53 protein-coding genes and 2 tRNA genes (2 of these 55 only partly in view) are annotated in these 57,671 nt (G+C 49.6%); 41 read left to right on the top strand and 14 right to left on the bottom strand.

Features of this window, described 5'->3' with window-relative positions; translation table 11 throughout:
* From PPG34_RS13130 to PPG34_RS13155, 6 genes are all read right to left on the bottom strand, one after another.
* Positions 1–690, bottom strand: the 5' portion of a protein-coding gene (locus PPG34_RS13130) for a deoxyhypusine synthase family protein (protein ID WP_313833857.1). It extends 414 nt beyond the left edge of the window; 690 of the gene's 1,104 nt are visible here — the first part of the coding sequence; its start codon is at positions 688–690; the stop codon falls past the left edge of the window.
* A 250-nt stretch (positions 691–940) separates the two neighbouring features.
* A tRNA-Glu gene (locus tag PPG34_RS13135) sits at positions 941–1,018 on the bottom strand.
* 186 nt (positions 1,019–1,204) lie between these two features.
* Complete coding sequence (locus tag PPG34_RS13140; RefSeq protein ID WP_313833858.1) at positions 1,205–2,731, bottom strand: DegQ family serine endoprotease; 1,527 nt, start codon at positions 2,729–2,731, stop codon at positions 1,205–1,207.
* A 201-nt stretch (positions 2,732–2,932) separates the two neighbouring features.
* Positions 2,933–3,625, bottom strand: a complete 693-nt coding sequence (gene rpiA, locus PPG34_RS13145; protein ID WP_313833859.1) for a ribose-5-phosphate isomerase RpiA — start codon at positions 3,623–3,625, stop codon at positions 2,933–2,935.
* 18 nt (positions 3,626–3,643) lie between these two features.
* Positions 3,644–4,690, bottom strand: a complete 1,047-nt coding sequence (gene glk, locus PPG34_RS13150) for a glucokinase (protein WP_313833861.1) — start codon at positions 4,688–4,690, stop codon at positions 3,644–3,646.
* Positions 4,691–4,863: 173 nt separating this feature from the next.
* Positions 4,864–5,358 (bottom strand): MEKHLA domain-containing protein, encoded by a 495-nt coding sequence (locus PPG34_RS13155; protein WP_313833863.1) that lies wholly within the window; start codon positions 5,356–5,358, stop codon positions 4,864–4,866.
* Positions 5,359–5,488: 130 nt separating this feature from the next.
* Between PPG34_RS13155 and PPG34_RS13160 the strand changes: the two genes are divergently transcribed.
* Entirely contained in the window at positions 5,489–5,821 is a 333-nt protein-coding gene (locus PPG34_RS13160) for an STAS domain-containing protein (protein ID WP_313833865.1), read from the top strand.
* Positions 5,822–5,832: 11 nt separating this feature from the next.
* Here the strand turns inward: PPG34_RS13160 and PPG34_RS13165 are convergent, their stop codons facing one another.
* The 4 genes from PPG34_RS13165 to PPG34_RS13180 all read right to left on the bottom strand — a co-directional run bounded on the left by PPG34_RS13165 (position 5,833) and on the right by PPG34_RS13180 (position 11,637).
* Positions 5,833–6,348, bottom strand: a complete 516-nt coding sequence (locus PPG34_RS13165; protein WP_313833867.1) for a shikimate kinase — start codon at positions 6,346–6,348, stop codon at positions 5,833–5,835.
* The gene (locus tag PPG34_RS13170) at positions 6,345–7,205 is read right to left on the bottom strand and encodes a shikimate dehydrogenase (RefSeq protein WP_313833869.1); all 861 of its coding nucleotides are present in this window, start codon (positions 7,203–7,205) and stop codon (positions 6,345–6,347) included. Before PPG34_RS13170 ends, PPG34_RS13165 begins: the two co-directional genes overlap by 4 nt.
* Before the next feature lie 593 nt (positions 7,206–7,798).
* Positions 7,799–10,132: a sensor histidine kinase gene (locus tag PPG34_RS13175; protein ID WP_313833871.1), complete on the bottom strand. Its 2,334-nt coding sequence runs from the start codon at positions 10,130–10,132 to the stop codon at positions 7,799–7,801.
* An 80-nt stretch (positions 10,133–10,212) separates the two neighbouring features.
* The gene (locus tag PPG34_RS13180; protein WP_313833873.1) at positions 10,213–11,637 is read right to left on the bottom strand and encodes an OmpP1/FadL family transporter; all 1,425 of its coding nucleotides are present in this window, start codon (positions 11,635–11,637) and stop codon (positions 10,213–10,215) included.
* A 261-nt stretch (positions 11,638–11,898) separates the two neighbouring features.
* Here PPG34_RS13180 and PPG34_RS13185 point away from each other — a divergent pair, with 261 nt between their 5' ends.
* From PPG34_RS13185 to holA, 9 genes are all read left to right on the top strand, one after another.
* Entirely contained in the window at positions 11,899–12,297 is a 399-nt protein-coding gene (locus PPG34_RS13185) for a VOC family protein (RefSeq protein ID WP_313833874.1), read from the top strand.
* 111 nt (positions 12,298–12,408) lie between these two features.
* The gene (uvrC, locus tag PPG34_RS13190; protein ID WP_313833876.1) at positions 12,409–14,136 is read left to right on the top strand and encodes an excinuclease ABC subunit UvrC; all 1,728 of its coding nucleotides are present in this window, start codon (positions 12,409–12,411) and stop codon (positions 14,134–14,136) included.
* A gap of 219 nt (positions 14,137–14,355) precedes the next feature.
* The gene (locus PPG34_RS13195; protein ID WP_313833877.1) at positions 14,356–15,228 is read left to right on the top strand and encodes a hypothetical protein; all 873 of its coding nucleotides are present in this window, start codon (positions 14,356–14,358) and stop codon (positions 15,226–15,228) included.
* The gene (locus PPG34_RS13200; protein WP_313833878.1) at positions 15,218–15,520 is read left to right on the top strand and encodes an STAS-like domain-containing protein; all 303 of its coding nucleotides are present in this window, start codon (positions 15,218–15,220) and stop codon (positions 15,518–15,520) included. The genes PPG34_RS13195 and PPG34_RS13200 overlap by 11 nt, the downstream gene beginning before the upstream one ends.
* A 502-nt stretch (positions 15,521–16,022) precedes the next feature.
* On the top strand, positions 16,023–16,337 hold the full coding sequence (locus PPG34_RS13205; RefSeq protein WP_313833879.1) for a hypothetical protein: 315 nt from the start codon (positions 16,023–16,025) through the stop codon (positions 16,335–16,337).
* Between the two features lie 177 nt (positions 16,338–16,514).
* Positions 16,515–16,739: a hypothetical protein gene (locus PPG34_RS13210; protein WP_313833880.1), complete on the top strand. Its 225-nt coding sequence runs from the start codon at positions 16,515–16,517 to the stop codon at positions 16,737–16,739.
* A 231-nt stretch (positions 16,740–16,970) separates the two neighbouring features.
* Entirely contained in the window at positions 16,971–19,607 is a 2,637-nt protein-coding gene (gene leuS, locus PPG34_RS13215) for a leucine--tRNA ligase (RefSeq protein WP_313833881.1), read from the top strand.
* 10 nt (positions 19,608–19,617) lie between these two features.
* Positions 19,618–20,295, top strand: a complete 678-nt coding sequence (gene lptE, locus PPG34_RS13220) for an LPS assembly lipoprotein LptE (protein WP_313833882.1) — start codon at positions 19,618–19,620, stop codon at positions 20,293–20,295.
* A 47-nt stretch (positions 20,296–20,342) separates the two neighbouring features.
* Positions 20,343–21,392 carry a DNA polymerase III subunit delta gene (gene holA / locus PPG34_RS13225; RefSeq protein ID WP_313833883.1) on the top strand — a complete coding sequence of 350 codons (1,050 nt, stop codon included), beginning with the start codon at positions 20,343–20,345 and terminating at the stop codon, positions 21,390–21,392.
* A gap of 76 nt (positions 21,393–21,468) precedes the next feature.
* On the opposite strand, the gene rpsT is transcribed toward holA, so the two are convergent.
* Positions 21,469–21,744: a 30S ribosomal protein S20 gene (rpsT, locus tag PPG34_RS13230; RefSeq protein WP_313833884.1), complete on the bottom strand. Its 276-nt coding sequence runs from the start codon at positions 21,742–21,744 to the stop codon at positions 21,469–21,471.
* A gap of 97 nt (positions 21,745–21,841) precedes the next feature.
* On the opposite strand from rpsT, the gene pyrF reads away from it, so the two are divergent.
* Positions 21,842–22,561 carry an orotidine-5'-phosphate decarboxylase gene (gene pyrF, locus PPG34_RS13235; RefSeq protein ID WP_313833885.1) on the top strand — a complete coding sequence of 240 codons (720 nt, stop codon included), beginning with the start codon at positions 21,842–21,844 and terminating at the stop codon, positions 22,559–22,561.
* Positions 22,562–22,705: 144 nt separating this feature from the next.
* Positions 22,706–22,782, top strand: a tRNA-His gene (locus PPG34_RS13240).
* A gap of 179 nt (positions 22,783–22,961) precedes the next feature.
* Here PPG34_RS13240 and PPG34_RS13245 read toward each other — a convergent pair.
* Positions 22,962–23,144: a hypothetical protein gene (locus tag PPG34_RS13245; protein ID WP_313833886.1), complete on the bottom strand. Its 183-nt coding sequence runs from the start codon at positions 23,142–23,144 to the stop codon at positions 22,962–22,964.
* Positions 23,145–23,445: 301 nt separating this feature from the next.
* Positions 23,446–24,273 (bottom strand): hypothetical protein, encoded by an 828-nt coding sequence (locus PPG34_RS13250; protein ID WP_313833887.1) that lies wholly within the window; start codon positions 24,271–24,273, stop codon positions 23,446–23,448.
* Positions 24,274–24,469: 196 nt separating this feature from the next.
* Here PPG34_RS13250 and PPG34_RS13255 point away from each other — a divergent pair, with 196 nt between their 5' ends.
* From PPG34_RS13255 to PPG34_RS13315, 13 genes are all read left to right on the top strand, one after another.
* Positions 24,470–25,291 carry a DsbA family protein gene (locus tag PPG34_RS13255; RefSeq protein ID WP_313833888.1) on the top strand — a complete coding sequence of 274 codons (822 nt, stop codon included), beginning with the start codon at positions 24,470–24,472 and terminating at the stop codon, positions 25,289–25,291.
* A 189-nt stretch (positions 25,292–25,480) separates the two neighbouring features.
* The gene (locus tag PPG34_RS13260) at positions 25,481–26,725 is read left to right on the top strand and encodes an EAL and HDOD domain-containing protein (RefSeq protein WP_313833889.1); all 1,245 of its coding nucleotides are present in this window, start codon (positions 25,481–25,483) and stop codon (positions 26,723–26,725) included.
* A gap of 164 nt (positions 26,726–26,889) precedes the next feature.
* The gene (locus PPG34_RS13265) at positions 26,890–27,363 is read left to right on the top strand and encodes a pentapeptide repeat-containing protein (RefSeq protein ID WP_313833890.1); all 474 of its coding nucleotides are present in this window, start codon (positions 26,890–26,892) and stop codon (positions 27,361–27,363) included.
* Positions 27,364–27,693: 330 nt separating this feature from the next.
* Positions 27,694–29,049, top strand: coding sequence for an HD-GYP domain-containing protein (locus tag PPG34_RS13270; RefSeq protein ID WP_313833891.1), 1,356 nt, complete (start codon positions 27,694–27,696; stop codon positions 29,047–29,049).
* Between the two features lie 462 nt (positions 29,050–29,511).
* Positions 29,512–31,782: a lytic transglycosylase domain-containing protein gene (locus PPG34_RS13275; RefSeq protein ID WP_313833892.1), complete on the top strand. Its 2,271-nt coding sequence runs from the start codon at positions 29,512–29,514 to the stop codon at positions 31,780–31,782.
* A 46-nt stretch (positions 31,783–31,828) separates the two neighbouring features.
* Positions 31,829–32,095 (top strand): cell division protein ZapB, encoded by a 267-nt coding sequence (locus PPG34_RS13280; protein ID WP_313833893.1) that lies wholly within the window; start codon positions 31,829–31,831, stop codon positions 32,093–32,095.
* The gene (locus PPG34_RS13285; protein ID WP_313833894.1) at positions 32,079–32,375 is read left to right on the top strand and encodes a cell division protein ZapA; all 297 of its coding nucleotides are present in this window, start codon (positions 32,079–32,081) and stop codon (positions 32,373–32,375) included. Before PPG34_RS13280 ends, PPG34_RS13285 begins: the two co-directional genes overlap by 17 nt.
* A 568-nt stretch (positions 32,376–32,943) precedes the next feature.
* Positions 32,944–34,512: a ribonuclease Y gene (gene rny / locus PPG34_RS13290; RefSeq protein WP_313833895.1), complete on the top strand. Its 1,569-nt coding sequence runs from the start codon at positions 32,944–32,946 to the stop codon at positions 34,510–34,512.
* 33 nt (positions 34,513–34,545) lie between these two features.
* A complete protein-coding gene (locus tag PPG34_RS13295) occupies positions 34,546–35,325 on the top strand; it encodes a TIGR00282 family metallophosphoesterase (RefSeq protein ID WP_313833896.1) in 780 nt (259 codons plus the stop codon).
* A 17-nt stretch (positions 35,326–35,342) separates the two neighbouring features.
* Positions 35,343–36,686, top strand: coding sequence for an exodeoxyribonuclease VII large subunit (gene xseA, locus PPG34_RS13300; RefSeq protein ID WP_313834285.1), 1,344 nt, complete (start codon positions 35,343–35,345; stop codon positions 36,684–36,686).
* Between the two features lie 160 nt (positions 36,687–36,846).
* Positions 36,847–37,086, top strand: a complete 240-nt coding sequence (gene xseB, locus PPG34_RS13305) for an exodeoxyribonuclease VII small subunit (RefSeq protein WP_313833897.1) — start codon at positions 36,847–36,849, stop codon at positions 37,084–37,086.
* Positions 37,087–37,150: 64 nt separating this feature from the next.
* The gene (locus PPG34_RS13310; RefSeq protein ID WP_313833898.1) at positions 37,151–37,921 is read left to right on the top strand and encodes a TlyA family RNA methyltransferase; all 771 of its coding nucleotides are present in this window, start codon (positions 37,151–37,153) and stop codon (positions 37,919–37,921) included.
* A 107-nt stretch (positions 37,922–38,028) separates the two neighbouring features.
* Complete coding sequence (locus PPG34_RS13315; RefSeq protein WP_313833899.1) at positions 38,029–38,949, top strand: NAD-dependent epimerase/dehydratase family protein; 921 nt, start codon at positions 38,029–38,031, stop codon at positions 38,947–38,949.
* A gap of 47 nt (positions 38,950–38,996) precedes the next feature.
* On the opposite strand, the gene PPG34_RS13320 is transcribed toward PPG34_RS13315, so the two are convergent.
* Positions 38,997–39,320 (bottom strand): rhodanese-like domain-containing protein, encoded by a 324-nt coding sequence (locus PPG34_RS13320; RefSeq protein WP_313833900.1) that lies wholly within the window; start codon positions 39,318–39,320, stop codon positions 38,997–38,999.
* Positions 39,321–39,553: 233 nt separating this feature from the next.
* Here PPG34_RS13320 and asnS point away from each other — a divergent pair, with 233 nt between their 5' ends.
* The 16 genes from asnS to ftsZ all read left to right on the top strand — a co-directional run.
* A complete protein-coding gene (asnS, locus tag PPG34_RS13325) occupies positions 39,554–40,849 on the top strand; it encodes an asparagine--tRNA ligase (RefSeq protein WP_313833901.1) in 1,296 nt (431 codons plus the stop codon).
* Between the two features lie 228 nt (positions 40,850–41,077).
* A complete protein-coding gene (rsmH, locus tag PPG34_RS13330) occupies positions 41,078–42,034 on the top strand; it encodes a 16S rRNA (cytosine(1402)-N(4))-methyltransferase RsmH (protein ID WP_313833902.1) in 957 nt (318 codons plus the stop codon).
* Positions 42,031–42,369, top strand: coding sequence for a cell division protein FtsL (locus tag PPG34_RS13335; RefSeq protein WP_313833903.1), 339 nt, complete (start codon positions 42,031–42,033; stop codon positions 42,367–42,369). Before rsmH ends, PPG34_RS13335 begins: the two co-directional genes overlap by 4 nt.
* Positions 42,369–44,147: a peptidoglycan D,D-transpeptidase FtsI family protein gene (locus PPG34_RS13340; RefSeq protein WP_313833904.1), complete on the top strand. Its 1,779-nt coding sequence runs from the start codon at positions 42,369–42,371 to the stop codon at positions 44,145–44,147. The genes PPG34_RS13335 and PPG34_RS13340 overlap by 1 nt, the downstream gene beginning before the upstream one ends.
* Positions 44,144–45,676, top strand: a complete 1,533-nt coding sequence (locus tag PPG34_RS13345; protein ID WP_313833905.1) for a UDP-N-acetylmuramoyl-L-alanyl-D-glutamate--2,6-diaminopimelate ligase — start codon at positions 44,144–44,146, stop codon at positions 45,674–45,676. The genes PPG34_RS13340 and PPG34_RS13345 overlap by 4 nt, the downstream gene beginning before the upstream one ends.
* Positions 45,677–45,678: 2 nt before the next feature.
* Entirely contained in the window at positions 45,679–47,139 is a 1,461-nt protein-coding gene (locus tag PPG34_RS13350; protein ID WP_313833906.1) for a UDP-N-acetylmuramoyl-tripeptide--D-alanyl-D-alanine ligase, read from the top strand.
* Positions 47,140–47,144: 5 nt separating this feature from the next.
* Positions 47,145–48,221: a phospho-N-acetylmuramoyl-pentapeptide-transferase gene (gene mraY / locus PPG34_RS13355; RefSeq protein ID WP_313833907.1), complete on the top strand. Its 1,077-nt coding sequence runs from the start codon at positions 47,145–47,147 to the stop codon at positions 48,219–48,221.
* A 55-nt stretch (positions 48,222–48,276) separates the two neighbouring features.
* Complete coding sequence (gene murD / locus PPG34_RS13360; RefSeq protein ID WP_313833908.1) at positions 48,277–49,698, top strand: UDP-N-acetylmuramoyl-L-alanine--D-glutamate ligase; 1,422 nt, start codon at positions 48,277–48,279, stop codon at positions 49,696–49,698.
* Between the two features lie 15 nt (positions 49,699–49,713).
* The gene (ftsW, locus tag PPG34_RS13365) at positions 49,714–50,886 is read left to right on the top strand and encodes a putative lipid II flippase FtsW (RefSeq protein WP_313833909.1); all 1,173 of its coding nucleotides are present in this window, start codon (positions 49,714–49,716) and stop codon (positions 50,884–50,886) included.
* A gap of 30 nt (positions 50,887–50,916) precedes the next feature.
* On the top strand, positions 50,917–51,996 hold the full coding sequence (gene murG / locus PPG34_RS13370; RefSeq protein WP_313833910.1) for an undecaprenyldiphospho-muramoylpentapeptide beta-N-acetylglucosaminyltransferase: 1,080 nt from the start codon (positions 50,917–50,919) through the stop codon (positions 51,994–51,996).
* A 66-nt stretch (positions 51,997–52,062) separates the two neighbouring features.
* Positions 52,063–53,442, top strand: a complete 1,380-nt coding sequence (murC, locus tag PPG34_RS13375; protein ID WP_313833911.1) for a UDP-N-acetylmuramate--L-alanine ligase — start codon at positions 52,063–52,065, stop codon at positions 53,440–53,442.
* Positions 53,433–54,404, top strand: a complete 972-nt coding sequence (gene murB / locus PPG34_RS13380; RefSeq protein ID WP_313833912.1) for a UDP-N-acetylmuramate dehydrogenase — start codon at positions 53,433–53,435, stop codon at positions 54,402–54,404. Before murC ends, murB begins: the two co-directional genes overlap by 10 nt.
* Before the next feature lie 118 nt (positions 54,405–54,522).
* On the top strand, positions 54,523–55,482 hold the full coding sequence (locus PPG34_RS13385; protein WP_313833913.1) for a D-alanine--D-alanine ligase: 960 nt from the start codon (positions 54,523–54,525) through the stop codon (positions 55,480–55,482).
* On the top strand, positions 55,479–56,261 hold the full coding sequence (locus PPG34_RS13390; protein ID WP_313833914.1) for a cell division protein FtsQ/DivIB: 783 nt from the start codon (positions 55,479–55,481) through the stop codon (positions 56,259–56,261). The genes PPG34_RS13385 and PPG34_RS13390 overlap by 4 nt, the downstream gene beginning before the upstream one ends.
* 9 nt (positions 56,262–56,270) lie before the next feature.
* Positions 56,271–57,518, top strand: a complete 1,248-nt coding sequence (gene ftsA / locus PPG34_RS13395) for a cell division protein FtsA (RefSeq protein WP_313833915.1) — start codon at positions 56,271–56,273, stop codon at positions 57,516–57,518.
* A gap of 78 nt (positions 57,519–57,596) precedes the next feature.
* A protein-coding gene (gene ftsZ / locus PPG34_RS13400; RefSeq protein ID WP_313833916.1) for a cell division protein FtsZ crosses the window boundary here: on the top strand, positions 57,597–57,671 show its 5' end (the start). Its footprint extends 1,131 nt past the window's final position; only the first 75 of its 1,206 coding nucleotides appear in the window; the start codon lies at positions 57,597–57,599; its stop codon lies beyond the right edge, outside the window.

A 57,671-nucleotide genomic window follows, 5' to 3' on the forward strand; every position in this document is an offset into this window, starting at 1 on the left:
TTCTTGACCATTGGCCCCTTCTTCTGATGGGTTAGCTCCTGTTTGGCGATGTTTACTCATAGCCCAAATGGACACATCTAGTCCCAGTTCGGAGTCGGTAAACGCCGGAATATACACCGGGACCTTTTTAAGGAAGGCACTCTTGAGAATGCCTGGCCCTTCAAATTCATCCGCCAGAGTTTTGCCCAGTTCACGCGTGAGTAATTCGGAGGAAAGTGGCTGTGCGGGATCGAGACGGTTTAAGGTTTTCCTCGCCACCTGTTCGACATGATTCAGGTTTAATTCCATCTCCAAGGTGTCATAGACGCGGTTGTACCCTTTGTTAAACAAATCGACGTCGTTCATGGACGGTTGATATTTATAATGGGTTTGCCCTACCGCCTCGCTCATGCCATGTGCAATGAGGGCACCAGTAGAAATCACGGCTTGAACCATTCCCCGATCGATCATGGTACAAATGATTTTCCCCATTTTGGCAATGGTCATGGCCCCGGACAGGGTCAGGACCACAAAGCAATCTGGATCGTGGATCATGGCCTTGAGAATATCGAAGGCTTCACCAAGCCGACGTCCGCCGAAGGCGGTTTTTTTCATGGCAAGTAATAGATCGGAGAAGGATTTAATCGTTGACGGATCTAACGCTTCCAGCGCTTCGAGTCCGTCTTTAGCTCCATCATGAAACGATCTCATGGTGTCTTTTCCTTTTGAAAAATCCGTGAGTGATTAAACCGTTTGACTTGACTATGAATGGTTATAGTTAATGTAGTGCTAACCTATAAATTCGAGGGGTAAGTAAAGCCAATTGGGTTTTGTCATACCGAAAGATGTAAGAAGGAATGGTGGAGAGTATTTGAACCAGTCCACCTTGGATAAAGCCTCGGTGGATAGCCTCTGTTTCAAGTTCTCGCGGATTGCCAGCCGAAGCTCAAGGAGCGGAGGCTGGTGGTCCCAACGGGATTTGAACCCGTGTCTGCACCTTGAGAGGGTGCCGTCCTAGGCCAAGCTAGACGATGGGACCTTTTCATTGTCTTGAATACTCAGAGGAGCCCGTTACACATTCGTGTCGACCATTCCGCTTTATTCCAAGGAACGGACTCTATCACTCCTCAAAAGGGAAGTGCAATGAAGGTTTGGGTGGAGGTGGTAAGGTTTGGCTGTCCTATTGGCACTCAGATCTTCAAGGAGTTGGCCTACACTGATGGAATTATGGATTGGGTTTTATCGATAAATAGATGGTGCCATTGCCGCGCTTCAGCAAGACGAGCACTGGGGCTTGAGCTTCAAGGTGATCGGAGATTTCGTAAAAATCATCAACATTGTGAATTGGGCTTCGATTCATTTCCAAGATAATATCGCCTCGCCGAAGTCCGGCGCGATTGGCTGCGCTATCCGGTTGGACATGGCTAATCATAACCCCTTCCTCGTTGGAGTCCCGATCAGGTGGCAGGGGTTCCACCCTGATCCCGGACAACACATGGGATTTCATCGGATCTTCGGCGGGTTTGCGATTAGCGGTAAGGTTTTTGGGTAATTCTTCAATGGATACCAAAAGTTCCTTGGTCGCGTTATTTCTGAGAACTGTCACAGAGGCGCGGGCGCCGGGTGTTGTTTCGGCAACCAGAGAACGGAGATGGGTGGGGTCTTTGACGGCTCGGCCATCGTACTTTCGAATGATGTCCCCCCGTTGAACCCCGGCCCCGTCCGCCGGACTTCCTTTAATCACATCTCCGACCAAAGCCCCAGCGGTATCTGGTGACCCAAATTGTTCCGCCAGCTCGGGATTCAGTTCTTGAATGGAAACCCCGAGCCATCCGCGAATCACCTTTCCATGGTTGACAAGATTATTCATGATGTTCTTGACCATATTGCTCGGAATCGCAAAGCCGATCCCCATATACCCACCGGTTCGAGAAAAGATCGCGGTATTTATTCCGATTAAGTGGCCTTGAAGATTGACGAGTGCCCCTCCGGAATTTCCCGGATTGATCGCGGCATCGGTTTGAATAAAATCTTCGTAGTCCACAATTCCCATATTCGCGCGGCCAATGGCGCTGATAATTCCCATGGTGACCGTCTGGTTGAGACCAAAGGGATTACCCACGGCCAAGACAAGTTCGCCCACTTGAAGATTGCGGGAGTCTCCCCATTGCAAGGTGGGCAGCCCCTTTTCCGCTATTTTGATGACCGCGAGGTCAGTCTTGGGATCGGTTCCAATGAGCTTCGCTGGAAATTTTCGTTTGTCTCCGAGTAGGACCATTAATTCATCGGCTTGTTCTACGACGTGATTGTTGGTGATGATATAGCCGTCCTGAGAAACGATGACCCCGGAACCTAAACCCTGTTCCTGTCTTCTGGGTTCCTGCTGTCGAAATCGATGTTCAAATTCTTCACCAAAGAATCGCCGAAATAAAGGATCATCAAAAAATGGGGAGGGACTGCGTTGGCTGGTTTCTTCTTTTTTTCGGGTTGAGGATATATTCACCACGGAGGCCATGGCGGCTTTGGATACGCGGATAAAGGTTTCGTTCGCTGGAAACGGAACACCCACCGGTTGGGCCGTGGGCATAGGATCTTGAGTTGAGGTTGGCAGAACAGTCGGGATGGTAGAGCTGGAAATTTGCGGCGTATCCTGAGGAGTTTCAGAGCATTGTACGGTTACGGCCAATAGGAAACAGGCCAACAAACCTCTAAACCAGATGGGCATTGAAATACTTTCAGGAAATGGTTTCATTGAAAATCCAGTAAGTAGCGAAACTCATCCTTTCCAGTTCTCAAAGGGGCCGGTGGGCGATTGTTCGTGGACCTGAGGAGCCTGAAACAAAAGAAATCTTCTTACCCCATGGATGATATTGTAGCATTCATTATTTCCTGTATGAAGCCAAAGTTCCGGCTCCCACGTTGGGATGGTTGTGGATGAGTAAGAATAGTAACCCTAGAAGGTTGGACATTTTTTGATTTGCACCCCTTGGGTGCCACCGATAACGACCAGGGAAGTTCGATTGACAAACAATCCATTCTCCACCACTCCGGGAATTCCATTGAGCTGGGCTTCTACCGTGCCGGCATCTTCAATCCGATCGATTTCCACATCTAAAATTACATTTCCCTCATCCGTTTTGAAGACCGCGTTGTTTTTCTTTCTGAGATGGGAGGGCCATCCTAACGCACGAATTTGGCGTTGGGCATTTGGCCACCCAAACGGGATGACTTCAACCGGGACTGGCATGGGCATCCCCAATACGGGAACCCATTTGGCTTCGTCCACAATGACGATGAATTGACGTGCGGCCGCCGCAACGATTTTTTCGCGTAATAAGGCGCCTCCACCGCCTTTGATCAGTTGAAATTGAGGGTCGACTTGATCGGCGCCGTCCACCGCCACATCGAGTTCCCAATTGCTTTCATAGGGCAGCAGGGGAATGTTCAATTCATTCGCGAGGCGAGCGGTATCTTGAGACGTGGGAATTCCTTGAATACGAAACCCAGATTTGACCTTTTCTCCGAGTGCCAACAGGAAATATTTCACCGTGGAACCCGTGCCAAGGCCAACGAGCGCGCCATCTTGGACATATTGGAGAGCCGCTTCTCCGGCGGCCCGTTTTCCATCTTCTTGGTTTGGAGTCACGGGAATTTCCTGAATAGGTTACGATGCGCGGGCCAGTTGCGCGGCAACCGAAGCGGACCCAAGTAGGCCTGCTTGATCATTGAGAATAACATGGACCGGAAGGGCTTCCAGTAACCGTTTAAACCGCCCTTTCGCAATGAAGGATTGAGTAAACCGTTTGTCTTTTAACAAGGGCACAATGCGTGGAACAATTCCCCCTCCCAAATAGATCCCACCGCGGGAGAGAGCCTTCAAGGCCAAATTGCCAGCTTCGCTTCCCAGGATAGCCACGAAGAGCTCCATTGCTTGAACGCAAATTTCTGGCTTTCCCTTCAATGCGGCTTCTGAAATTAGAGCTGGTGGGTTCCCGGTGGGAAGCTGTTCTGCAAACCAAGTGGGTTCATTTTTTTTTGTGTCGCGAAGAAACTGATAAATCAAATACAGTCCCTCTCCAGAAAGGACTCGCTCGACGCTGACATGGAGGAAATTCGTGCGAATATAGCGCAATAAATCGATTTCTAAATCGCTAGTTGGAGCGAAACTGGCATGGCCTCCTTCGGAGGCCATTGGATGATAACGGTCTCCATCCCAATACAGAATACTTTCCCCCAATCCGGTGCCAGGAGCAATTAGCACTTTGGTTCCGGTTGGCGTGGCTTGGCCATTGACCAGTTCCGTCTCGTCGGGTCTGAGGACGAGAATGCCATGAGCCATGGCTTCTACATCATTCAGCAGTTGAACCTTCGGAATTCTCAGGTGCGAGGCGAGGGCGTTCCCATCAATGACCCAGGGTAAATTCGTTGCGCGGCAACGATTGTCGGTAATAGGCCCAGCGACGCCAAAACAGGCAGCTTCAATGGGTTCATCGGGGAGGCCAGAGGCCTGTTCTGAATCAGGATCATCCTCGAACTCATCCGAATCTATGGGTTCTTCAGGAGGATTGAGGAATTCACTGAGGATTTCCTCAAAGGATTCGAAATCGGCATTATAAAATTTTTCTTCACGGACGGAATCGACGCGGTCCTGCTTCCATTGATAGAGGGCAAGATACGTTTTTGTTCCGCCAATGTCTCCTGCCAGAATCATAGACAACCTTTCATGGAACCCGGAGAAGGAAAAAAGCTCGCAGGGGGGAACTTAATCTGAGCCAAATGAGCACAATAGCTGATTTTCACATTAAAAGAACGGAGTCAGAGTTTGCAACGATGGGAGGCTCAGAGTCGTTTTTCAAGCGACTAGGGTTGAGCAGGTAGCCCACTTTAACCTGTTGACATTGTGGTCCACTTTGAAAAGGTGGCGGCTTGTCCTACTTTGTGTTGATGGAGATCAATCACATTCCAGACGGTTGCCTGTTCAACGAGAAACCGCCTTCCGGTTTTGGATATACGTACTCCTTGGTAATTGTGGATAACTCCATGGGTGCCGGCTTCCTGAAGCATCCGGCTTCGTTCCACTCGATTCATCGGTTCTGCGGTGAGGCGTGAGGGGGTGGCCACGAATTCTGGCCAGTCCATTTCCCAAAGCTTGAGAGCTTGGGCATTTCCATAGTTCAAAATGGGATCGAATTCATTCCCATGGGAAGCTACGACAAAGGGGGCATCAAATAGGCGATGGGCTTGATCGAGGAGGGTGCCCTGTCGGTCCAGTAATTCCTTCCCGGTCCAATGGACATAACTATCAAGAAGTAGGCCTATCCAGGGAAGAATGTCGTTTCCCAGCCATGGCGGGGCAATATTGTCGGTGTTCAATTTCATTGCCTCATCTCAAGAAACAAAACATTGTGGATAATAACGGTTAAAGAATTGCCATCGAATCTCCGAAGAGTTCTAGTAGGCAGGCCATTCATGATGAATGGTGTTGCGCACAAAGGGGAGGGCGATTTCCATGAATATTGTTGAACGTCAAATGGAAGATGCATTGATCTTTGATTTATCCGGCCGGTTTGAGTTCCAAGCCACTCCGAAATTTTTTGTGGCGTTGGAACGAGTCCAAGACCTGAGAGGGCAGCACCTCATTTTAAATCTTGAGCAAGTTTCCTTTTTGGATAGCGCTGGCTTGGGGGCGATCCATCTGGCTCATCAAAAATTGATGGCTGTGGACGGTGCCCTCAGCATTGTGAATCCATTGCCCCATGTGCAGAATTTGTTGGAACGGGCGAATTTGACCAGTATCATTCCTATCCACACCGTCGAAGAAGAGGCGTTGCTGGTAGGATAGTCTTTGCGACCTTATCCCTGTCGACGTCGAAATTCGGCTAGTATTTGATCGGCGATCTGTTCAGCCGACCTTCTGTCGGTCTCCACGATAAAATCGGCTGCGGCCTCATATTTCGGCGTGCGTTTCGCTAACACTTCTTCGATTTCCTCAATGAAGGTCTTTCCGCTTGTTAATGATGGGCGTTGAGCATTCCCGGCAATCCGTTGGCTAATAGTTTCGATGGAGGCAGTTAACCAGCACATCATACCCCCGGGCTTTAACGCTTCTACATTGGCCTCCCTCAAAATAGCGCCTCCTCCGGTATCAATGATCAGGTGATCTTTTCCTTTCAGTTCCTGGCACACTGTGGTTTCCAAGTCACGGAAGTGATCCCATCCGAATTGGGCGACAATATCGGGGATGTAAAGCTGTGCGCGTTCCACAATACGGGCGTCAGTGGATACGGTTTGCCAACCTAGTCGTGAGGCGAGCAATCGTGCCACGGTGCTTTTCCCAGTGCCTCGGTATCCAATGAGGATGAGGTTCATGAAAACTGAGCCTCTAAAATCTTTCGCATGACATTGATGGGTGCTGATTGTTTGGTCCAAAGTTCAAATTGAGCTACTGCTTGATGGAGAAACATTTCCAGCCCAGGAATGGTCGAGCATCCAATTTCTCGAGCCTCACGCAAAAGACGAGTTTCACGGGGATTATAGACAATATCCATGACGGTTAGATGGGGTTTGAGGAGAACCTTTTGGATACAGGTTCCATCAACTTTGGGGTGCATGCCCAATGGGGTGCAATGTATGAGCACCTGCGACTGTTCAATAGCGGATACTAAGGTTTCTTGGTTAATTGGAGCATCGGTAATCGGAACTGAGCTCCCCTTACGAAGGTCTGCCGCAAGAGCAGTTCGTTCTTCATCAAGAATTCCCAAGAGCGTCATGCTTGTAATGGGCTCATGAAGAGCAAGGCCAAAGGCAATAGCTCGGGCGGCGCCGCCAGTGCCGATGATGAGCACATGCTTTCCGGCCAATGTCACGTGAGCTTGGCGAAGGGCTTGTAACGCTCCTGAAGCGTCGGTGTTATACCCGGTTAAGGTCTGATCCGTTTTCACGATGGTGTTAATCGCGCCAATATGTTTGGCTGTGTCGTCAATTTCATCAAGAACACTCATCGCCGAGACTTTATGGGGAATTGTGACACTGAACCCCCGAAGATTTCCCAAGGCACGGATGCCCTGAATGGCTTCCTTTACCTGTTCTGGCTTTACCGGAAAAGCGAGATACACATAGTTCAGCCCAAGGTGTTGAAAGGCAGCATTGTGAATGGCGGGTGACAAAGAATGTTCAACGGGATTTCCAAGAACTCCACACAGTTGGGTTTGCGTATTGATGGTCATGCGAATTACATCCCCTTCCAGAGATCCCAATTGGCCCGCAGAGGCCGATAGGCTGCTCCGGCATTTATCACATACCTAAGGAATGAAACTCAACGGGTGGGGTGGGTTCTGGTGTTTTGTCACTCTTACGGCTTGGGCACGCAAGGCGGAATTCGTGTGGTTACCTTGGTAAGCCAAGGAGGAAAAAATTTAAGGATGTGAAAGCACATGTCGGGTAGGATAAAAAAATGGCCGGGGAAGGTATGCACCATTCCCCGGCCTGAGTCATAAGGTAATTCTACCTCATGAGAGTTTAGCGACGCTTAGCCCGAGAAGCTGGTTTGCGGGCCGGAGCTTTTTTCGCACGCGCTGTGGCTTTCTTTGCTGGTTTCTTTGCTGCTGGCATGAAATCACCTCCCTTCATGAAATAAATGACCTGTACTACTTTCCCCGGCTTATCGGCATGTACGGCGATCTACTTAATAGAAGGTGAGGAATTTTTCCTTGCATGTGTTGTCACTCACAGGTCAACAAAAAATACGAGAGCGTCGCAAAAAATGCTGGTACTGAATTTGTGGCTCATGATGAAATGGAAGACGGACGGCGAAAGAATTTCAGGTGTGCCTGGAAGATGGCTGGCAAGGAAATAGCACGTGAAACGTGGCGCCATGAGGTTGATGGTTTTCCGCATGAATGGATCCATCGTGTAGACTCACCAAGTGTTGCACGATGGCCAATCCGAGCCCTAACCCTTTCGTGCCCATTTCACGATCGCGGTGAGCCTGGAAAAATGGATCGAACAATTTTGATAACGCCTCTTCCGGAATCCCTGGTCCCGAATCAGAAATGGAGACTTCGGCTTGATTCGAGGATGACTGTTCGGTGGTGATCAAAATGGAGCCGCTCTCTGGCGTAAACTTACTCGCATTGTGCAGAAGGTTGAGCAAAATCTGCATGATTCGGTCTGAATCGGCAAAAATGTTGACCGGTTGGTTTGGCCCCTGAACGTCAATTTGCTGATTCTTGGCCTTGGCCAGGGGGAAGTAATGGTCGACGACCTCTCGGGCGAGGGCCGTGAGATCACATTCACTCAGGTTTAGTTGTAGCTTTCCAGCTTCGATTTGTGACAAGTCGAGGAGATTGGCGATCATGCGGGCTAAACGGTCAGCATTGGCCTGGATACGTTTTAGGGAGGTTTCTTGTTTGATGGTCAAGGGACCACCAAATCCGGATAATAAATTTTCCGAAAATCCCTTGATCGAGGCCAGTGGCGTTCGCAGTTCATGCGAGCAATGTGCGACAAAACGGGACTTTGTTTCGTTTAATTCCGAGAGACGTTCGTTAATGTTTTCGAGGTGGCGATTGGCTTGTTCAAGATCAAATGTCCGTTCTTGGACCTTGGCCTCGAGTTGTTGATTCAAGGTTTGGAGGTCAGCATAGGCCAGCGCATTTTGAAGGGCGAGCGCGATGTGGTTCCCGACCGTCATAACAATGGACATATCGTCTTGGGTCAGCGGGTTGGTACTGGTCCGAGCGGCGGCTAAACCCCCGATGATCGTACCCTGAAATCGCAAAGGCACGAGAATTAATCGTTGGGTTTGTTTGGCCGTGACCAATTGTTGAGTCAAGGGGTGGAGCGAGTGCCACAGTGTGGGCACATCATTGACTAAGGTGGGTTCTCCGTGAAGAAATATCTTTCCTTCTAGGCTATCAGGGTCGGAAATCGGCATGTCCATAGAAAGGACCTCCTCGACAAGTTCCTCGGAAACCCCTTGACCCTGTGCATGAGAAATGATCTGTCGAGTGGAATCAAACCGCATAATCATGGCCCGATCGTAGAGTAAATCCTGAGTAAGGCTATTGAGCCCAATGTGAACCACGCCCTGTTGATCGAGTGTGGCGCTCAGCCGGGAGGCGATATCCCGAAACATCGTCTGTTCGCGGATCTTTCGTTGGAGGTCGATGTTGGTCTGTTCTTGTTCGAGATACGCTTCCCGCAGGGCTTCGTGCTGGGATTCCACCGATGCCAATTGTTCCTGAATCACATGCCGCTGTTCCGTGATAGCCTGCCGGTCTCTTTGCGCCAGACCAGCTACCCAAAATAGCACCGTAGGAATTGAGGCCAACAATATGGCGGCAGTGACGGACAAATTGGTCGCGCTGAGCGAGAACCAACTAAACACCCCGAGGCTGACCATGAGGCCGGCTAGTGGCCAAAGCCAATAGCTTGATGGCTGGGGTTTCCAGCTCAAATGCCATTCGCAATAATCAGCCCCATCAGCCATACAGCAAGGTTCGATGATGGTGGCTGGTTGGAGCCCGAACATTTGGGAGGGGATTTGCGCGAGGGCATGCTTGGCGGATTGGCAGATTCGCTCCGCGCTCCCATTTCGATAGGGCCCAAATTGTTGGGCGGTTTTTTCGCTCAGGTGCAATCGCAAAATGGCAGAGCCGTTTTTGGACGAGACAGCTTCCGGTTTAAGTGCCCCACGGCCAAACTTTTCTGCAAAATGGGGAAACATGGCATAGATTTGGGAAATCGAAAATGGGCGACCCAGCACTTGTACCAGAGGCGAAAGTAACTTTTCTTGCCCGAGCTTGATTTGAAAATCGTCCTGTCCACTTAACAGCACGCAAAATTCAGCAAGAAAAATGACAAACTCGTATGAGTAGCTATTCCAAGGGTTGCGCAGAAAATCTTGGGTGACATGATATGTGGGATCGGGGATGCAGGCATTCAATCGGCGGATAAGCTCCTCTACAGCTTGGGAACCGGCAGGTGGGCTTTGGGTCCGATTGACCAGCTCTTCTAAAAATTCGACGTTGGCTCGTACGGTTACACCGCTGACATCCCGAATATGATGGCCGTCTGGCTGTTTGCCAAAGGGTTGAAACGCCATCGATCCACGGTCCAAGATGCGATGAGATTTGGGATACAGCGAATCCATGCTACATGATTCGGACTGGAGCAAGCGCCCCTGAAGATGGTGGCGAAAAAGGAGGGAAAACGAAGAGAAAAAAGCTAGAGTTACCGGGCGAGATCGAAATTAGTTCGGAGGTTGAGGGCACCCACGTGAATAATCGTATCCCACGTCCCATTAACTCTGGAATCGTCATTGTTGCTAATGCCGCGTTGTTGATACACGATGGCCTGATAGGCAAGATCAATCCCAATGGCTGTCGTGCCGAGAAATGTTGTCCCATCATTCCCACAACGAATGAATCCCAGAAACATGCCGCGTCCAGAGCACAAGACTCCGAAGCCTATGGAATAGGCGTGATAGTTGGAATCCGGGACATCCGGCTTAAAGGTGGTTTCGGGGACTGGGCTATCGGAGAATACGTAGCCCGTTCGGAAAGCCACGTCCCAGTGGGGAAGTTGGACTGGATTAAAAAGCTTATATTCAGTCCCAAGCATAAAAATATGGGCCGGTTTCCAATTTCTGGGTTTGGGAAGGACAATGCCATTAGAGAGGGTAATATCCAGGTTATGAAATGAAGTCCAATCCACGTAATCAAAATCAAACTCGACTTTCCATTCCCGCTGAGCATTGCGAATGGGCCACACCGCCAAAGCTGCGGTCATGACTTGGGGGAGGTTCAAGGTGGCTTTGGCATCCAATGTTGAACCTCTTGTGTGATTAATAAATTGTCCTTCTAAATCTAGCCCAGCCTGACTTCGATACACCACCCCAAAATTCAGGAGAGGCTTTCCTTGATCATTACGGTATGGCGTGAGAAGGAAGCTAAAATTATACCCGAGTGTTGTATCGATTCCATTCAATTCGATTCGTTCTCCTGGTGAAGCCAATGCGCTTAATACTCCCGTGAATTCCGGTCCTGCGGTTTGCTGAAACTCCACATGTCCTTCGCCCACCAAATCAGAAAATGTATAAATGTCCACCCCGAAGCCAACAGACAGAAATTCATTCAGTTCGATAGCCACCGTTGGTTTGAAATCAATCAGCGGAGAAGCTGAGGAGGTCAGCACTTGGCCAAGTGGGCCTCCCGTCGGATAGTCGGTGAGATTTCCGAATGGCGAGTTGATTCCAAACCCGAGCGTGATGTGCTGGAGTGATGCAAATCCAAGATCACCAAGATTCGCAGTTACAAAAAAATTCGAGGGAGGCGGATTTGCAATAGCCGATCCAAAGTCTCCTTCAACCATGGTCCCCGTGGGGGAGATATAATCAATCGTGCCTCCGACTAATAATGTCCCTACCGTCAGTTGGATGCCTGGAAGCTGGGACATGGCTGCAGGATTGAAATATACCGCTGAAGGTTCGTCTGCCTGCGCCGCAAATGCGGTGCCCTGTCCCATAGCGGCCGCACTTTGGTCAAGAATACGAAAGGCTTCCGCCTGTACAGTGGAGTTCGTCCCCATCAACAAAAAGGCCAGAACCAAACCTGGTATAAATAAGGAACCGGAGGGTACATTTAAAGGCGTCATCATGACTCTACTTTTCAGCAGTCTTCCTGATTGCTCGTGGGGCAGAGGTGGTAGAACGTTATTGATCTATGATAATTCCACTAAGTAAGCGCACCAGTCTACGCGAACTCGAAAGGCCACGCAATACATGCGTAGGTCAATTCCAACAGAAAGTCGAGGGGATGAGTATTTCTTGTTGAGAGGGAAATCCTCCAGTACAATAAAATTTTTTCTGAGTCATTTGTCAGGTGCATCGGCGCGTTTATCGAGGAAGGACCCGACCGTATGAAAGTGAAAAAATTACTTCATACCCGAATGCGGGTAAGCGATATGGATGAAACCATTGTGTTTTATCAAAATGTCTTGGGACTTGAAGTGCTTGAACGCAAAGTGTCTCCCCGCGGATCGCACTTAGCGTTTATGGCGGTTCCCAATAGTGAGGAGCTGATCGAACTGTGTAGCTTCCCGGCGAGTGGGCCGGTGTCGGTGCAAGAAGATCTTGTGCACTTGGCGTTTGAAGTCGACAACCTCGACCAAACCATTGCCGATCTTCAAAAGAAAAATGTGCCGATTACCGATGGCCCAACCCAAAGTTCATCTGGCAGCCGTTTCATTTTTATCGACGCGCCGGATGGGTATGAAGTGGAGTTGATTGAGCGACCGCCCGGCACGGCCATCGTCTAAAAACCGTGAAACGTATTTCGCATCTCGTATTTCGTTTTTTTCGAGATCCGAAATACAAAATACGAGCTGCGATTCATTCTCTACCCATCAATCCTAATGAAACATAGACAAATGTCCGAACTGGCTACCTCGCTTCAGTCCACCTTAGACCATCTTCCAAAGAAGCCTGGGGTGTACCTCATGAAAGGGAAGAAGGGCGAAATCTTATACATCGGCAAGGCACGAGTGTTAACCGATCGCGTGCGATCCTACTTTCAGAAAGGAGCCGACCAAAGTCCCAAGACGCGCGTGCTGGTTGGGCTCGTACAGGACATCGAAACCATCGTCACCAAATCGGAATTAGAGGCCCTCTTGCTCGAAAGCAATATGGTGAAGCGTCATCGCCCACGGTTTAATGTCGTGCTGCGAGACGATAAACATTACCCCTATCTCCGACTTCCGGTGAAAGACAATTTTCCTCGGTTGTCCATTGTGCGTCGCGTGAAGCACGACGGCGCAATGTATTTTGGTCCCTATGTGCCGACCGGGGCATTGCGGGACACGTTAAAAATCATCAAAAAAGTTTTTCCCTTGGCAACCTGCAAAATCGATATTGATGGCACGGCCGACCGAGCCTGCATCGAATTTGAAATCAAACGCTGCATGGCCCCATGCACCGGCCACCAATCCCAGGAAGACTATCATCGGATTGTTCAACAGGTTCGCTATTTCTTAGAGGGACGGGATAAGGAATTATTGGATGGGTTGCGGGCGGAGATGGAGGCGGCGTCGAATCGAGAAGAGTTTGAAGAAGCCGCACGCTTACGGGATCGCATGGCGAATATTGCCAAAACGCTGGAAAAACAACGCATCGCGCAAATTGGTCCGGTGGATCAAGACGTAATGGGCCTGGCCCGCATGGGGCCGGCGGCGGACTTGCAGTTGCTGTTTGTTCGCGGCGGGCAGCTGATTGGCCGCAAGGATTTTTATTGGGCGGATACGAAGGAATCATCGGACGAAGAGCTCATACGGTCGGCCATAGAACAGTTTTATAATAAGGATCTGGTCCCGCCGAAGGAAGTGCTGATCCCGACGAGGTTGGGAGATCGTGAGGTGATGCAGCAATGGTTGTCCGTCAAGAAGGAACAATCCGTGCGAATCCTCACCCCCGAGCGGGGGGTGAAACATCAGCTCTTACAACTTGCGACGGAAAACGCCGTCGCGGCAATTGCCGAACACTTACGCAAAGGAGTCGTTGAAGAGCAAGAAGCCAAGGCGTTGCAACAACTGCTACATCTCCCGAATCCTTTAGGCCGTATTGAAGGGTTTGATATTTCCAATACCATGGGCACGAATTCAGTGGCCTCCATGGTGGTGTGGGAAGATGGAAAAATGAAAAAAGCCGACTACCGGCGCTTCAAAGTCAAAACCGTCGAAGGGGCCAATGATTTTGCCAGCATGCACGAAGTTGTGAAACGGCGGTATGGCGGATCACTCAGCGTGAACGAAGAAAAAGGTCTGCCCTTTCCAGATTTAATCTTAATCGACGGGGGGATAGGGCAACTTGGCGCAGCCATGGATGCGCTCAGGGACTTGGGCCTGAAACATGTGCCCATTGTCGGGTTAGCCAAAGCCAAAGGCGAAAAAGAAGAACGCATTTATACTCCTGGTGTTCGTGAACCACTGATTCTCTCTCCCACATCATTGGCCTCTCACCTCGTCCAACGTATCCGCGACGAAGCCCACCGCTTCGCCATCACCTACCACCGCAAACTCCGAGGACAGGCATTGGTAATGCCATCAAAAACGAATAGCCAAAAACGAACAAGAGAAACAAGACCGTCCACTGCGCCGACATGATCAAAGATTATCGACAAGATAATCTCCTTTCTCATAGATTTTTGTTACTTTCCAGGTATATGGTGAGGCAAGACTTGAACCTTCGTTGCTTGGCTTTTGGGCAAGAGGTTGGGGCGATGTGGAATATAAAAGTCAATACTCATACCTGACCTCTTATCTCCTCATTTTTTTATCTACGTTTATATCTGATATAGCTGAATAAAAATAACGAGTTTGGTAATGCCATTAATTTCTTTTCCTCGCCAATGCCAAAATGACATTAATATTTACAGAACGACTGTGGAGTTATATTACGAAACCAAGAAAAACCCCGGAGATAGAATAATCTTTGAGTGCGGGGATGTTGGGTTTTTTAGGCCTTTTGGGCTAAATTTGTTGGCTAGTTTTATTTATGAATTCTTAAGGGAAAATCCAGAGAATGTCTATTTAACCCTGCCCAAGAACCCAAAGGTCGTAGAATATATGAAAAACCAAGGGTTTTTTGACTATTTTAGAGTCCCTCATCTAGGCGCTAATGTTACCTATGAACCTTTAAGTACAAGTGTGGCTATTAAAAGGTTAGAGTATTTGGACTATTCTTATTTTGAAAAATTAGGAGATTGGCTTTACTCGAATTGTCCTATTGACCTTGAAATTGCAAGGGCGATAGTGAATACACCATTTGTAGAAGTAATCAATAACGTCTTTGACCACAGTAAATCCCCAATTGGTTGTTTTAGTTGTGCTCAAGCCTATCCACGTGAAAAACGATTGATAATTTCGGTACTTGATTTGGGGGTCGGATTTCTTAGCACTTTAAAGCCAGCTTTTCCACATCTGGAATCCGAAGTTGATGCAATAGAACATGCTGTTGGGGAAGGAGTAACAAGTAAAACAGAAAGACACGGAGGATCCGGATTATGGATTCTAAGCGGATTTCTAGAAACCTGTGGTGGCAAACTTGAAATTACTTCAGGTAACGGTTTCTGGAGTCAAAATATGGATGGAGTTCTTGCGAAAACCAAAATTCCGTTTGACTTACCTGGAAGTTGTATTAACATAAGCATTGATAACCTTGGAGTACTTTCAAGTATTTTTTCAGATGATCATTAATGTTAAAGAAATAACGGGTCCATACTGTGGCCAGTATGATGAAGGTGAATTACTTTACAATGTAGTATGCCCTCTTCTTTTAGAGAAGCAGTCAATAGTCTTAGACTTTAGTGGCGTTGCTTTACTATCCTCCTCATTCTTAAACGCAGCTATTTCCAAACTCTTCCATAAATTCGGTGCCGATTTCCTCATTAGTCACCTTTTTATAACAGGCATGAAAAAAGTTGATCGCTTTGTTTTGAATCGGATGATCAAAGAGGCCAAAGAAATCCGAGACTATCAACCAATCTAAAAATTTCTACTATCATTCCTGCAGGCCTAATTTTCTTTTTTTATATCCTATCAGATGGTTCGCGGTTATTGGGTGCTGACCACTATTGCGACCCTTGATCATCGCCTGCTAGATGGGGAAGCCTACACTTCCTCCCAGGTTGAAAACTTGACTTTTATCTGAGTGTCTCCCTGCGTTGTGCGCGGCGGAGCCGCAGCCCCGAATCGGCTTCTTTGGCGAAGGCTGTCTGAGCAGAGCGAGTTCCTGAGCGATCTTATTCGGGCTGTGGCGGAGGCACCCCGTAGGGGCCGCGCACAGGCGGAAATGGTTTTGGGTCCTTTTGCCGAAACAAAAGGACCTCGTCGTGCGGGGACGACACCCCGCATTAATAAAGGACGCTACCCCCTTTTCATTAATCCAACCAAACTCAAAGATAACCAGATAATTACTCTCGGTTAACCAGTTCGTCATCCTCTTCTTGTAGTATGTGGACAATACAAACTACTAAAAAAGGAGAAGCGGTATGAACGGTATCTCAACAATTTCATGCATTGTTCAAGATGTCATCCCTGAAAGCCAAGGGCTTCGGATTGAATGGGCTGATGAGGAAGTGAGCTTTTTTGACTACAGGTGGCTGGCAGAGAATGCGCCTGAGCTTCGAACGCACCAACGCCTTAGGGGGCACCAAGCCCCACAAACCCTCCGTCCACGGTATATCCACTTGCATCCGAATAATGTTTTGGAGATGGGGTGGAATGGGCTTTCGCATACGACCTGTTTTTCTACCGTGTGGTTGCGTCAACACGGTTCTCCCATGCGAGAGCTACAGTTGATCTGAACCGCTTCTTCACCCCTCACCCCATTCATCTGATGAACTCTCGCCTAGCCTGTTTCCCATTAAGCAGGGTTCGTTGTCCTTCTCTTTCGTTTGTCTTTTTCACTCCCATGATGCACCTCAAGATCTCCTTTCCCGGACCGAAAACAGGGACAACGGGAATTTTTCAAGGAGGTCGTTATGCATTGCACACGATGTAAAGGAACCATGGTCGCCGACTATTTTATTGACATGGAAAATAGCGGGGAACTCTGGATGCCCGGTTGGCGGTGTTTGGCGTGCGGAGAGGTCGTGGATCCGTTAATTATGAAGCACCGGCTCGCCCAAGAAAAAACGCCAGAAATTGCCGAAGCGGCCACTCGCAAAAAACGAAAAGCCTTGCCGGTTGGGGGTGTGAAGGACTGACTGGATGTCGCCAATTTTTTAGCCTCCTGAGCTAACGGAAGGCCCCTGCCTTCGAACCCTTCTCAATCATCACGATCTTCGCAAAATTCCTCTATAGTTCTGGGATCTTATCTTCAACTGAAAGGCACTGATCGGCCACGTTCGCCTTGTCGTGCCATCGGGTCTATGATAGATTTTCTTTCCGTTGAAGGCCCGTTGATCTAAATCTACAAATTATCCGTATTCCCTTTCATGGCAAAATCCTACGATCCTCAAGCCATTGAACAAAAATGGCAGCGCTACTGGCGTGAACATGCCACCTTTTCTTCGACCATAGATCCGAATAAGCCCAAATTTTACGTGTTAGATATGTTTCCCTATCCCTCGGGGGCTGGGCTGCATGTGGGGCATCCCAAAGGATACATCGCCACGGATATTATCTCGCGGTATAGGCGAATGCGTGGGTTCAACGTCCTCCATCCGATGGGGTGGGATGCCTTTGGGCTGCCTGCTGAGCAATACGCCATCGAGACCGGGACTCATCCCCGGGAAACCACGAAAAAGAACATCCAAAATTTCAAGCGCCAGTTTCAGGCGTTGGGCATGGACTATGACTGGTCCCGGGAGATCGACACTACCGATCCGAAGTACATTCGTTGGACACAATGGATCTTTTCCAAGCTGTATGAAAAGAACCTGGCCTACTTGGCGGAGGTGCCCGTGAATTGGTGCCCGGCATTAGGAACGGTGCTCGCGAACGAAGAAATCATCGACGGCAAGAGCGAACGCGGCGGTCATCCGGTGGTACGTGTGCCCATGCGACAATGGGTGTTGCGCATTACGGCCTATGCCGATCGATTAATTGAAGATTTGGATTCCGTGGACTGGCCTGAATCCATCAAACGCATGCAGCGGGATTGGGTAGGCCGGTCGGAGGGCGCACGAATTAACTTTGAACTCGTGGGGCATCCTGGTCAGACGCTTGAAGTGTTTACGACTCGCCCGGATACCTTGTTCGGCGCCACATATATGGTCCTCGCTCCAGAACATGTGTTAGTGCCAACCATTACCACTGTGGAGCAACGTCCCACAGTGGAAGTCTATGTCGAGGAAGTCTCGCGCCGCAGTGACCGGGCGCGAATGGCGGATGCCGGAGAAAAAACTGGCGTCTTCACAGGAGCCTATGCCATTCACCCGGTGACAGGCAGCCGGGTGCCGATCTGGATTGCCGACTATGTGTTGGCAACCTATGGCACAGGGGCGATCATGGCGGTTCCGGCGCATGATACTCGAGATTATGCCTTTGCCAAACAATTCAACTTGCCCATTTTGGAAGTGATTGCCGGTGGCGATATTTCTACTGAAGCGTTCACTGGAGATGGGAAGAATGTGAATTCTGATTTTCTCAATGGATTAACCACGCCACAGGCCAAACAGCGGATGAATGACTGGCTGGTCGAACATGGAAAAGGCGAGAAGACCGTCAATTATAAATTGCGAGATTGGCTGTTCAGTCGTCAGCGCTATTGGGGAGAACCCTTCCCGGTCATTCATTTGGAAGACGGGACCACCAAGCTGGTGCCGGCGTCCGACCTGCCGGTCTTGTTGCCGGAGCTGGATGACTTTCGCCCAAGCGGAGAATTCGAACCGCCGTTGGCCCGAGTGCGCGATTGGGTCGAAGTCACTGATCCGGAGACCAAAGCCAAAGCCTTGCGGGATACCAACACCATGCCGCAATGGGCGGGAAGTTGTTGGTACTATCTGCGGTTTTGTGATCCGTCCAATGACCGTGAGGCTTGGTCGAAGGCGGCAGAGCAATATTGGATGCCGGTGGATCTCTATGTGGGTGGCGCCGAGCATGCCGTGCTTCATCTTCTTTATTCTCGTTTTTGGCATAAAGTCTTGTTTGATCTTGGTCTGGTCCATACCAAGGAACCGTTTCAAAAATTGCTCAACCCTGGAATGATTCTTGGGTATAGCTATCGTTACTTCGATAATAATTTGTCCGATGATCCCCGCGTGACGGCAAAAGCCTATCCTGCCTTTGAAGTACGGTTTGATAATGAAACACCGCTCCATAAACAGTCAGGAGAAGAGTTAAAAACGCGATGGGTGGCCGCCAAAGATGTGCGATGGTCTGAAGAAGAACAGCCACTGCATCCTACGATCGAAGGTTTGCAGTTGGAAGAAGTCACCGAGAAAATGTCCAAGAGCCGTGGCAATGTCGTGAACCCCGATGACATTATTACAGAATACGGCACCGATGCCTTGCGGCTGTACGAGATGTTCATGGGGCCATTGGATAAAGGCGCGCCTTGGTCCACGGATTCCATTCCTGGCGTCTCACGATTTCTGCAACGCGCCTATCGATTGTTTATGGGGGATCGGGAGGATGAAACAATCTCACTCGTGGAAGGGACAGGAACGCCAGAGCAAGCGCGACTGACGGCTGAAACCATTCAGGGGGTTTCGCTAGATCTAGAAAGCATGGGATTCAATACGGCTATTTCGAAATTAATGGTCTTTGTACGAGATATTTGTAAAGATGCGCCCCTGCCACGTGCCTCAGGCGAGACCTTCTTAATGCTTCTCTCGCCGTTTGCTCCCCATATTGCCGAAGAATTGTGGGCGCGCATAGGGCATTCGTCGAGCATCGCACTGCAACCTTGGCCGACATATGATTCGTCGCTCATTGTCAAGGAGGAGATGACCATTCCTTTGCAAGTCAATGGCAAGTTGCGCAGTAAGATCGTGGTGCCCGCCGATTCGAGTCAAGAGGACATTGTGGCTAGGGCCCAGGAAGATGACAAAGTTCTGGAATGGCTCAAAGGAGCCCCGCCCCGCAAGGTGATTTATGTGGAAAAAAAGTTAGTCAATTTTGTGGTCTGATGCGTGTAAGATGATGAAGCGCCCCGAGACATTTTCAAAATCACTGGTATTCCTTCTGACGGCCCTCATGTTTGTGACTTCAGGATGTGGGTATCGTTTTTCCGTGGAGGGGATGGGGCCGCAAATCGGTGGAGGGGAAATCGCAGATAGTGGGCCACTCGTCAAATTGGTTATTCGAGATTTCAAAAACCGAACTATTCGCAGCAATCTGGAATCTAAATACACCAGATATGTGCGCCAAGAATTTGCCGCGAGCAGCGGAGCTAAGGTGCTCTATAATGACGGACAAGCCGATTTTGTGCTGAAGGGTGAAATCGTTTCGGTGAATGTGCCGACGCTGACATTTTCTACGACTGTCCAGCGAGAAAGTCGGGTCAATGTGGTGGTCAACGTCACGGTCGAAGACCAGAAAACGGGCCGGATCGTGTGGAGTCAATCAGCCACGGGGTCAGGAGAGTTTTTCGTGAACCAATCCTCCGGTTCGGTGACTGGACAAGACCAACTGCAGTTTAACCAGGTCCTTCAAGATCGAGCCTTAGAACAAGCTGGGCAAGACGTGGCGGAAATTTTAGCAGCGGATTTTTGGGATGCTCGCGATCAAGGGACCTTTTCATCCGATAGAAAGAACTCGATCAAGTCATCACATGAGACTGGCTCTCCATCCCTAGCTGTTGAACCCAATAAGTAATGCACCGACGCATGTCGATTTTCTTATAAGGCAAATCGAACTCAACTATGAAACCGGCAGAATTACCCTCGGCGTTAAAACGACATGGTCTGGTTGCGCTATATCTCGTGATTGGAGAAGAGGATTATTTTCGAGATCAAACCATTGCCACACTCCGAGCTTGGAAGAAAGTCGATGATCCTGCCACCAAGGCAGACGAAAGTAAGAATGCAGGGGACGATCCAGATGATGTCTTCGCCTGCGATATCCTGTATGGCGACGAAACTGAATGTCAGGAAATTCTTTCTTTGGTGGAAGAGGTCCCATTTTTCTCCACTCACCGCTTGGTCATTCTGAAATGGGCCGATAAGCTATCAGCCAAACATGGGGAAGCCCTAATCCCGTATTTTCATGCACCGAATGACTCCAGCACGCTTGTGCTTTCAGCGCCGAAACTCGACGGCCGAACCAAATGGGTGCAGACGCTCAAGTCAAAAGCGACGGTCATTGATTGCGCCCCATTGTTTGATACTCATTGCTTGGGTTGGGTGAAACAGGAAGCGGCTCGGCTGGGATTAAAGGTGGATCAAGAAGCAGCGTTGTTATTAAAAGATATTGCCGCGGAAGGACTGTATCGTGCTCGACGGGAGTTGGATAAGCTAGCGTTGTTTGTGCCCACCGGACAAACAGTAACTGGAAATGATGTGGTGGCAGTTCAAGGAGCCGATACGGGGGCGTCGGTGTTTGATCTGGCTGGAGCAATTGCCGCGAAAAATCCCAGCCATGCGTTGACCATTGTGGAAAAGAATTTGGAGGCAGGAGAAGCGCCCCTCCGCATCTTAGGGGCCTTGCTATGGCAGTATCGACGATTATGGAAAGCCAAAGACGAATTGGCACGCGGGGGAAATGAATCCAAAGTCGCTCGTTCGCTTGGATTGCCTCCGTTCCGTCAAAGAGAATTTTTTACCGTCGTCCAACGTTTTTCGTTGTCACATTTTTCGAAAGCATGGAAGGTATTTGCCGAAACCGATTCTTTTCTGAAAGGAGGCGCAGCCGGTTCCCCACACCGTGTGTTCCATTCTCTTGTGTTTGCGCTGTGTCTTGGTGCCCGAGACTGAGTGGTTCTTTGTTGGGGAAAGTCTTCCCCCCTGTCATCCCAGGGGGAGTATCTTGGAAAGAGAGGAACTGGATAAGTTACGACTTAGGAGCGGCGGAGTTCACGCTTTTGGCGAGTCGGGAAATTTTTCGAGAAGCGGTTTTGCGATGCAGCGATCCTTTGGTGACGGCCTTTGCGATCGTTGACGTTGCTTCTCGGAGCAGGGTTTGAGCTAATTCTGGATTATTTTCCGCTACCGCGACTTTAACTTTTTTCGCGACCGTTTTGGCGCCGTGTAAAATGGCTTTGTTTCGTTGATGCCGTTTAATTGATTGCCGGGCCCGTTTAATCGCCGATGTATGAACAACTGGCATGTACGTCCTCCATTAAAGATTCAAATCATGAAGCTGCAATTTCTACCATACACGGTGATACACGGTCAATTGTATTCGTCAGAAGGGGGAATTCTTCTTGTCTACCATTAATGCTCATGATCGGTTAATGGTGGCATTGGATGTCCCAGATCTTGGCGGAGCGGAGATGCTGCTCGACCAGCTTCAAGATTCCGTACGAGTAGTCAAAATTGGGTTGGAATTGTTTACCGGTGTCGGGCCTGCGATCGTCAGGCTAGCCCAGGATCGAGGCTACCGAGTATTTTTGGATCTCAAATTTTTCGATATCGGGGAGACGGTCAAACGAGCCACGGCCCTGGTGGCAGACCTCGGTGTGCAATTTCTTACCGTGCATGCCCACCGAAAAACCATGCAAGCGGCCATGGCTGGGAGAGGAGAAACTCCAGAGTTAAAAATTTTGGCTGTCACCGTGCTCACGAATTTTGATATCGAAGATGTGCAAGAAAGTGGATCGCCTTGGACCATTTCAGAATTAGTCGTCGCCCGCGCCAAGGCCGCGGCTGAGGTGGGTTGTTATGGGGTTGTGGCTTCGGGGCAAGAGCCCAAGGCTATCCGGCAAGCAGTGGGGGAATCGTTAGCCATCGTGACACCCGGCGTTCGACCTGTGGGGACGGCTACTCATGATCAGGCCAGGGTCACGACACCCAGTCAGGCTATTGAGCAAGGGGCCAATTATTTAGTAGTAGGCCGGCCCATTCGGGATGCAGCGGATCCTCAATTGGCGGCACGGGAGATTATCTCTGAAATGCAAGCGGCCTTTAATCGCCGTATTTCCTAGGAAGTCCAGGAAACTTTTTATGCCATGATGCTACGCTAAGATGTTCTGAATCGCTGGTCACTTATCTTGCGGGCTGCCAGGGCTTTTGCTACTATTCCTTTCCCCTGTCGAACAGTAGAAAATCTTCCTCATCAGCTCTGGATGGTGGGTGTAGCTCAGTTGGTTAGAGCGCCGGATTGTGGATCCGGAGGTCGCGGGTTCAATTCCCGTCACTCACCCCAAATTTTTCTGTATCTTTCCATTCTTATTGAACTTCTTCAAAGTCAAAAAGAGGTTGGATAGCCATATTCTCTTGTGGCAATGGAGATCGGTTTGCGGGCTAGGATGAGAGGAGAAATTTCCGGGAGTAGAATGTAGAACTCGAAGACTCCTTTAACTTAAAGGAGTCTTCCCAAGATTATTAATTGCGATACAGCGGGGCAGGGTGTTTCATCAATGGGGTTCGACAACCGCAGTTGACGCACAACAAAACGGGAAGTGCCAGGCCGGTGACGAGATCGTGTTCGCGATCCATGACCAAGGAACCTTGGCAGCGGGTGCACTGAGGCAATGCTTTGACTTTGACCTTTGTCTCTGACTCCATATTCCCTTAATCTCCTTTCTCGACGATGATTCGAAGAATTGCATGAAAAGGGAGGCTGCGCCATCCGGCAATCGACGTATCGACCTCGGAGGGGGTTCCATGGGACAGTGACTTTAGTGTTGCATTACCTCCTTGAGAAGGCTCACCAAGACTGCTGGTGGGCCTTCTTTTTTTTGAGAGGAGGAACTCAAAAAGGGCTAACGGACGAAATGCTCTTGGACGGTTGACCAAAAGAAGAGCCGGGGAAGATCTAGTAAAAGGATGCGAACTTAGTGAGGTTGGTATTTAGCCGGGGGAGAATTCACCGTTCAAACATAAATGGTTCATTTGGGTCGTCAGTGACGGTGACTGTGATGGGATTGGCTCGACCTCCTGGTTCTACCTCCACCCGCAAAATATTTTTTTCGTCGAAGGGGAAGTCTTTGATCCACTTATGTCCGTCGCCGTGCAGGTAAAGGATAGGTTTTCCAAACGATTGGGCCACGGTATTCAAAATGGTGAAAAAGGTACGATGGTTGCGATCGGGCACGGCATGGCCGAAGAGCACCAAGTGAGAAATTACTGCGTCGGCATTGGCCAATTGGGTTTCAATCCATTCGATGTTATCTCGATCTTGCACTGACCATTTGATGGGGTCGAGTACTTTTCCACCAACAAGATTGATGCCAATAAACATCACGCCGTCTGACGTAAAGGCAAAGTTTTCCGGATGCTGTGCGTCTCGAACTACCTGAAGGGAGCCCGACCATTGTATATCGAAATGCAAGAAGTATTTTGTCCATAAGGTCCAGCCCTCTTGGGGATCGAAACAATCGTTCCATTCGTTGTCACCTGGGATAATAAAGAGACGTTTAGGGGATTGAGCCAGGATGTCGGCGACTTGTTGGTACCAACTCTCTGAGCAGGCGGTGATGCCGGTCTTGATATCACCGAGATGAATGACGAACTCGCTATTGGGATTGAGCGTGGTCAGTTGATGTTGTAACTTCCTTGCGTCCATCACGGAATATGGGGTGTCGCCCATTGCGGAAAATGTGATGAGGGGTTGTTCGGCATAGGCCACAGCAGTGAGTTCTAGGAATACTATGAACAGGCATGGCGCCCAAAAGGACTTGTGGTTTTTGTTCATGAGAAAAAGCGAAAATCTGTATTCGGTTTTGATGGGAATATTAGAAATACACGATACCCGATTGGGTTGGGGAAACCCAAGTCCTCGGTCTTTGCATTGCGTTTCCAAGGTGGTTGTGCTCTGATATTAGTCTTGGTTTCCAAAATGAAAATTCGATTTCTATTTCTTTGCCGAGTTAATCAAAGATGATATTCCCATGATCGATTTTTCTGGATGCCTGGCTGTTTGGCGAATTCGGCCTCTTCGAGTAATGTGGTTGGCGTTCTTTCTTGTGGGGGTGGCGCTTTGCCCGGGCGAGACCTTTGCTGGTGTCGAAGAGGAAATTCGGTCGCTTCGCCATGATATACAGGAAATGAAAAAAGATGTTGAAGATATCAAGGAACTGTTAGAAGGTGCGCTGAAGAAGGCTCCCCCAGCCAAGAGCGTTTCGACTGTTGGGTTTCGGGGCCGGCCTATGCTTGGTCGGGCGGATGCGCCGGTAACTATTGTCGAATTTTCTGATTACCAATGCCCATATTGTCAACGTTTTGCGACCAAAGTATTTCCTGAGCTGAAGCGTGATTACATCGATACCGGGAAGGTTCGATATGTTTTTCGGGACTTTCCTTTGACGCAAATCCATCCTCAAGCCGCCAAGGCTCATGAAGGTGCACATTGTGCTGGAGAGCAAGGTCGGTATTGGGAGATGCACGATGTATTATTTCTTAATCAAAAGGATTTGTCCGTCTCGTCCCTTTCCGCCTATGCCGACCAAATAGGACTTGAGATGGGTGCCTTTGACGCTTGTCTGGAAGGCGGCCGCCATGCAGCTGCGGTTCAAGCCGACATGCAAGCTGGAGCCCAGGCCGATGTGCGTGGCACTCCGTCGTTTATTATTGGGAGGAGTGGTTCTGGCGAAACGATTACTGGGACGATCGTTCGTGGGGCACAACCCTTTTCGACGTTCCAACAAGTGATTCAGGACATGGAAAAGCCCATGCCTACGAAAAATGGCCAAGTCCCGCCTGTGGACGATTAGGCGTAACCTCCCTTATATTTTCTGTTTTCTTCCTACCCACACCCATAGGTATCTCAGATATTTCTCCCTTGGAGTCTTTCCAAGTTTGGCCTGGAACGTTGAGTTTTAGGGAGTAGCCGCCGAGAAAATGCAAGAGGATTATTTCTGTCTTCATCCGATTCTGTGGCAACATCCAAGGAGGGAAGTCTCATGTCGGTCGCCGACGCTACTGCCGAGTCCAGCCAAACTGCCAACCAGGTTATGGTGGGTCGCCAACCTATTTTCGATCAGAACCTACAGGTCATTGGGTACGAACTCTTGTATCGAGACAGCCATATGAATGCGGCCACATTTTCCGACGGGGATGCCGTGACGGCTCGGGTCATGCTCAATACCTTCTTGGAAATTGGTCTGGAGCAGATGGTTGGTTCTCATTTAGCCTTCATCAATCTGACGACACGATTTTTGCGTGATAATCTTTGTGATGATTTACCCAAAGACCGTGTGGTATTGGAAGTCCTGGAAAATATTCCCATGGATGATAATATCGTTGAGGCCATGAAACGGTTGTCTGCGGAAGGATTTTCCCTGGCGCTAGATGATTTCGAGTATCGTGAAGAACTCCGTCCCATGGTCGAACATGCACATATGGTCAAGTTGGATGTCATGGCGCTTGGCCCGAAACGTCTCCAGCAGGATGTGGCTATTTTGCGACAGTTTCCAGTGAAACTGTTGGCTGAAAAGATTGAATCACAGGAGATTTTTGATTGGTGCAAGAAGTTAGGGTTTGATTATTACCAAGGCTACTTTTTCTGTAAACCGAAGATCATTGAAGGAAAGCGAATTCCCCCCAATCAAATTGCGATTCTATCCCTCTTATCCAAACTTCAAAACCCTGAAACTGAAATGGCCGAGGTCGAGGAAATTATCAAACAGGACGTTTCGCTAAGTTATAAAGTGTTGCGGTATGTGAACTCGGCATTTTTCGCTCTCCCCAAAAAAATCGATTCTATTGGTCAGGCGGCTTGTCTGGTGGGTCTGGCTCGTCTCAAAACCTGGGCTACCTTGTTGGTGATGGCCGGGTTGGATCAGAAACCTATGGAGTTAATACTTATTGCGCTGATACGCGGAAAGATGTGTGAAGAGGTGGCCAAGGCGCTCAATGAACGTGAGGTGGATGAATTTTTTACCGTCGGTCTGTTTTCCGTGCTTGATGCTTTGTTTGATAAACCCATGACTGAAGTGTTGAGTATGGTTGAACTTTCACAACCCATTCATGCTGCTTTAGTGGAGAAAGAGGGGCAGTTGGGAAAAGTCCTTCAATGTGTGTTGGCCTATGAGCAGTGTGAGTGGAGGGGGGTGCAAGGATTAGGGTTGGAGATTCCCACATTGCAAAAATCGTATTTTCAATCCATGGCCTGGTTAGGTAGCATCGCTCCACTGATAAAAGAGTAATTAGGTGCCCTAGTCTGGAGCCAGTCGTTCCCTACCCTTTAGCTTCTTGATTTCTTGCCGATAAACCCTCCAGGGAGAGAACTCCAGTGGCCTAAATCGCCGGCAAATCTGGTCTCCGCAATAAATTCTTACGGGTATTTTTTTTGATTGCGTAGGGGAGTCAAATGGCCAATCAGGATCATCTCGCTATTTTGGGACAAGGCGTGACCGCGTGGAATGCATGGCGAGAAGAAAACCCGAGCATTCGTCCGGATTTGGCCCATGCCGATCTGACGGGTTTCTGTTTGTCCCAAGCGAATTTTACAGGGGCCAATTTGCAAGAGGCTAACTTCACTGGGGCGGAAGCCACGGAAATCCATTTATTTAGTGCGAGTGCGCAAAAGGCAAATTTCCAAGACGCACATATGCCCGAGGCTGATTGTGTGGCCGTGAACCTCCAAGGGGCGAATCTGACAGGCGTCAATATGGAAAAAGCATTGTTGATTATGGCCAATTTGCAGAATGCCAACTTTTCGAAGGCGAACCTTCACTCCTCGGATCTTCGCGACGCCAATTTTACCGGTGCGAATTTTGAAGATGCGATTCTGGATGGCGCGGAACTTCAAGGAACGACACTTCAAGTTCCTTGCCGAAATTAGGGGTTGCCCGGCCTTCCTATTCCTCTCCCCAATTAGGACATCAATCGACTAATCAGTTAGGTCTGACTTGGGATGTCGGCAAGAGTCTCCGCACAGGGTCGAGGAATGGTTGTCCCATTCTGATTCCATGGAAGTTTCACGTCACGACAAGCGGTTACACCTGGCCTGGCTTTGTGCTTCAATTTCGTTATCTTTCATAGGAATAGCTTAAGTTGCCTTTCCCAAGAAACGATAACGTAAATAAGGGTTTCTTGAGAGACCTCGGGCACTGGCTTGGGTAAATGGCGAGGTTCATTTTACTGTATATCATCGAAGGCATGACGTTTACGTATGGCGTTCCTTCCCATTAAAAATTTTGAACTACGGAGAGGCCTGTATGTCAGGCTCAATGGTTCGTGGTTTAGCCATCCGTTTCCTACCAATACCTTTAAGATTCGGACCAAGAAAGAATTACAAATTCTTCAAAAATTGAATAAGGTTGAAATCCTTTTTGATCCTGAAAGGTCCGATCCCGAAGGTGTCGATGAGGAACTTGCAGAAGAAACTGCCGAACCCACTGCCGAACCCACTGCCCAGAATATTGTCGAGGGAACTCCTGAAGCTGTAAAGGCCGATATTCCGAAAGAAGCCGAAGCGAAGCCCTCTGTTGTAGAAGCGAGCCCGGTCAAACCGACAGCCACCGAATCCTTTAACCAATATTGTGAAGGATTTAAAAAAGTCGATCGTGCCTACCAAGAAGCCTTTCGACAAAGTAAAGCGGTCATGCAAGATTTGAGTGTTGGAAATATCGAAGGCATTCAAAAAGCTCATGACATGGTTTGTGCCCTGGGGGATTTACTTGATGGTCCTGATGCCACGACTTCTATGCTCAATGTGATGGTGTCTAATGAGATGGGTCAGGGCATGTTCATGCATTCGCTGAATGTGTGTGCCTTGTGCCTGATGATTGGGAAAGAATTTGATTTGAAAGAGGACGAGATGCGCGAGTTGGCATTAGGGGCGATCTTTCATGATATTGGTGAACTCAATGTTCCCGGGAAGATTTTATTAAAGCGTCCCAATCTTAGTCCCAGTGAACGTGATACCTATCGTCAGCATCCACGGTTTGGCAAAGATACGGTGCGCAAATTTTCCAGCTTTCCCAAATCGAGTTTAAATGTGATTTACCAGCATCATGAGCGGCTGGATGGGTCGGGGTTTCCTATGGGGCTGAAAGGCGTAGAGGCGATTAGCTTATTCGCACGAATTGTGATGGTCGTCGATCGCTATGATGATTTATGCAACGATCCGGACATCGAAAAGCGGCTGACACCATCCGAGGCTCTTTCCCATTTGTTTGTAAAACAAAAATCGGTATTTTGGTCAGAAGCGGTGGTGGCCCTGGTTCGTGTGTTGGGTGTCTATCCTCCGGGATCCTTAGTGCTCCTGAGTAATGAGGCTCTTGGGATGGTCGTAAATATCAATATCACCAATCGTCTTCGACCGCTGATTCTTCTCTATTCGGAGGAGGCATCACCCTATCGAGCCCAGGTGCTTGATCTTGAAGACCATGAGGAGATCACCATTTGCCAAAACCTTCGACCCCGTGATGTCTCGCGAGAGGCTGCCGAATTTTTAAATCCACGCCATATGGTAAATTATCTGGTGGAAAATACCCCAGCCGAGTTAGCTCCAGCACCGCACTGATTTTTCCGTTTTCCAGTACGCACTTTTCTTACCTGACAGCCAGATTTTGGATATGTTGTCTTCCTAGAGCCGAAGAATTGAGATTCTGTGTCGAGCTGTCTCCGGAGTCCCTGAGTCATGCAATGGTTTTTGAGGGGACTTGGGCGTGTTTTGTGCTGCCAATAGCGATGTCCTGAAAATAAGAAATCTCAATAAACCTCCACATTTATCCGATAATAAATGGAGTTGAATAGTAATCCCTAAAAACGGATTAGACTTCTTGAGCCCAAAATATCCTTTGCTCCAATTCCCAAATATGATCTAGGGGAGTCAAGACCTACCTGTGATTCCTTACATTGATTTTGGCCAACGAATGGGTCTTGGTCTTGTGCATTCGCTTTCAGCCATGTTGAATAGTAGTGTCCAATAAAATTTTTCAAAGGGCATGATGGGGTCCATAGGTTCATTAAGAAACAAGGTGCAATGTTTGAGGAACATCTCAAGGAAATGACCCACATCCTATCCTCAATTCGTCTGCCCATATTTGCTGCCGCGATTGGTGGCATACTGCTCATAGTTCTGTTGTCTGGTGCGCAACCCTTGCCTGAGCCACCAGTTCCAGAGATGGGTTGTCCTTCCGCGGAGGAATGCTTCAATAATGCGATTCTGTTGGTAGATCGTACGCCACAAGATTTTGCGGTCCATCGCACAAATTTCCAGCAAGTTCAGCGTCAATATCCACAATCTGTATGGGGAAAACGGGCTGGTCTTCGATTGGGATACCTTCTACTTGAGGTCAACCCGCAGGAAGCCATTCCATACCTTCGAGAGGCAGAAAGGAACTTTCCGCTACTGCAGGACTATATTCGGGTATGGATGGCTCAAGCCTTACGCGAGACGGATTCCAGCCAAGAAGCTGCTGCCACATTCGAGTCGGTCCTGGAAAAAGACCCTGAATCACTCTTAAAAACATCGGTATTCTATGGAGGAGGATTGGCGTGGCAGAAAGCCGGTCATTGTCACCATGCAGTCCCCCATCTTCAGCGGGCGCTTTCCCTTGGTCCCGACTCGGATGATGCGCCCCAAGCCCTACAGGCGATAGCGGATTGTGGCAGGAAGTTGGAAAACTCCACCTTGGTGATCGACTCCCTTCGTGAGCTTTGGGTTCGTTATCCCCTTTCCCCGGAAGCCAAAACGATTCAGGAGCTTCTTGAAAAAAACGATGGGCTTGAGGGTTCCTGGGAACCGTCGTTAGGAGACTATTTTCAACGGGCTGAAACCTATTATGGCCAAGCTCAATTTGAACTAGCCATTGGTGATCTGAAACGATTTCTTAAGGGTCGTCCCGCTAGGCCAGGTCGAGAGAAGGGGCAATGGAAATTAGCCATGGCCCATGTTCGTCTCAAGCAATATCCCAAAGCCAGTCAACTCTTTGCCAAGTTGTCGGAGGGCCAATCATCCTATCGTGGGCAGGCGACCGAATGGTTGGCACGCGTGTATCTTCGTCAAGGAAAGGGCGGGGAGCTCATTGCCTTAAGTCAATTGCCCTTGTCTGGTCTCAAGTCAAATGAACGGTCTCAAATCCAATGGATGTGCGGGATTTGGTACGAAGACCAAGGGGACATTGAGCGCGCTGTGCAGGCTTATCAACGTGCGGCCGACCTGGCTGGATCCTCTCGAACCCGTTTTGAGGCCTGGTGGAGGCAAGGATGGTTGCTGTATCAGCATGGTCAATTTCAACCGGCGCTTCAGGTGTTTGAAAGAATTCTTCAAAATAGCAATGACCAGCGGTGGGCCGCGAAGGCGCAATATTGGGCTGGTCGGACCTTGGCTAACCTTGGGCTGAATGATCAGGCGCAGGAGTATTATCGCCGAGTCTCTCAAGAGTGGCCTATGACTTATTATGGGCAATTAGCTCAAAGCCGGTTGGCGTCGTTGCCGATTACCTCGGTAGTGGGAGAGTCCAGCCTTGATCCTGGACCTGAAGTGTCTGAAAACACTCGCCAACTTTTGGAAAAAGATCGGCACTTTCAAAAAGCGCAAGAGTTGGCCCTCCTTGGGTTGATGTCGGAGGCTGCCAGTGAGTTGTTACATGTTGGGAAATCTTATCAGTCGAGAGAGGACGCCTTGTATGAAATTGCCATCCAGTTGGAAAAAGTCCGAGCCTATGATCAGTCGCTTCTCATTGCCCGTCGGCATTTCAATGTTTCCGTTGAGCAGAGGCGTTTTTCTCGATCCTCGGGAATATGGTCTGTGGCGTATCCCGGGGGATACCTTCCCACGATTCAGCGCTTTGCCGATTCCCGGGTCGATCCATATTTGATTGCAGGAATTATCCGAGAAGAAAGTTTGTATAACACCCAAGCCCTTTCCCCGGTTGGGGCCATTGGTCTTATGCAACTCATGCCGACGACTGCCGAGCGCGTGGCTCGGAAGGTGGGGTTTTCCTCTTTCAAACGAGAGGATTTATTTTCCGGGGAGATCAATATTCAGTTGGGTGTTCAGTATGTCAGCCAATTACTTGGGGAATATGAAGGAAAAAATATTCCTGTCATTGCTGCCTATAATGCCGGTCCAAATGCGGTGAAACGCTGGCTGGATAAAAATGGCCATCGGGAGGCAGACGAATTTGTGGAACTCATTTCTTATAAGGAAACTCGCAGATATGTGAAACGTGTTTTGACCAGCTATCATGTATATCGTGACCTCTATTCTACTAGATGTAGTGGCTCTTCTCTTGACAAGGTGTGTTGAAGATTCTATAGTTTTTCGACCGCAGAATATCTAGGTGGAGGTACTTATGAGTCTGGAAAAATTGGAAGCCTTAGAGGTTAGAGTTCAGCGATTAGTGGATATGGTTCAACACCTAAAACAGGCCAATGGCCTTCTTCAGGAAGAACTGGGGCGGGCTCAAGAGCGTCTTGTTCAGCAGGAGGCCCATTCTCAGGATTGGGAAGAAGAGCGGACCCATATTCGAGCCAAAATTGAGAAGGTATTGGATAATCTGCAGTTCCTTGAGACACCTGATCATGAATTGCAAGGGGTAACCCATGATGAACGCTATTGAAGTGGACATTTTTGGGCAAAGATTGGCTCTCCAGGGGGACGCGGATCAGCAGTACGTGCACGAATTGGCACAGTATGTCGAAGGTCAAATGAACTCCATTGCCAGGAATTTGACCACATCCACCCCTACCAAAGTGGCCATTTTGGCAGCGATAAACATTGCGGATCAACTCTTTAAGCAGGAAAGTCGTCGTCAAGCCGGGGAGGCAGAAGTTGAGCGGCGAGCAGATGGTCTGTTGCAGTCTATTGATGCCCAAATCGGCGGTGAAGCCATTCTCTAGGGTGCTTTACTTGCAACAGGTAGGTTGGTCTGATAACGTTGATTTACTGAGAAGTGCATTATTTGAATTATGTAGGAGTATGGCATTTTTTAGTGGATGTGAAAAAAACGAAAGAATTTCTTGAGAAGTGAATTTGGGTTTTTTTGAGACAATTGAGGCGTGAGCGAGCAGTAGGATGATGACATTTTTTGATCGGTTAGAGAGTGGGGGAGTTCTAAAGGTCCCGGATCGGGATAAACAGTTCATTTTTTCGAATACATTGTTTCCCCGCTTTAATGTTCAAACAAGATAGGCTCATCACGGCTGAATTTGAGAAAAATGGATAGGTTGCTGAATTACAAGGATTTCACCATAAATTATCCAGGTTTTCCCAACTTTAGACCTCAACCTCAGTGATGCTTTTGGTCTAGACCCCTCTTCATCTCTCTGTATTCTGCAGAGTGTTCGTTTTTTCACCATCCCCTAAAAAAACACCAAGAAAGTTCAAAAAGGCCTGTAACCCTTGTTGTGACTTGAGGCATGGGCAATCGGGTTGCCACAGGACGTGGCGATGAAGGGGGTGACCGTAATGACAACGTCATTCGTATTATCAATTGCTGCGGGGATCCTCGGTTTGTTGCTGGGGTTTGTCCTGAATGGAGTGGTCCAGCGAAATCGATTGGAAGCCCAACGGCGGGAAGTCGAGGAGCAGGTCCGGCAGCTCACTGTTTCTGCCGAACGTGAGGCTGAGAACATTACCAAAGAAGCCAAAATCGAAGCGAAAGATCTTTTATTTCAAGCCAAGGCTGAACTGGAAAAAAAGGAGAAGGACAAACGGGGAGAATTGAGTTCCCTGGAAAAGCGGTTGATTCAGCGCGAGGAAACTCTCGAGCGAAAAATTGCCAATACTGATCGAAAAGACGAGGAATTTCGCAAGCGCGATCGTGCCTTGGATCAACGTGAAGAATCCTTAAAGAAAAAAGAGCAGGTCTGTGAGCAGACAGTGCGTGAGCATCGTGAGGCTCTGGAGCGGGTCGCTGGGTTGACGATGGAAGACGCGAAGCGTCAATTGTTGGCGGAGATTGAAAGCGAGGCCAGACTTGAAGCCACCGGGCTCACGAAACGCATTCTGGATGAAGCGCGTGAAACGGCGGATCGGGAAGCTCGGGAAATAGTGACCAATTCGATTCAGCGGATTACTCGAGATTATGTTAATGAGGCCACGATTTCTGTCGTCCCGCTGGCTAGTGAAGGGATGAAAGGGCGAATTATTGGACGGGAAGGCCGCAATATCCGAGCATTGGAGGCGGCCACGGGCGTTGATCTCATTGTCGATGAAACTCCGGAAGCCGTAATTGTGTCGGGTTTTGATCCGCTCCGTCGTGAAGTGGCGAAGGTATCCTTAGAACGGTTAATGGCGGATGGACGAATTCATCCGACTCGTATTGAAGAGGTCGTGGAAAAAGTTAAAAGCGAACTTGATAAACTGATGCGTGAGGAAGCGGAGAAGGTGATATTTGAAGTGGGGCTTTCCGACTTTCATCCAGAGATCGTGAAGTTATTAGGTCGATTGCGGTATAGAACCAGTTATGGGCAAAACAATCTTTATCATGCACGAGAAGCCTCCTACATCTGTGGGATAATGGCCGCAGAGCTTGGCTTGGATATTAAACTTGCCAAACGAGGGGCCTTGCTCCATGACATTGGTAAGGTGGTGAGTCATGAGGAAGAGGGTACACATGCCATGTTAGGGGCCGAGATGGCCAAAAAATATGGCGAGTCTGAAAAGATTGTGAATGCGATAGCGGCTCACCATGAACAAGTTGAGCCGATTTGTCCGGAATCCGTGCTGGTGGCGGCGGCCGAGGCCTTGTCGGCCGCACGTCCCGGGGCACGACGGGAAACGCTAGAAGCCTACGTCAAGCGGCTAGAAAAATTGGAATCTCTCGCCACAGATTTTGGAGGCGTGGATAAGGCGTATGCGATTCAAGCTGGGCGAGAAGTCAGGGTGATCGTTCGTCAGGGTGAGCTTTCTGATAATGAGGCGTTTCGTTTATCTCGTGATCTCTCGAAAAAAATAGAACAAGAGATGACCTATCCCGGACAAATCAAGGTTACAGTAATCCGGGAAAGCCGGTATGTCGAGTTTGCAAAATAAGGCAGACCATGCATCGAAACAGAAGGGAGCCTCGTGGTTATTCTTTTTATTGGTGATATTGTTGGTGAACCTGGTCGTCGTGTCATCGCCAATAAATTGCAAAAAGTCGTTAGTGCGCATCATGTTGATCTGATATTTGGCAACGGCGAAAATGCGGCAGGGGGATTTGGAATTACTGCTGAATTAGCCGATGATCTCTTCGATTTAGGCTTGTCCGTGATTACCACAGGGAACCATGCTTGGGATAAAAAGGAAACCCTCGATTATATTAAAAAAGAGCCCCGTCTATTACGTCCTGCAAATTATCCGGAGGGAGCACCTGGAAAGGGCACGTTAGTACTTGATCTACCGAGTGGGGGAACGGTAGGTATTCTTCAAGTCATGGGCCGTGCGTTTATGCCGATCCTGGATTGTCCGTTCCAAGTCGCTAGGCGTGAGGTGGCGAAATTACGAGAACAAACGAAGACTATAATCGTGGATATGCATGCCGAAACCACCTCAGAAAAAATGGCTATGGGACATTTTTTAGATGGTCAAGTCACGGCGGTCGTAGGCACTCATACTCATGTTCAAACCGCTGATGAGCAAGTCCTGCCTAAAGGGACGGCCTATCTCACGGATATTGGAATGACCGGGCCGGTTCATTCCGTGATTGGATTTAAGAAAGATCTAGTGATCGAAAAATTTCTCACACAAATGCCTCGTCGATTTGAAGTGGCCACTGGGCCAGGCATGCTCCAGGCGGCGCTCATTGAGTTTGACCCCAATACGGGGAAGGCGGTGGATATTCGTCGTGTGAGAGAGTTTGACTAATTCTCTTTGTCTTGCCTGTGACCATACCTTCCACACTCACGGTCACTGAACTTACTACCAACATTCGTACGTCTCTTGAGCGCACCTTTTCCGATATTTGGGTTCAGGGAGAGGTCTCTAATCTTCGAGTTCCTTCTTCTGGGCATATGTATTTCACGTTAAAGGACACTAAGAGTCAGATTCGAGCCGTGCTGTTTCGTCGTCCGGCCATGTTGCTCAGATTTGCTTTGGACAATGGTCTCGATGTAATCGTGCGAGGTAGAGTGACAGTCTATGAACCTCGTGGCGATTATCAAATCCTGGTCGATGCGATCGAGCCCTTTGGTGTGGGTGCGTTGCAATTGGCCTATGAACAGCTCAAGGAAAAACTCGGGAAAGAAGGATTATTTGATCCTTCTCGAAAGCAACCACTCCCATTTTTACCGGAACGAGTTGGTATTATCACTTCGCAGACAGGTGCCGCTCTCCGCGATATTCTCACGGTTCTTCACCGTCGCTGCCCAATTATCAGTGTGGTGTTGTATCCAGTGGCTGTGCAAGGTGAGGGAGCGGCAAGCCAAATTGCGGAGGCCATTCGGCGTTGTGATCGACAGGGAGAGGTTGATGTGATGATCGTCGGGCGAGGTGGTGGGTCTTTGGAAGATTTATGGAGTTTTAATGAAGAGTCGGTGGTGCGGGCTATCGCAGAGGCGCGTGTCCCCGTCGTTTCGGCTGTTGGTCATGAAATTGATATCACCTTATCTGATTTTGCCGCTGACTATCGTGCCCCGACGCCCTCGGCGGCTGCCGAGGCGGTTGCGCCGGTTTTGGAAGATTTGCGGGAGGGCATTCAGATCCATAAGGAGCGAATATGGCAAAATATGCAGAATCAACTGCGAGCAATTCGGCATCGAATCCATGCTACCTATCGGGCCCTTCCAGATCCACGCTATATTCTTCAAATGCGTGTACAGAGAGTTGATGATTTGGATCGGCGACTCACTCTGGCCATGAATAATTTGCAACTCACTCGCCGTCCGAAAGTCATGGCTTTGTCTTCGGCCCTAATGCAATCTAGTCCGTTGCAATCAATCCAGCGAACTTCCTTGATCGTTCAGCAATTTAGGGCGCAAATAAACCGGGCGATGCCGGCAATGGTGGCTTCGAAGCGACAACAGTTTCGGGTAGTGGCTGCGTCTTTGCAGACTCTCAATCCTCTGGCCATTCTCTCTCGGGGTTATAGTGTTCTTGAACGACAACCAGGCGGGGAGATTGTCAGGAGTTGTACCCAAGTTCAACCTGGGAATCGAGTTCGAGCGCGTCTGGCCGACGGCGCATTGGATTGTCTTATTGAACAGATTGATCCACCTGCCCATCCTTGACCTCCGGTAGGGGCAGCGTATAATGGAGCCGCCTCTTGAATTCCGTATTGCGGAAAGGGTTGAGTGCCTTGTACAAAGGGAAGGACCTCAGGGTTCGACTGTCAGCGTCAAATAGTTCAAATTTCTAGAATCTCACAGGTTTAATGAATAGAGAGATGAGATGGCCGCAATAAAATTTGAAGATGCCTTAGCGAGGTTAGAGACGATCGTCAATGAGCTGGAGAAGGGAGACCTCCCGTTGAATGACTCGCTAAAAATTTTTGAAGAAGGAATAAAACTGTCTAAAACCTGCCTAAAAGTTTTAAGCGATGCGGAACGAAAAGTTGAAATCATGGTTCAGGAAACCGGCGGGAAAAAGCGCCTCCAAGCCTTTAGCGTTGATGAAGAAGACGCAACATGATTTCAATCGGGCGTTAGCATCCTCCACGTGATTCCAAGCCATTTTTCGCCATTCCCTTGGTAATATGACTCGTGACCCCCATGTTTCCAAGAAGCGCCTTGACAGTATCCTTGTTGATCGTGCGTTTGTGTCCAGTCGGGAGCAGGCCGGGAGGGTGATTCTTGCAGGGTTAGTTACCGTCAATGGGATGATTGTTGACAAGAGAGCCAAACTTGTTGATGAAGGTGCCGCGATCGAAGTGGCCGATCGGTCCTCTTCTTTTGTCAGCAGAGCGGGAGATAAACTGGCTGCGGCAATAGAAGCATTTCATTTACCCTGCCAGGGGCTCATCTCAATGGATATTGGTGCCTCGACTGGTGGGTTTACCGATTGCCTCCTCCGTCATGGCGTCAAACGTGTATATGCCATTGACGTAGGGTATGGACAGTTGGATTGGGGGATTCGAAATGACCCTCGGGTGGTGGTATTGGAACGTTGTAATATCCGGTATCTCCCTGTTGAAAACGTTCCTGAGCCTATTGAGCTGGCAGTCATAGATGTTTCGTTTATTTCGTTAAAATTAGTTTTGCCCTGTGTCCTGAAATTTTTATCCGCCCAGGCCATCGTGATTGCGTTGGTAAAACCTCAGTTTGAAGCTGGGCGAAAACAGGTTGGTCGTGGCGGCATCGTTCGCGATGATACGGTCCGTCATGAAGTTATGGGTAAGGTGCGGTCTACTGCAGAAGCTCTTGGGTTCTTTTACCTTGGACATATTGATTCTCCGGTAGAGGGAAAATCTGGGAACCGGGAAATGTTGCTTGGCTTACGGTGGGGACCTGAGTCCGATCTGGGTTAAAATTTCTTTCTGAATAATAGGGAATAAGTCATACTTTCCTTGGGAGACCTTTCCTCGTATTCTCGATGTCTTTCAAGGAGAGGACAAGATCAATCGAAAGGATGTCCATGAATGTACTAGTCACAGGTGGCGCAGGTTTTATTGGTTCGCATGTGGTGGATCGATTTGTTCAAGAAGGACATCAAGTATCGGTGATCGATAATTTATCGACGGGGAAGCGAAAAAATGTCAATCGGGAAGCCGTGCTCTATAAGGCCGATATTTGCAGTTCCCGTTTAGATAGAATTTTTAAACGAGAGCGGCCTGTGGTGATCGTACATTTGGCGGCGCAAATGAACGTTCGGCGATCCACGGAGGATCCGATGTTTGATGCCAATGTCAATATTCTTGGCACGATCAACCTGTTACAGCTGGCAATCAAATATGGAGTGAGAAAAATGGTTTTTGCATCTTCGGGCGGGGCGGTGTACGGCGAACAGCATCAATTTCCTGCACCTGAATCCCACCCGACTGCCCCTCTTTCACCGTATGGGATTAGCAAATTGTCCTGTGAGCATTACCTTGAATACTTTCGCCATGTGGCAGGCCTTGGATATGCCGCCTTGCGGTTTGGGAATGTCTACGGTCCTCGACAGAATCCTGAAGGCGAAGCGGGAGTAATTGCGATATTTACGCAACAATTATTGAAGGGCCAGCAGTCCCTTATTAATGGAAACGGAATGCAAACTCGTGATTATGTCTATGTTCGAGATGTGGTTGAGGCCGTCATGACGGCCTCGGATCAACATGTGAATGGTATTTATAATGTGGGGACCGGAGTAGAAACGACGGTGAATGACATATTTGCCCGCCTTAAGACTCTCACCCAGGTTGATTCAAAGGAACTGCATGGTCCTGCCAAAAAGGGTGAGCAATTGCGTAGTGTGTTGGACTGCTCGAAACTGACGGAAGACACAGGCTGGGAAGCATCCGTACCCTTAGGCGAAGGACTTACCGAAACCGTAGAGTTTTTTCAGAAAAAGAAGTAAGGCACTCCCTGGAATATGGGAAGTGGACTCATACCATGCTCGGGAAGCTATCGATACCGAGGTACCTCTGGATCAATTTCCAATGACCAGGCGTCAATTCCCCCTACAAGATTCTTTACGTTGCTAAATCCTTGTTGTAAGAGAAATCCCACGGCGTCAGCACTTCGCATGCCGCGATGACAGAGAGCCACAATTTCATCGGCAGGATTTAATTGATCGAGCGAGGTTGGCAGGGTGCCAAGAGGGATGAGGACGGAGCCCTCAATCTTGGCCATAGAATATTCATGGGGTTCCCGTACGTCTAATAGGAATACCTTATCCCCTTTATCTAAACGATCCTTTAATTCACGAACTGATATCGCATAACTCATGGTGAGATCCTCCTTTAGAAAGGCACATGATAGTCGTGCCATTCCTCCCCTGTCAATTCAACTTTCTGGATAGGGGCGTACGAAGAAAACAGTTTTCGTCAGGGGGTAATCATTGAGGGGACAATTGTTAGGCTCTTGCATTCTCGCCAGAGGTTTCGTAGCGTAGGATGCGAAAGTAAGAATAGCCTGTTAATTCCTTTATCATTCCTGCGTTTCACCTGTTGCGATTGGCCATGCCACCTATCATTTCTCTATCGCAAGTTTCCCAGTTTAATGACCAAGAAGTCCAAATTCGTGGATGGGTTCGGCATCGACGCTCTAGTGGGAAAATCCAATTCATCACCCTTCGTGATGGATCCGGTGAGATTCAAGCCGTGTTAAGCAAATCGACTCTTGGGCCTGAGCAATTTGAGTCTGCGGCGCAGCTTGTCCAAGAATCTTCATTAAGTGTGACAGGTAGGCTTCGTGCTGATGCTCGTGCTCCTGGTGGTTATGAATTGGATGTCTCCCAATTTAATATTTTCCACATCGCTGAAACATATCCTATCCAACCGAAGGAGCATGGTGTTGGGTTTTTAATGGATCATCGCCATCTGTGGCTTCGGTCTAGCCGACAACATGCTATTCTTAAGATTCGTCATGAAATTGTAAAAGCCTGTCGAGACTTTTTTGATGATCGTGACTTTGTGTTAATCGATACTCCTATCTTTACTCCCAATGCTTGTGAGGGGACCACTACATTATTTCAAACTCAGTATTTCGAAGAAACAGCGTATTTGGCTCAGAGTGGGCAATTGTACGGGGAGGCGGCAGCAGCGGCCTTTGGAAAAGTGTATTGCTTTGGTCCGACCTTTCGGGCCGAGAAATCCAAAACGCGTCGGCACTTGATGGAGTTTTGGATGGTCGAACCGGAAGTGGCTTTTGCAGAATTGCCAGATGTCATGGAATTGGCCGAAGCTTTTTTGGTCACGATCGTTCAGCGCGTGTTGGAGAAGCGGCAGGAAGAGCTCAAGGTATTGGAACGTGATGTGTCAAAATTGGAGGCCATCATTCCCCCGTTCCCAAGGCTTACGTACCAAGAGGCCATCGAATGTCTTCAAAAATGTGGATCGCCTATCCAACATGGTGGGGATTTTGGGGCTGAGGATGAGACGATGCTATCCAATGAATTTCAGAAACCACTTATCGTGCATCGGTATCCCTCTAGCATTAAGGCATTTTATATGGAGCCAGATCCGCAACGGCCTGATTTGGCTTTGTGCATGGATGTGCTAGCACCAGAGGGGTATGGTGAAATTATTGGTGGGGGGCAGCGGATTCATAATTATCAGGTTTTGGTGTCTCGCCTTAAAGAGCATAAACTTTCCGAAGAGGCGTTTCGGTGGTATTTAGATTTACGTCGGTACGGTTCAGTGCCCCATGCAGGGTTTGGAATGGGTATTGAACGAGCGGTTGCATGGATCTGTGGTCTTGATCATGTCCGGGAGACGATTCCTTTCCCGAGGATGCTTTCACGGTTATATCCATAGATTTACGTAATCTCATAGTTTTTTTCTTTCCCTCCTAGTTTTCAGATTCTCTTATTAAATTTTGGTTTCCCTTCTTGTGGAATTCCTAAAATTTAAAACCACAATATGTCGTGGTCAATGCAGATACCCAATCAATATTTATGCCTTAACTAAGTGATTGATTTTGCTTGACAAGAATAGGAATAGCGCTATACTGGCCATTATGTGGGTAGAAGTGGGAAGGAATGGATGAGTGGTGGAGGTGATCTGGAAATCCATGGTCATGTCCCTGTTTTAGGCGATGAGATTGTCTACTGGTTACAGCCAAAGCCTCATGGATGTTACGTAGATTGTACACTTGGTCTGGGAGGGACTGCACGCCGGATTCTTCAGGCCTGCGGACCTGAGGCCCATCTAATTGCCATTGATCAGGATCCGCATGCGATTGAATCGGCTCGTGAAGCACTCCGCCCACATTTCTCGAATGTTTCATTTTGCCATGGGAACTTTCGAGATCTCAGTTCGATTCTGGATACTCTGGGAATCAGCCAGGTTGACGGGTTCCTTTTTGACCTTGGCATTTCGTCTGCGCAACTCGCTGAACCCGACAGAGGTTTTAGTTTTCAGCATGAGGGGCCTATAGACATGCGAATGGATCCTTCTCAATCTCTTACAGCTGGAGAACTTGTGAACACCTTGCCGGAAGAAGAGTTGGCGAATGTGATTTATGAGTTTGGGGAAGAGAGGCTCTCGCGACGAATTGCCAGGGGAATTGTCCGTCAACGGACATTGTCTCCACTTCGTACCACATCCGAATTGGCATCCGTAATTCAGAAATCTGTACCGCCTGCGTATCGCCATGGTCGGTTGCATCCGGCGACACGAACGTTTCAGGCTCTCCGGATTGCCGTCAACAATGAATTGGCTGCGATTACCCCGGCCTTGCACAATGCTGTGGATCGGCTTGTTCCTGGAGGTCGGGTTTGTGTGATCTCCTTTCACTCATTGGAAGATCGGCTTGTGAAATATACCTTTCGTGCCCTCTCGCAACCCTCTCAAGCAAAGGTAAAGATTCTCACCAAGAAACCTTGTGTGGCATCGTTGGAAGAGCGGAAGAAGAACCCTCGTTCCAGGAGCGCAAAGTTGCGGGTGGTAGAAAAAATTTCAGAGGGGCCAGCGATTCAAGAAAAGGGGCATCCGCAATGAAAATGATGCAATGGGGTTTCCTGATCATTGCGTTGAGTTCCACCTTTCTTTTTTACGTGTGGGGTAAGGCTGATGTCGTGCGGGTTGGTTATGAACTCGATCAATTGTCCAAACAGAAGTTGGCCCTAGAGCAAGAACATGATCGCCTGCAAATTGTCTTTTCGCAATTGACAGCGATGGATCGCATTGCCCAGGAGGCGTCACGTCAGTTGAACATGAGAGCACCAGCCCCCGGTCAGGTCATTCTTGTGGCTGGGGGATTTCACAAGATGCCCGAGCAAAAGACAGAGCCACTTCGGGTCGCACGGCAAGATCTTATTGGGGAGGCACATTAATGCTGTTTGAGGATCAAAGACCTGATGAACATTCATTTTCTGGTAGACGTGCTGTGGTGTGTGTGATGTTTCTCTTTGGGTTTTTGGTCATTTTGCTTCGGCTGTTTGATCTCCATATTTTGCAAGCAGAGACCATGACCAAGAGAGCCAATAATCAGCATCATAAAATGGTGACCCTGGATTCTAACCGTGGTGCGATTTTTGATCGTCAGGGGCGAGCCTTGGCGCTCAATTTGGATGTACCCTCGGTCTATGCTTCTCCGGTGTCTGTGAAAAATCCAAGGTTGGCGGCCAATCGGTTATCCAAAATTCTGGAAGTGCCACGTCGAGAATTGGAGGAGCGTTTGCGGGGCAATCGCGAGTTCGTATGGGTCAAGCGGAAAATTGATTCGGAATATGCGACCCAAGTGGAGGCCCTGTCTATTCCAGGAATCAATATGGTGAAGGAGAAGCGACGGTTTTACCCCAAAGGTACGCTCTTGGCGCATGTTTTGGGGTTCGCAGGGATAGATAGTCAGGGATTGGAAGGACTAGAGGTTGGATACGAACATTATCTTCAAGGCCAAGCTCGAAAAGTGTTGTTGCATCGGGATGCCTTTGGGAGGCTCATTTTTCCCGAGAACCAACAAGAGGGTGATAGTCTTTCTGGAAATACGATTCATCTGACAATAGATGAAGTCATTCAGTTTATGGCTGAGCAGGCGCTGGAGACCGCGGTCGAAAAAACGAATGCGCGTGGTGGCTCAATCATTGTGATGGATCCCAAGACGGGAGGGATTTTAGCCTGGACCCTACGCCCCACGTTCGATCCCAATCATGTGGCTGCCGTGTCGCCGGAACAGTGGAGGAATCGCGCTGTGACGGATCCCTATGAGCCCGGCTCCACCATGAAAATCATGCTGGCGGCGGCAGCGCTAGAAGAAAATTTAATGAAGCCTGACTCCCTGATTTATGCGGGAGATGGCAAGGTCTCCATTAGCGGGACCGTAATTCATGATCACAAGAAGGCTGGTTGGGTGACGTTTCGAGAGGCGATTCAGGAGTCCAGTAACGTGGCGGCAGCAAAAATCGCCTTGGAATTGGGAAAAGATCGTCTGTATCGATATCTTCGGGGATTTGGATTCGGAGAAAAGACTGGAATCGATTTGCCAGGGGAATCGGTAGGAATTTTGAGTAAGACCGAACAATGGAGTGGGCGGACATTACCCTCGATGGCCATGGGACAGGAAATTGCCGTGACGCCGCTTCAGTTGGTGACCGCCGTGGCGGCCATTGCCAATGGTGGGGCCCTTATGAAGCCTTATATTGTAGAGCGTATTCGTACCACCCAAGGGGGAAGCGTATGGACTCGGGAGCCGGAGATTCGTCGGCATCCCATTGGTCCTCAGGCAGCCCAAACCCTCACGACGTTATTGGAAAATGTCGTAGAACAAGGAACCGGAAGCCAAGCGGCGATTCATGGATATCGTGTCGCAGGGAAAACTGGTACGGCACAGAAAGTTGATCCGGAAACAAGAGCCTATTCTTCGAGTAAATCCGTATCGTCATTTGTAGGATTCGCCCCAGCCGAGGATCCTCGCTTTGTCATGTTGGTGGTGATTGATGAACCGCAAGGTCGTGGATGGGGTGGGGCTGTGGCTGCTCCCGTGTTCCGGGAGGTGGGAGCGCAAGTGCTGCGTCATTTGAAAGTTCCTCCTCAACGGACCATTGGAATCCAGGTGGCCGCAGCAGAAAATTTCAGCGCTCCCATGATTGGGGCGGTGTATAGCGAAGAATGACGCTCGCTGATTTGATTATGACACTCGACGTTGTGAGCCAAGAGGGCGATCTCAATGTGGAGGTGGTGAACGTGACGGAAGATTCCCGTCAGGTAAAGCCGGGAACATTTTTTGTGGCAGTCAAAGGAACTCAAGTGGATGGGCATGAGTTCCTCGACCAAGCCTGCGCTCAAGGTGCGACCGGCCTTTTAGTGGAAGCGCCGTTTTCGAAAGCAAAGTTGGCTGCATTTGAAGGGCGGCTGCCCGCCATTGTTGAAGTGACAGATACGCGTACGGCCTTGGGATCGGTGGCGTCGCGGTTTTGGAGTGAACCTTCCTGCGCATTAACCATGATAGGGGTGACTGGGACGAATGGGAAAACCACGGTCACGCATGTGGCCAAAGGATTATTAGAAGCGTCAGCGCGAAAAGTTGGTCTACTTGGTACGGTGGGCTATTTCATTGGGGCAGAACATTTTTCAGCCAGTCATACCACGCCTGGGGCTGTGGCGTTGCAGTCTCTCCTGAGTCAGATGGTGAAAGGAGGGGCGGATACGGCTGTCCTGGAAGTGTCCTCCCATGCGCTAGCGCTGGACCGTGTGGCCGGGTGCGAGTTCGATATCGTGGTCTTTACCAATTTGACGCAAGACCATTTGGATTTTCACCGCGATATGCATGATTACTTCCAGGCTAAGTTGCGTCTCTTTCAGGAATATGTTCTTCCGAAGACAAAATCCTCGCCAAAACGGGCCATTGTGAATATTGATGATGAATGGGGTCAGCGTATTCTTCAGCAATGTGCCGTTCCCGTATGGAGTTACTCTATCCGTCACTCCGCGGATCTTTCCGCGACAGATCTTTCCTTATCTATTGATGGGACAACGTTTACCGCAGTGACTCCCATTGGTTCGTTGCCTATTCACAGTTCATTGGTTGGCGAACATAATGTGTACAATTTATTAGCTGCCATTGGTATCGGTGTGGAATGTGGAATGTCATTGGAAATGATTCAACAAGGTATTAGGACTTTCCGTGCGGTGCCTGGCCGGTTCGAAGTCGTCAGTGAAGGTTACGACATTGCGGTCGTGGTGGACTATGCCCATACGGAAGATGCTTTGGCTCGGCTGTTGGCTGCCGCGCAAGTGCTGAAAAAAGGACGAATCATTACGGTTTTTGGCTGTGGAGGAGATCGTGATCGTGGCAAGCGTCCAAAGATGGGGGCGGTGGCCGTTCAGGGTAGCGATCTTGTGTTCGTGACCTCCGATAATCCCCGAACTGAAGATCCGTCAACCATTATCCAAGATATTGAGCAAGGTATTTTGGCACTCCCTGAATCACAGCGAAGTGACTACCGTCTGATCACTGATCGACGCGTAGCCATTCAGGTGGCCATTCAGGAAGCTGCACCGCACGATATGGTGCTCATCGCAGGAAAGGGGCATGAAGATTATCAAATCATTGGCACCGAGCGTTTCCACTTTGATGATCGAGAAGTGGCAAGAGATGCCTTGGGCAGTCGCGCAAAAACTGGTGAGTGGGCAGGAAAGTAAACGTGGCGTCATTTTCCGCGGAGGAAATCTTGTCGGCGACTGGGGGTAGATTGATGGCGGGGTCGCTGCAAGCCCGAGTCCGTCGAATATGTACGGATTCTCGAAAGGTGCGTGAGGGGGATCTGTTCGTAGCACTACAAGGTGAAACCTTTGATGGTCATCAATTTGTGAAACACGTCGTTGGTTTGGGAGCAAAAGGCGTGATGGTAAGAGAGGCTCACGGAAAGAGGGCGTTGTCTGTGGTAAAAAAGGCCTCATCTTCTTCCGACAGAAATCTTCCGTTTGTGGTGGGTGTTCGTGATACCACCAGAGCCTATCAAGATGTTGCCTCATTTCACCGGAAGCGATTTCAGATTCCTGTGGTGGCCATAACCGGGAGTAACGGAAAAACCACGACGAAAGAAATGGTGGCCAGTACGCTCCGTGAGCGATGGACAATCTTGAAGACGGAAGGAAACTTTAACAATCGATTAGGGGTGCCGCACACGCTGCTTCGACTCACGAAACGTCATCAGGTCGCGGTCGTGGAAATGGGCGTGGATGCGGAAGGGCAAACCAGTAGACTCTGCGAGATCGCTATGCCAACAATTGGAGTGATTACGAATATCGGTCCGGATCACTTAGAGTTTTTTGGCAGTGTGGAGGGTTCTGCACGGGCCAAGGCGGAACTCCTAACGTGGTTGCCTCATGATGGCGCGGTGGTGCTGAATGCCGATGATCACTTTTATAAATTTTTACAATCGCAAGTGCGAAGTCGGGAAATGTCATTTGGTTTGAGCCGGAGTGCTCATGTGTGGGCAAGCCATGTTCAAGCCAAGGGAGCGTGCACAATGTGTCGTGTGCATCTACGAGGGAAAAAGCATTCCCATAATTTGGCGTTGAATGTACATGGCCATCACAATGTTGCAAATGCCATGGCCGCGGTTGCGGTCGGTCGGATTCTTGGGCTGTCCATGAAACACATTGCCTCTGGCCTGGAGAAATTTCGTCCAGCTGCGATGCGTTCTCAAATCAAATCGGTGCATGGTCTGACAATTATCGAAGACTGCTACAATGCCAATCCTGCTTCCATGAAAGCCGCCATTACTTTACTCAAGGAGTTGGGTCGTGGACGCCACACCATGGCCGTGGTGGGTGACATGTTAGAGTTAGGAAAGGGTGCACGGGCAATGCATCGAGACGTGGGAGCATTTATTGCCGATCAAGGGATTTCATCTTTGTTCGTGTGTGGGGATCTGGGAGAGGAAATCGCTCGAGGTGCGAAGCTTCGAGGCATGAAGGCGGCTTCGATATTTCGAGCCGGTACTCCAACCAAGGCGGCTGCTCTTCTGAAAGAGACTGCACATCCAGGTGCTGTGATCTTGCTCAAGGCTTCGAGAGGAATGCAGTTGGAAAAGGTGCTTGAAGGGTTTTCCCTAAAAAAGAACGTCATTAATAAACGTCGTCGTAGAAAGCACGATTAACACATATGCTCTATCTTTGGCTCTATCCACTTCATACGGAATTCGCGATTTTTAATGTTTTTCGGTACCTCAGTTTCCGCATCATTTATGCGGCTGTCACGGCGTTCATCATTGCGTTTGTGTTGGCTCCGCCCATGATTCGAAAACTGCAGGAATTGGGCTTGGGTCAGAAGATCCGGGAAGAAGGACCGAGTAGTCACCTCACCAAAACCGGTACACCGACCATGGGAGGAATTCTCATCATTTTTGCGGTGCTGATTTCCACGTTTCTTTGGGCGGATGTGACCAATCTTTATGTGTGGCTCGTCATGCTTTCTATCGTAGGGTTTGGCCTGGTGGGGTTTGTAGACGACTATGTCAAGATTTTGCGTGGTCGATCCATGGGGCTGAACGCTTGGCAAAAGCTGCTCGCACAAATTGGGGTTGCGTTGGGCATTGGACTGTTCTTTTATTCTTCCCCGGGCTATTCCACGGAATTAAGCGTCCCGTTTTTTAAATCCTTCACCCCGGATTTGGGACCCTTTTACATTCCGTTCGCGATTCTCGTGATTGTGGGATGTTCCAATGCCGTGAACCTTACCGATGGTCTGGATGGTCTTGCAGTAGGGCCGGTGATTGTCGCATCGATTGCCTATTTGGTGGTGTCTTATGCCGCTGGAAACCGGGTGGTCTCTGAATATCTCTTAATCCCTTACATCGAGGGGGCGGGTGAATTGTCGGTGCTCATGGCTGCGGTCTTTGGCTCCAGTTTGGGGTTTCTCTGGTTCAATACGTACCCTGCTTCAGTTTTTATGGGGGATGTCGGCTCGCTCCCGTTGGGCGCGGCCTTGGGCACGGTCGCGGTAGTGAGCAAACATGAGTTGCTCTTGATTCTTGTGGGCGGAGTGTTTGTCATGGAAGCCGTCTCCGTCATTTTTCAAGTGGCCTCATTTAAGTCGCGAGGGAAACGAATTTTTCTCATGGCTCCGCTACATCACCATTTTGAGATGAAGGGGTGGGAGGAGCCCAAGGTCGTGGTGCGGTTATGGATTGTGGCAATTTTGTTGAGTCTGCTGAGTCTCAGCACATTAAAGCTTCGTTAATTGTATGCCATTATCAACAATTGCGTTCGATTCAAAGCAGAAGGACTCGTTAGCGATGGTCGCAATGTCGGATCGCCAGCAAGCCATGATTAATGACTTGCGCGGAAAAGTCGTGGCGGTCGTGGGTCTTGGAAAAAGCGGCCTGGCGGCGGCGCGACTTCTGGATGCCGTTGGCGCTCAGGTGCGTTTGGTTGATCAGAAGCCGGAATCAGAACTCGTTGATCTTGCAAGTCCTCTCCAACATCTCAACACTCAAATTTTTGGGGGAAACCGTTTTGCTGAGGGGATTCAGCCTGCGGAATGTGTCGTGTTGAGTCCTGGTGTTCCTCCTTCACTTGAGGCGATCAATCAAGCCAGGATTAAGGGCGTGCCGGTCATTAGTGAAATAGAGTTGGCTTCCTGGTTCCTCTCGATTCCTCTTGTGGCGGTCACGGGGACAAATGGAAAAAGTACCACGGTATCCCTTCTTGGGAGAATCTTTGAAGAAAGTGGACGTCAGGCCTTTGTTGGCGGCAATTTAGGAACACCGCTGAGTGAAGCGGCCTTGACCATGTTCCGCCATGAAGCCAACCATGCGGGTGGCCCCGCTCCTTACGATTTGGCTGTGGTCGAAGTGTCTAGCTTTCAATTGGAAACGATTGACCGCTTTTGTCCCCACGTCGCAGTGATCTTGAATGTGACGCCAGATCATTTGGATCGCCATGCCTCCTTTGCTGACTATATCGCAGCCAAAGGTAGAATTTTTGAGAATCAAACTGCTGATGACTTTGCAGTATTGAATGTTGACGACAACCAGCTCCTGCCGTTGCACGAGTCTATCCAAGCCCTGAGCGTGGGGTTCAGCATGAAGGAACGTTTGCCTAATGGAGTGTTTCTGAATGATCCCTTGATCATGGCATCGATGAGTGGCCAAACCTATCCCATCATGCCTATTGAGGAAATCCAACTGCTTGGTGCGCACAATGTCGCAAATGTGTTAGCCGCCGTCGCCGTGGGGTTGCTGTGTGAATGTCCGATTTCCACCATTCGTCGCGCCGTGGGAACCTATCGGGGCCGGGAACATGCGCTGGAACTCGTCAGGAAGAGACAAGGCGTGATGTTCGTGAATGATTCCAAAGGAACGAATGTTGATGCCACCATTAAAGCGTTGGAAAGTTTCACTCAACCGGTCGTGATCATCCTAGGAGGGAAAGATAAGGGGAGTGACTTTACTCAACTTCGTGAGGCGTTGCAGCAGCATGCAAAATCCATTGTGCTTATTGGCGAAGCCTCAGAGTCGATTGCCAAGGCCATAATGGGAATTGGAGATATTCGTCAAGCCCAGTCATTGTCGCAGGCCGTGGAACTAGCGTCACACCTAGCGGTGTCGGGTGATGTCGTGCTGCTTTCACCGGCCTGTGCAAGTTTTGACATGTTTCGTGATTATCTCGACCGTGGTCAACAATTTCGAGATCTTGTGAATGCTTTGCCTGCATGACGGAGATATTCGCTTATGAGATCTGGTCGAGGAAGCGCGTTGCAATTGTCGTTGGGGTGGAAATCGAGTTCCGCTAGACGGGGAATGTTTGCGCCAGTTGACCGGACGGTGCTGTTAATCACCTATCTGTTGTTGCTAATCGGGCTCATAATGGTATTTAGCGCAAGCGGAGTGATGGCCGAATCCCGGTATGGGGATTCCATGTTTTTTCTCAAACGGCAGGCGGCGTGGATTGTGCTTGGTCTGTTGGCGCTGCATTGGGTCTCGCGTCAGGATTACGACATGTGGAAGTCCATGACGCCCATTGTGTTATGCCTGACGATTGGATGTATGGTGTTGGTCCTCATTCCTTCAGTGGGCGCAGAGGTGAACGGGGCCCGACGTTGGTTTCGGATAGCGGGGTTGTCGTTTCAGCCTGGCGAACTCGCTAAATTGTCGGTGGTCCTTTATCTCGCGTCATTTCTTGTGAGAAGAGAAGACGAGATCAGCAGTTTTTCTCGTGGGGTGTTGGCTCCGGTCATTGTTGTGGGAGGCCTAGCCGGTCTGGCCTTGCTGGAGCCGGATATGGGGACGGCCGTGGTGTTGGTTTCGATCCTTTTTGGTCTGCTCTTTCTTGGTGGTGCTCGCCTCACGCATTTAGGTGGCTTAATCCTGAGCGCCTTGCCTGTGGCCTATCTATTGATCATGGAATCCGATTACCGACGCAGGCGGCTCATGAGTTTTCTTGATCCCTGGCAAGATCCGCATGATGCCGGATTTCAGCTTACCCAATCGTTTGTGGCGTTGGGCAATGGGGGTTTGGCGGGTGTCGGTCTTGGTGATGGCCGACAAAAACTTTTCTTCTTACCCGAAGCTCATTCGGATTTTGTGTTGGCATTGGTGGGAGAAGAGTTGGGTTTCTTGGGGACAGGGTTGCTCATGGTATTATTTGCGGTTCTGTTGGTTCAAGGTTTTCGCATTGCCGGGCGGGCTCCGGATGCTTTTGGGCGGCATTTGGCCAGTGGAGTGACTCTCTTGCTGGGGATACAGGTGCTTATTAATGCGGGAGTGGTTTCTGGATTGCTGCCAACCAAAGGCCTCACGTTACCTTTAGTGAGTTATGGTGGATCTTCCTTGGTCATCACTCTCGTTGCGATTGGAATACTGTTGAGTATTTCACGAGAGGATTCAGGGCATCGTGTCGTATAAAATAATGGACTCAATGCGAAAACAGGTGGAATGAACGTGGTCATTGCAGCAGGGGGAACGGGCGGACATTTTTATCCAGCGATTGCGTTGGCTGAAGAGTTTCGGCGACAGAACCCTCGTACCTCAGTCACACTCATTGGCACCGGACGCGCGTTGGAGCAAATGATGATGGGGGAAACCAATATCAACATTGAGCCACTTCAGGTACAGGGGATAGTCGGGAAAGGACTCGTGGCTTCCTTGCGAGGGTTGCTGCTGGTTCCGAGTGCGATTTGGAAAGCCATGCAGTTCTTGCGGGTGCAGCGCGCTGATCTGGTTATTGGCACTGGTGGGTATACGAGCCCCCCGGTGGTGATAGCCGCATGGTTGTTAGGAATTAAGCGCGTTCTGTTGGAGCCGAATGCCATTCCCGGGTTGGCCAATCGTGTATTAGGACCGTTGGCTCATCGCGTGTTTGTCTCCTTTGAGCATGCGCGATCCTATTTTAATCCTGAAAAGGTCAAGCTGGTAGGGGCTCCGATTCGAAAGGCCTTTGTAGATCCACCACCGGTGGCTCATTCAGGTGAAATTAAGACGTTGTTGGTGTGTGGGGGCAGTCAGGGCGCCACAGCCATCAATACAGCCACGATCGAGGCGGTGAAGCAATCAGATCGTCTTCGCACGGAATTGCAAATCATTCATCAAACCGGCATGGCGGATTTAGGCCGTGTACAAAAAGCTTATGAGCACGTTGATGCTCGAGCGGAAGTTGTTCCCTTTATCAAGGATATGCCCAAAACATTACGCGATGCCGATTTGGTGATTTCCCGATGCGGTGCACTCACCTTGGCTGAAATTTCTGCTTGTGGAAAGCCGGCCGTGTTGATTCCATATCCAGCTGCAACCCATGGGCATCAAGAACACAATGCGCGGGTTGTTGAGCAAGCGGGGGCTGGAGTGATGTTGCTCCAGTCAGAATTAACAGGCTCACGATTAGCTGAAGTCATAGAATCATTGATCGACAATCAAGAAAAAGTTCGTTCGATGGCCCAGGAAAGTTTGGCCTTACGGAAGATCGATTCGGCGGAAGCCACGGTTCGGGAATGTGCGGAATTGGTCGCGAGTCCCTAAAAAACTAACAGTGCATGATCGACAAATTACCAGATACGAAATCCTAGATACGAACAACGAAAAAACATGTTTAGAAAGACTCAGCATATTCACCTTGTCGGAATTGGTGGCAGTGGCATGAGCGGCATAGCCGAGGTGCTGTTGACCTTGGGGTATAAGGTTACTGGCTCTGATCTGGCGCAGTCCGATACCACGCGCAGGCTAGAAAGTTTGGGCGGAAAAATCTTTATTGGTCATGAGGCCTCTCATGTGGAGGGAGCACAGGTCGTGGTCATTTCTTCCGCGGTTGAACTCACGAATCCAGAAGTCTTGGCTGCGCGAGCCAATGTCGTACCGGTCATCCCGCGTGCGGAAATGCTGGCTGAGCTCATGAGGTTAAAGTTTGGGGTAGCCATTGCTGGGGCGCATGGCAAGACCACTACGACCTCATTAGTGGCCTCCGTCTTAGCTCATGCGGGGCTGGACCCCACGTTTGTGGTGGGGGGGAAAGTGAATGCGATGGGGACCCATGCGCGGTTGGGGCGAAGCGATTTGCTCATTGCCGAAGCCGACGAGAGCGATGGATCGTTTCTCAGATTATCACCCTCGATTGCGGTCGTGACAAATATTGATCGAGAGCATCTGAATCACTATGGGACGATGGAGAACTTAGAAACGGCCTTTTTAGAGTTTGCGAACAAAGTGCCGTTTTATGGGGTAGCCATTTTATGCAGCGATGATCCGTGCTTGCGTACGTTTTTCCCCAAGATGGTGAAACGGTACCTGACATATGGGCTGAATGAAATGGCTGATCAGATTCAACCTGATGTGTTTGCCACGGATGTGGATATTACTGGGCGAATCAGTAATTTTCGAGCCTATTTCCGTGGGAAAAAGTTGGGCCCATTTCGGCTGAACATTCCTGGTCGGCATAATGTGTCCAATGCGTTGGCGGCTATCGCCGTGGGATTGGAATTGGATGTGCCTGTGGATTTGATCCGTAAGGGCTTGGCTTCTTTTGCTGGCGTGGAGCGAAGGTTCCATATTCGAGGAGAAAAGACTGGCATTGTGGTGGTCGATGATTATGGGCATCACCCGACAGAGATTCGCTGTACGATTGCTGCCGCAAAAACTGCATGGCCAGGTCGGGTGATCGTATTGTTTCAGCCGCATCGCTATTCTCGTACCAAAGATCTGGCTCAGGAATTTGCCGAGGCTTTTGAACAAGCCGATGTCGTCTATGTCACAGACATTTACTCTGCCGGAGAAACTCCCATTCCCGGAGTGACAGGCGAAGGGTTGGTTCAGCGCATTCAATCGACCGGACATCCTTCCGTAACCTGGGTCGAAAAGAAAGAGGAGTTGGTCCATCATCTTATGCCGACTTTGTGTGCTGGAGATGTCGTGCTGACCCTTGGAGCCGGAGATATTTGGAAAGTGGGCAAGGAAATAATGGAGTGCCTGTGAACACACTTATGACGCGTCTTCCAGACAATGCGAGGTCTCATCTGAAGCCGAGTATGATCAAGCACCATGATTTAATAACGGCGGTTCGAGAGATTCGTGGGACTGTCACGTTTGATGCTTCACTTCGTGAACTCACGACCCTTCGCATAGGTGGGCAAGCCGATGCGCTCGTTGTGCCTGAGGATATAGAAGATGTCAGGCGGTTGGTGGCGCAAGCCTATACCGCGCAAGTCCCGCTCTTCGTCTTAGGCGGAACGAATGTGCTTATCCGAGATGGAGGCATTCGGGGCATTGTCGTGAGTCTGTCCAAGTTGACGACTATAAAAGTGGAAGGAGATGAATCCACCGTGGTGTATGCCGGAGCGGGCGTGCGTATGCCGACGTTGCTGGGATTTGCCGGAGGACAATCGTTATCTGGATTGGAATGGGCAGCTGGAATACCTGGGACCGTCGGAGGGGCCGTGGTCATGAATGCCGGAACCCACCTTGGTGAGATGAAAGATTGCTTGCAAGCCATTCAACTCGTGAATTCGGAAGGCCGTATGGTGGTGTATCCTGCTTCGACATTAGCGTTCTCGTATCGGAAGGCGAATGTTCCCGAGGGAATTGTCGTCGGCGCGTGGTTGCAACTCACTCGATCTGCCCAAGCGAAAGTCGAGTCGGCCACCAAATCCTATTTGCAGTATCGAAAGAACACGCAGCCGTTGACGCAACCCAATGCGGGTTCCGTGTTTAAGAATCCACCAAAAATGTCAGCGGGTCAGTTGATTGAAGAGGCGGGATTGAAAGGGTTGAGGATCGGGGATGCACAAATATCCTCCAAGCACGGGAATTTCATCGTCAATCTCGGGAATGCCAGGGCCATGGATGCCATCTTGCTGATCAAAAAAATTCAACAGGATGTGTTTCATCGAACCGGCATCATGTTGGAATTGGAATGGAAGATCGTGGGAGAAGGATGAACGGAACGATCGCTGGTGGAGAAAAATTCACATCTTGTTCTTTGTTTCTCGGGATTTGTTTTTTACGAGCGAGGAGCGACGAGCAACCAGCAACCCTTTCCGCTTTACGGAAATACATATGCCAATAACCAAAACCCACATCGGAGTTCTCATGGGAGGCGCTTCCACGGAACGAGAGATTTCGCTCAAAACGGGAAAGGCAATCCATGCCGCACTGACGCGTCGCGGGTATCGGGCGACGATGATCGATGTGGATCCCTCATTGCCTTGGGCGCTAAAGAAAAAAAAGATTGCGGTGGCGTTTCTCGCGCTGCATGGCCCCGGGGGCGAGGATGGAACGGTCCAGGGATTGTTGGATGTGCTGGGTATTCCGTACACCGGATCTGGGGTTCGGGCAAGTGCGGTGGGTATGGATAAGGCGATGACCAAGGTCGTAGTAGAGCGAGAAGGTGTTCCTGTGGCTCCTGGAATCACCATTCGAAAGGGCCAAGGGACCGTAGCTCCTAAAAATCTACGATGGCCTCTGGTGGTGAAGCCGGTCGATCAAGGGTCAACGGTGGGAGTGTCCATTGTGCATACACCCCAACAGTGGGCGAGTGCGGTTCGCCGTGCTCGTCGGCAAGGTTCAACTATTGTAGTGGAGTCATTCATTAAAGGGCGAGAACTGGCGGTCTCGGTGTTGGATGGGAAGGCCCTTCCTACTGTAGAAATTGTGGCGCCTGGCGGGTTCTATGACTATGCCGCCAAATATGAAAAATCCGAGACCCGGTATTTGTGCCCTGCCCCGATCACCAAGGTCCAAGATCGTCAGGTGAAGGAGTTTGCGGTTCGATCTTATCAAGCCTTGGGGTGTCAGGGGGCGGCTCGCGTAGATTTTCGTCTTAATTCGGCGGGACGACCGTTTTTCCTTGAGATCAATACGATTCCCGGTATGACGGAACGAAGCCTGTTGCCTATGGCAGCCGCAAAAGCCGGATTGAGTTATGAATCGTTGGCTGAGCGAATTCTTGAATCAGCTCTAAAAGGCCACACCGCTAAGAAGGGAAAGTCTTCCCAACCAAAGGGAAAGCCTCGATGAGTCGATTTCGATCCCTCACCCCACGAAGGAAGAAAAATCACACATTGCGTGCGGTCTCCGCTAAAGCGGCGTGGGGTCGTCGCGTTCTCATCCTTAGCGGGTTCGTAATGGCCTGTGTCGTTGGGTATTACCTGTTGCCCCAAGCGACGGCTGGATGGACCACGATTCAACATGTGTCTATTTCCGGGGCGAAGTTTATGAAGCGCGGAGAAATTCTTTCGCTCTTGGATCTTCCCCCTGATGCGACGTTATGGACGGTAGAGGCGTCCAAGTTGGAAGAGCGGCTACAAGGCCATCCCTGGGTGGCTTCAGTCTCGGTGGGTCGGGCATTCCCAAATACCTTGGCGGTAGTGATTACAGAGCGGGAGCCTGTCGCAGCTTTTCAGCATGCCGGGGGAAAACTATTTTTAGATCAGGAGGGGGTGGTGTTGTCGATTGTCTCCGAAGAGGCGACGGCAGGGTTGCCAGTTGTTTCCGGACTTTCGGCCATCAGCCTGTTACAAGGTGATCCCTCTACGCGGGATCGAGCCCGGTTGGGAGTAACGGTGGCGAGGGTTCTCCGAGATAAATTCCACGGGCTGTTGCATATTGATTTAGAAAACTCGAACGAAGTGATTGCAGAAACCAAGGATGTCACGTTTTTGGTAAATCAACATATTGAGCAAACGTGGCAGCAATATCTCGCGTTGGAACCTACCATTCAGGCAGGGAATCCAACCGCACCGTATGAAATTGATTTGCGGTATTCAGACAAAGTGATTGTTCGGCAGAGGGGGTGACCAAGCATTATGGCCAAAAAAGAACACATTGTGGTTGGACTGGATATCGGCACCACCAAAATTTGTGCCATCGTCGCGGAAGTGACGCACGATCAGGGCATCAACATTATTGGAGTTGGGTCGAGTCCATCCCGGGGATTGCGTAAGGGGGTAGTGGTCAACATTGAGAGCACAGTGGAGTCCATCAAGAAGGCAGTGGAAGAGGCGGAATTGATGGCCGCGGTGCAAATCAATTCGGTGTACATCGGGATTGCCGGAGGGCATATCGCCAGTGAGACCGCCAATGGTGTGGTTGCGCTGAAACGGCATGAGGTGATGCGAACCGATGTGCAGCGGGCTATCGAGACGGCGCGGGCTGCGGCAGTGGTTTCGTCGGACCGACGTATTCTTCACGTCCTTCCACGAGAGTTTATCGTGGATGATCAAGAGGGTATTCGAGAACCGGTGGGAATTTCCGGGTCACGCTTGGAAGTTGATGTGCATATTGTGACCGGGGCGGTAACCTCCGCACAGAATTTGGTCAAATGTGTCAATCGAGCAGGATTAGATGTGATCGATATTGTGTTGCAGCCTTTAGCGTCGAGTGAGGCCGTGTTGAGCGAAGAGGAAAAAGAACTCGGCATTGCCATGGTTGATTTAGGAGGTGGTACCTCCGACTTGGCCATCTTTTCAGAAGGCACCATCAGTCATTCCGCTGTTCTCCCCGTGGGTGGACAGCATCTAACCACGGATCTTCAAATCGGATTGCGAACGTCATTGGCGGATGCAGAAAAAATTAAAATTCGCCATGGTTGCGCCTTGGCCAGCATGGTCAAGGATACGGAGATGGTGGAAGTGCCTAGTGTGGGGGGACGCCCCTCGCGCAATTTAGCTAAACGGGAGGTTGCGGAAATTATTGAACCGCGCGTCGAGGAAATCTTCGACCTGGTGCTTCGAGAAATTCGTCGTTCCGGGTATGAAGGCAAGCTTGCCGCAGGGGTGGTCATTACGGGTGGAACTTCTTTATTGCAGGGCATGCCGGATGCTGCGGAACGAGTGTTGGATCTCCCGGGACGCCGTGGGATTCCCTCAGGAGTCGGCGGATTGCGAGACATTGTAGGCAATCCCATGTTTTCCACTGGTGTGGGGCTGATATTACATGCCCACCGAATGGATCAAGATTATGAAATGGTCAGAAAACTTGGTGGCAGAAAAGGGGGTACTGGCTTGGGTAGTGTGGTGGATCGCATGAAGGGATGGGTTTTAAACTTTTTCTGAGGCATTGAAAAACCAATCATGCACAAGATTCTGCAACGGCACAGGATAATTTCAAGGGTTTAGGGAAGGAGGGGTTCGATGATTACATTTCAGGAGCAAGATTTTTCTCCCATTCGTATTAAAGTCATTGGCGTGGGGGGGGCTGGTTGTAAT

The organism is Candidatus Nitronereus thalassa (assembly GCF_032191465.1).
Lineage (GTDB): Bacteria > Nitrospirota > Nitrospiria > Nitrospirales > UBA8639 > Nitronereus > Nitronereus thalassa.

Bases quoted from the DNA above. Each gene is read 5' to 3' on its own strand.
- PPG34_RS13160 (WP_313833865.1), top strand. From the start codon at position 5,489: ATGAATATTGTTGAACGTCAAATGGAAGATGCATTGATCTTTGATTTA.
- PPG34_RS13185 (WP_313833874.1), top strand. From the start codon at position 11,899: ATGAAAGTGAAAAAATTACTTCATACCCGAATGCGGGTAAGCGATATG.
- asnS (WP_313833901.1), top strand. From the start codon at position 39,554: ATGCCACCTATCATTTCTCTATCGCAAGTTTCCCAGTTTAATGACCAA.
- PPG34_RS13275 (WP_313833892.1), top strand. From the start codon at position 29,512: ATGTTTGAGGAACATCTCAAGGAAATGACCCACATCCTATCCTCAATT.
- PPG34_RS13390 (WP_313833914.1), top strand. From the start codon at position 55,479: ATGAGTCGATTTCGATCCCTCACCCCACGAAGGAAGAAAAATCACACA.
- PPG34_RS13140 (WP_313833858.1), bottom strand. From the start codon at position 2,731: ATGAAACCATTTCCTGAAAGTATTTCAATGCCCATCTGGTTTAGAGGT.
- holA (WP_313833883.1), top strand. From the start codon at position 20,343: ATGAAACCGGCAGAATTACCCTCGGCGTTAAAACGACATGGTCTGGTT.
- PPG34_RS13205 (WP_313833879.1), top strand. From the start codon at position 16,023: ATGAACGGTATCTCAACAATTTCATGCATTGTTCAAGATGTCATCCCT.
- PPG34_RS13255 (WP_313833888.1), top strand. From the start codon at position 24,470: ATGATCGATTTTTCTGGATGCCTGGCTGTTTGGCGAATTCGGCCTCTT.
- PPG34_RS13340 (WP_313833904.1), top strand. From the start codon at position 42,369: ATGCTGTTTGAGGATCAAAGACCTGATGAACATTCATTTTCTGGTAGA.
- murC (WP_313833911.1), top strand. From the start codon at position 52,063: ATGTTTAGAAAGACTCAGCATATTCACCTTGTCGGAATTGGTGGCAGT.
- ftsW (WP_313833909.1), top strand. From the start codon at position 49,714: ATGAGATCTGGTCGAGGAAGCGCGTTGCAATTGTCGTTGGGGTGGAAA.
- leuS (WP_313833881.1), top strand. From the start codon at position 16,971: ATGGCAAAATCCTACGATCCTCAAGCCATTGAACAAAAATGGCAGCGC.
- rny (WP_313833895.1), top strand. From the start codon at position 32,944: ATGACAACGTCATTCGTATTATCAATTGCTGCGGGGATCCTCGGTTTG.
- PPG34_RS13335 (WP_313833903.1), top strand. From the start codon at position 42,031: ATGAAAATGATGCAATGGGGTTTCCTGATCATTGCGTTGAGTTCCACC.
- PPG34_RS13260 (WP_313833889.1), top strand. From the start codon at position 25,481: ATGTCGGTCGCCGACGCTACTGCCGAGTCCAGCCAAACTGCCAACCAG.
- PPG34_RS13245 (WP_313833886.1), bottom strand. From the start codon at position 23,144: ATGGAGTCAGAGACAAAGGTCAAAGTCAAAGCATTGCCTCAGTGCACC.
- murG (WP_313833910.1), top strand. From the start codon at position 50,917: ATGAACGTGGTCATTGCAGCAGGGGGAACGGGCGGACATTTTTATCCA.
- ftsA (WP_313833915.1), top strand. From the start codon at position 56,271: ATGGCCAAAAAAGAACACATTGTGGTTGGACTGGATATCGGCACCACC.
- PPG34_RS13270 (WP_313833891.1), top strand. From the start codon at position 27,694: ATGGCGTTCCTTCCCATTAAAAATTTTGAACTACGGAGAGGCCTGTAT.
- lptE (WP_313833882.1), top strand. From the start codon at position 19,618: ATGATGAAGCGCCCCGAGACATTTTCAAAATCACTGGTATTCCTTCTG.
- PPG34_RS13250 (WP_313833887.1), bottom strand. From the start codon at position 24,273: ATGAACAAAAACCACAAGTCCTTTTGGGCGCCATGCCTGTTCATAGTA.
- PPG34_RS13175 (WP_313833871.1), bottom strand. From the start codon at position 10,132: ATGGATTCGCTGTATCCCAAATCTCATCGCATCTTGGACCGTGGATCG.
- PPG34_RS13310 (WP_313833898.1), top strand. From the start codon at position 37,151: ATGACTCGTGACCCCCATGTTTCCAAGAAGCGCCTTGACAGTATCCTT.
- PPG34_RS13385 (WP_313833913.1), top strand. From the start codon at position 54,523: ATGCCAATAACCAAAACCCACATCGGAGTTCTCATGGGAGGCGCTTCC.
- mraY (WP_313833907.1), top strand. From the start codon at position 47,145: ATGCTCTATCTTTGGCTCTATCCACTTCATACGGAATTCGCGATTTTT.
- PPG34_RS13210 (WP_313833880.1), top strand. From the start codon at position 16,515: ATGCATTGCACACGATGTAAAGGAACCATGGTCGCCGACTATTTTATT.
- PPG34_RS13265 (WP_313833890.1), top strand. From the start codon at position 26,890: ATGGCCAATCAGGATCATCTCGCTATTTTGGGACAAGGCGTGACCGCG.
- rpsT (WP_313833884.1), bottom strand. From the start codon at position 21,744: ATGCCAGTTGTTCATACATCGGCGATTAAACGGGCCCGGCAATCAATT.
- PPG34_RS13170 (WP_313833869.1), bottom strand. From the start codon at position 7,205: ATGACCATCAATACGCAAACCCAACTGTGTGGAGTTCTTGGAAATCCC.
- PPG34_RS13285 (WP_313833894.1), top strand. From the start codon at position 32,079: ATGATGAACGCTATTGAAGTGGACATTTTTGGGCAAAGATTGGCTCTC.
- PPG34_RS13320 (WP_313833900.1), bottom strand. From the start codon at position 39,320: ATGAGTTATGCGATATCAGTTCGTGAATTAAAGGATCGTTTAGATAAA.
- glk (WP_313833861.1), bottom strand. From the start codon at position 4,690: ATGATTCTGGCAGGAGACATTGGCGGAACAAAAACGTATCTTGCCCTC.
- uvrC (WP_313833876.1), top strand. From the start codon at position 12,409: ATGTCCGAACTGGCTACCTCGCTTCAGTCCACCTTAGACCATCTTCCA.
- rsmH (WP_313833902.1), top strand. From the start codon at position 41,078: ATGAGTGGTGGAGGTGATCTGGAAATCCATGGTCATGTCCCTGTTTTA.
- PPG34_RS13315 (WP_313833899.1), top strand. From the start codon at position 38,029: ATGAATGTACTAGTCACAGGTGGCGCAGGTTTTATTGGTTCGCATGTG.
- PPG34_RS13200 (WP_313833878.1), top strand. From the start codon at position 15,218: ATGATCATTAATGTTAAAGAAATAACGGGTCCATACTGTGGCCAGTAT.
- PPG34_RS13345 (WP_313833905.1), top strand. From the start codon at position 44,144: ATGACGCTCGCTGATTTGATTATGACACTCGACGTTGTGAGCCAAGAG.
- PPG34_RS13280 (WP_313833893.1), top strand. From the start codon at position 31,829: ATGAGTCTGGAAAAATTGGAAGCCTTAGAGGTTAGAGTTCAGCGATTA.
- PPG34_RS13165 (WP_313833867.1), bottom strand. From the start codon at position 6,348: ATGAACCTCATCCTCATTGGATACCGAGGCACTGGGAAAAGCACCGTG.
- xseB (WP_313833897.1), top strand. From the start codon at position 36,847: ATGGCCGCAATAAAATTTGAAGATGCCTTAGCGAGGTTAGAGACGATC.
- PPG34_RS13180 (WP_313833873.1), bottom strand. From the start codon at position 11,637: ATGATGACGCCTTTAAATGTACCCTCCGGTTCCTTATTTATACCAGGT.
- PPG34_RS13155 (WP_313833863.1), bottom strand. From the start codon at position 5,358: ATGAAATTGAACACCGACAATATTGCCCCGCCATGGCTGGGAAACGAC.
- PPG34_RS13195 (WP_313833877.1), top strand. From the start codon at position 14,356: ATGCCATTAATTTCTTTTCCTCGCCAATGCCAAAATGACATTAATATT.
- murD (WP_313833908.1), top strand. From the start codon at position 48,277: ATGGTCGCAATGTCGGATCGCCAGCAAGCCATGATTAATGACTTGCGC.